Below are 49,299 nucleotides of genomic sequence, written 5' to 3' on the forward strand. Positions count from 1 at the left end.
CAATGGGAGCTGCACCTATGGCTTACGTTCTTTGGAATCATGTAATGAATGTTAATCCAAAGACAAGTCGTTCTTGGTCTAACCGCGACCGTTTTGTATTGTCTGCAGGTCACGGTTCTGCTCTTTTGTATAGCCTACTTCACTTATCAGGCTACGATGTAACAATCGATGACTTGAAGAACTTCCGTCAATGGGGTTCAAAAACACCAGGTCACCCAGAAGTTAACCACACTGATGGTGTAGAAGCAACTACAGGACCACTTGGTCAAGGTATCGCTAACGCTGTTGGTATGGCAATGGCAGAAGCTCATTTAGCTGCTAAATTTAACAAACCAGGCTTTGACATTGTAGACCACTACACTTATGCTTTGCATGGTGATGGTTGTTTGATGGAAGGTGTCAGCCAAGAAGCTGCTAGTCTTGCAGGTCACTTAAAACTTGGTAAATTGGTCCTTTTTTACGATTCAAACGACATCTCACTTGATGGTCCAACATCAAAAGCCTTTACAGAAGATATTAAAGGTAAATTCGAAGCTTACGGTTGGCAACACATCTTGGTTAAAGATGGTAACGACCTTGAAGCTATTGCTAAAGCTATCGAAGAAGCTAAAGCTGAAACAGAAAAACCATCTATCATCGAAGTGAAAACAATCATTGGTTTCGGTGCTGAAAAACAAGGTACATCTGCTGTTCACGGTGCCCCTCTTGGTGTTGATGGAATTGCTTACGCTAAAAAATCTTACGGTTGGGAATACCCAGAATTCACAGTACCAGAAGAAGTTGCTAAACGCTTTGAAGTTGGTATCAAATTCCGTGGTGAAGCTGCTGAAAACGCATGGGAAACTAAATTCCGTGAATACGAAGCTGCTTACCCAGAATTAGCTGCTGAATACAAAGCTGCATTTGCTAACAAACCAGTTGACGTGAAACTTGACGACTTCGAACTTGGAACTAGCCTTGCTAGCCGTTCATCAAGTCAACAAGCTATCCAACAAATCTCAGCTCAAGTCCCATCATTCTGGGGTGGTTCAGCTGACCTTTCTGCATCAAATAATACAATGGTCAAAGTAGAATCTGATTTCCAACCAGATAACTACCTTGGTCGTAACATTTGGTTTGGTGTTCGTGAATTTGCTATGGCTGCTGCAATGAACGGTATCGCTCTTCATGGTGGTACTCGTGTTTACGGTGGTACATTCTTCGTATTCTCAAACTACCTACTTCCAGCTGTTCGTATGGCTGCTCTTCAACAATTACCAACTGTCTATGTTATGACACACGATTCAATCGCTGTTGGTGAAGATGGTCCAACTCACGAACCAGTTGAACAATTAGCTAGCGTTCGTTCTATGCCTAACCTTAACGTTATCCGTCCAGCAGATGGTAACGAAACAAACGCTGCATGGAAACGTGCTCTTGCTGAAACAACTCGTCCAACAATGCTTATCTTGACTCGTCAAAATCTTCCTGTTCTTGAAGGAACAAAAGAATTGGCAGAAGAAGGTTTGAACAAGGGTGCTTACATCCTTTCAGAAGCTAAAGGTGACCTTGACGGTATCCTTATCGCTACAGGTTCTGAAGTGAAATTGGCTCTTGATACTCAAGCTGCTTTGGAAGCTAAAGGTGTTCACGTTCGCGTGGTTTCAATGCCAGCACAAAACATCTTTGACGAACAAGATGCTGCTTATAAAGAAAGTATCCTTCCATCTAACGTTACAAAACGTTTGGCAATCGAAGCTGGTTCAAGCTTTGGTTGGGGCAAATATGTTGGTCTCCAAGGTAAAACTCTTACAATCGATACTTGGGGAGCTTCAGCACCAGGTGCTAAAATCTTTGAAGAATATGGATTCACAGTTGATAACGCTGTTAGCCTTTACGAATCATTGTAATCCTTAATAAATCATGATAGAAAGTCCTTGCTTTTGGCAAGGGCTTTTTGTAATGATTTGACAAATGGTGTAAGAAAGGGTAAGATATTGTAAAGATTGTTTGTGTTATTTCAATAGTACAAATGTATTTAAAATTTGGGAGAGGGGGAGATTTAATGGATGAAAGATGTAGCAAACTATATTCAGCTATTAAAGTCGCTTATGAAGATATGGTAGTTAGACAGGACGTGAAATTATCTAAAATTTTGCTGTCGGCGTCTAATGAAGTAATTAAGAGTAGAGATGCTGGTTTATGTGCTTTGCATTTAGACCGTGATTTAAATCTTTACAGCGCTCACACTGATTTAACACTCCCACGTGGTGTTGAGGAATTAAAAAAATTAACCCAAGAGTGGGCAGTAGAATATTATGAAAAAAAGGAAGTTTCAAAGTGGATAAAGCCATTTTGAGGAGATTAGGAGGAAAGAAAAAATGATTCGTTTTGAACATGTTTCAAAATTATATGGAGATAAGGAAGCACTTAGTGATTTAAATGTGACCATCGAAAATGGGGAAATTTTCGGATTGATTGGGCACAATGGTGCTGGGAAAACAACAACCATTAGCATTTTAACGTCAATCATTGATGCGACTTATGGTGAAGTTTACGTGGATGATTTGGCTTTATCAGAACACCGCAATGACATCAAAAAGCGCATTGGTTATGTTCCTGACACGCCAGACTTGTTCTTGAATTTGACAGCTGGTGAGTATTGGCATTTCTTGGCAAAGATTTACGGCGTTGCTGAAAAAGAGGTTGATGAACGTATTGATCGTTTATCACATTTATTTGATATTGCTGAGCATGTTAATGATTTGATTGAAAGTTTCTCACATGGGATGCGTCAAAAAGTCATTGTGATTGGAGCTTTGATTTCAAATCCTGATATTTGGATTTTGGATGAGCCTTTAACTGGTCTTGACCCGCAAGCTTCTTTTGATTTGAAAGAGATGATGAAAGAGCATGCGCGTGGTGGCAATACCGTTCTTTTTTCAACACATGTCTTGGCTGTTGCAGAGCAATTGTGTGACCGTATTGGGATTTTAAAAGAAGGCAAATTGATTTTTGTTGGTTCTTTGGATGAGCTAAAAGCAAATTATCCTGACAAAGATTTGGAAAGCATTTACCTAGAACTTGCTGGACGCAAGGTGAAAGAGGGGTGAGTGTATGAACTGGTCAACTGTTAGGGAACTCGTTAAGATTAATATTCTTTACTCAAATCCCCAAACTGTAACGGCGGTTAAACGTAAGCAAGAAAAGAATCCGAGAAAAAATTTTTCAACTTATAAAAGTGTGATTCGTCAACAAGTGGTCTTAAGTCTTTTCTTTGCAGTGATTTACATTTTCATGTTTGCCAGTCTTAATTTTAAACATTATCCTGGTTACTTTTCATTTTACACAGCGATTTTCTTCATCATGGCGAGCTTGAATGCTTTCTCAGCTATGTATAGCATTTTTTATGAAAGTGATGATGTTAAACTTTATGCTCACTTGCCGATTAAATCTAGTGAGTTGTATCTGGCAAAAGTGATTTCAAGTTTTGGGATGGGCGTGACCTTCTTGATGCCTTTGGTGTCATTATTTTTCATCGCTTATTGGCAAATGGCAGGACTATTTGTGGCAATTATTGCTACCGTGATTGTTTTTGGAATTCTCTTTACCGCTTCAACAGTATTAGCACTTTATGTTAATAGCTTGGTTGGTGGTTTGATTGTTCGCAGCAATCATCGTAAATTGATTTCAACAGTCTTGATGTCTCTTTCAACGATTGGCGCTGTCGGAACTATTCTTTATATGAATGTTGTCAACAGTAAAAACATGGGAAGTGACAGCTTGACGATTCCTGATCGTCCAATTATTCCTTATTTTAGAGGCTTTTATGATGTGGTTCATGCGCCTTTTAGCTTGGCTGCGCTTTTGAACTTTTACCTTCCTTTGCTTGTTCTTTTGGGATTGATTATCGGTTTGGTTAAATGGGCAATGCCAAATTATTATCACAATACTTTGTATGCTAGTCCTAAAAAAGCTAAAGCTAAGAAGCAGACGAAAAAAACGTCAAAACGCTCAGCTTCTTTAACAAAGATGATGCTTCATCATCACCTTTCAACACTTCAAAATGCAACCTTGCTTACTCAGACCTATTTGATGCCTTTGATTTATGTGGTTGTTTTCCTAACACCAATGCTGACTAATGGGTTTACTTTAGCCAAGGTATCTACGGATTATTTTGGTATTGCTTTGTTAGTTGGAGTCATTTTGGGAACAACTTGTACTATGCCAACAACTTTACTAGGTGTCGGCATTTCACTTGAAAAAGAGAACTATAACTTTTTGAGAAGTTTACCACTTAACTTTAAAGCTTTCCTTGTTCAGAAGTTTGTGGTTTTAGCAGGACTTCAAGCTCTTGTTCCTGCTTGTGTTTACCTAGTCGTTGGCTTGGTTTTCTTACGGTTAAATGTACTTTTGATGCTAGCCTTTTTGGTAGGCTTGTGTGCAATGATTGTTGTCCAAGGTCAATTAATGTACTGGCGTGACTATAGAAATCTGAATCTGCTTTGGCAAGATGTGACCCAACTTTTTAATCGACATTCAGGTCAGTGGCTTGCTTTTGCGATTATGATGGCAGCTTATCTTCTTGGTGGTGGCTTAGCAGTTGGTTTAGTAATCCTTGGCAATATCACTCAGCAAGTTCTACTGATTAACATGACATTGACAATTGTTCTTTTGGTCTTAGCGATTATTGCTCAAATCTTGATTAGTCATAAATTTTGGAAGAAAATCTCACATTAATTTCTAAAATCTCCTGAAATTAAGATGTGAATTAAAGTTGACTAAATACTTAGATAAAACCTTAGAAAAACAGTTCCTAGGACTGTTTTTTTAGTGTATAATAAGCGTATGAAACGTAATTTTGAATCAGTAAAACGAATTGTTATAAAAATCGGGACAAGTTCCCTTGTTATGCCAAATGGCAAAATAAATTTAGAAAAAATTGATCAGCTAGCCTTTGTTATCTCTAGTTTGATGAATAAAGGGATGGAAGTTGTCTTGGTATCATCTGGTGCCATGGGATTTGGACTTAATGTTCTTAATATGGATAAACGTCCAACAGAAATTGCACGACAACAGGCCGTATCAAGTGTCGGTCAGGTGGCTATGATGAGCCTTTATTCGCAAATCTTTTCACACTATCAGACAGAAGTTAGTCAGCTTTTGATTACACGTGATGTTATTGAGTATCCAGAAAGTTTGGCAAACTTCACCAACGCTTTTGAAACTCTTCTTTCAATGGGAATTGTTCCAATCGTTAATGAAAATGATGCTATCAGTGTTGATGAAATGGATCATGCCACAAAATTCGGAGACAATGACCGTTTGTCAGCTATTGTAGCTAAAGTGACTAAAGCTGATTTGCTAATCATGTTGTCAGATATTGATGGCCTTTATGATAAAAATCCAAATGTTTATGAAGATGCTAAACTTCGTGAACATGTTAGTGAAATCACTGATGAAATCATTAAGTCAGCTGGCGGTGCAGGTAGCAAATTTGGTACAGGTGGCATGCTTAGCAAGATTAAGAGTGCCCAAATGATTTTTGACAATAATAGTCAAATGATTTTGATGAATGGAGCTAATCCACGCGATATTTTACGTGCCCTTGAAGGAGCTAATATCGGAACGTGGTTTTCACAATCTAAGTAATAAAGGAGGTCTTGAAATGGGCTATATTGATGAACTAGGGAAAAATGCAAAAATCGCTTCTCAAAGTCTAGTAAAACTTGGAACAGCAGAGAAAAATCGAATCTTGAATCTAGTTGCTAAGGCTTTGTTAGACGAAATAGATTTTATCCTGCAAGAAAATGTGCGTGATGTTGAAAAAGCGCAAGAAAATGGCATTTCACCGGTTATGGTGGATCGTTTGCGTTTGGATGCTAGCCGCATTGAAGGCATTGTCGAAGGTGTTCGTCAAGTAGCTGATCTTCAAGACCCAATTGGACAAGTTGTTCGTGGCTATACGAATCTAGATGGTTTAAAAATTGTTCAAAAACGTGTGCCATTAGGTGTCATTGCTATGATTTTTGAAAGTCGTCCAAACGTATCTGTTGATGCTTTTAGTCTTGCTTTCAAAACAAGTAATGCCATTATTTTACGTGGTGGTCGTGATGCTATTCATTCAAATACAGCACTTGTAACAGTTATCAGAAAAGCTCTAGCTGAGGAAGGAATTGACCAAAATGTGGTTCAATTAGTCGAAGATACTAGCCACGCTGTTGCTGAAGAATTAATGCAAGCTGTCGACTATGTTGATGTGTTGATTCCACGTGGTGGCGCACGCTTGATTCAAACGGTTAAAGAAAAATCTAAAGTTCCAGTCATTGAAACTGGAGTTGGAAATTGTCACATTTTCGTTGATGAAACAGCTGATTTGGACATGGCGACTAAGATTGTCATCAATGCCAAAACACAACGCCCAAGCGTTTGTAATGCAGCTGAGAGTCTTGTGGTTCATGAAAAAATTGCAGAGCAGTTCTTGCCTCAATTAGAAGAAGCTATTAACAAGGTTCATCCAGTAGAATTTCGTGCAGACCAAAAAGCGCTAGCTATTTTTAAAGACGCAAAGGCAGCAAATAAGGAAGACTTTGCAACAGAATACAATGATTACATCATGTCTGTTAATGTGGTCTCTTCACTTGATGAAGCCATTGATTGGGTAAATCGTTACACAACGCATCACTCTGAAGCGATTGTGACAAAAGACCTCGAGCACGCCGAACGCTTCCAAGATGAAGTGGATGCAGCAGCGGTTTATGTAAATGCCTCAACACGATTTACAGATGGATTTGTCTTTGGCTTGGGAGCAGAAATTGGAATTTCTACCCAAAAAATGCATGCGCGTGGTCCAATGGGCTTAGAGGCATTAACAAGCACAAAATTTTATATTAACGGTAAAGGACAAATCAGAGAATAATATTTTTCAGATGAGTAAGTACCAAGTATCTTAAACACGAGATGCTTGGTTTTTCTTTTTATCCCTATCTTTTAAGGAAGAATCTTTCTATTTGTGTTATAATGAAAGGTATGACAAAAGACTTTCATCATATTACAGTACTTCTACATGAAACCGTTGATATGCTTGATATCAAGCCAGATGGAATCTATGTAGATGCAACGCTAGGAGGAGCAGGACACAGTGAATATCTCCTCTCTAAGCTTGGCCCGAATGGTCATCTTTATGCTTTTGACCAAGACCAGACGGCTATTGATAATGCACAAATTCGACTAAAAGATTATATTGAAAAAGGACAAGTCACTTTCATCAAGGACAATTTCCGAAATCTTGCTTCAAATTTAGCAATGCATGGAGTAACTGAGATTGACGGTATATTATATGACCTTGGGGTATCAAGTCCGCAATTAGATGAACGTGAGCGTGGTTTTTCATATAAGAAAGACGCTCCGTTAGATATGCGTATGAACCGTGAGCAAGACTTGACAGCTTATGATGTTGTCAATACTTACGACTACCATGATTTGGTACGCATTTTTTACAAATACGGCGAAGATAAGTTCTCTAAGCAAATTGCACGTAAAATTGAGCAAGCTAGACAGGTTAAACCGATTGAGACAACGACTGAATTGGCTGAGATTATCAAGTCAGCTAAACCTGCTAAAGAACTTAAGAAAAAAGGGCACCCTGCTAAGCAAATTTTCCAAGCCATTCGTATCGAAGTTAACGATGAATTGGGAGCGGCAGATGAGTCTATCCAACAAGCGATTGACTTATTAGCAGTTGATGGTCGTATTTCCGTAATTACTTTCCACTCACTTGAAGACCGTTTGACAAAACAATTGTTTAAAGAAGCGTCTACAGTGGAAGTTCCAAAAGGTTTACCTTTTATTCCAGATGATATGCAGCCAAAACTAGCTCTTGTAAATCGTAAACCAATTTTACCGAGTCAAGAAGAGTTAGAGGCCAACAATCGTTCACACTCAGCAAAATTGCGCGTGGCTAGAAAGGTTCGTAAGTAATGACTGATAAACATCGTAACGAAGCCATTGCTAAGGCTCTTAAACGTCGTATTCGAAAATTTTCACGCATTGAAAAAGCTTTTTATGGTTCAATTATTTTAACGGCTATTACCATGGCGATTAGTATTATTTACCTTCAAAGCCGTAATCTTCAAGTACAACAGCAAATCACTGATTTAAATAGTCAGATTACTGAAGTACAGACAAATTACGACAATGCTAAACAAGAGGTTAACGAACTGTCAAGTCGTGACCGTGTTGAGCAAATTGCCCAAAATGCTGGTTTAACAAGCCAACAGGATAATATTAAACAGGTGGAGTAGTCTATGAAAAAATTAATGAATCGTTTTTTAGACTATGTGGTAAAGGACAGACGCACACCCGATAAGAATCGCGAGCGTGTTGGTCAAAATCTGATGATTTTGGCAGTCTTCCTTTTCTTTGTGTTTATTATCAATTTCGCGATTATTGTGGGAACAGATACCAAGTTTGGTCATAATTTATCTAAAGAAGCCTCAGATGTTTACCAACAAACAGTGACGGTTCAAGCCAAACGTGGTACGATTTATGACCGTAATGGTGTTGCACTGGCTGAGGATTCGACAACTTATAGTGTTTATGCTATTATTTCGAAATCTTACGTGTCAACAACTGGTGAAAAACTCTACGTTAAAAAATCTCAATACGATAAAGTTGCTGAGATTTTGAATGCCCAAATCGGTATTGATAAAGACGAAGTCTTAAAACAATTGAATCAAAGTGGGCTTTTCCAAGTGTCATTCGGAAGTTCAGGGTCTGGTTTATCATACAGTAAGAAATCAGAAATTGAAACAGCTATGAAGGAGGCTGGAATTAAGGGAATTGGATTTGAATCAACACCTGGACGTATGTATCCAAATGGTGTCTTTGCTTCGCAATTCTTAGGACTTGCCCAATTAAAAGAAAACAAAGATGGTAAAACATCAAGCCTTGTCGGAACATCAGGTTTAGAAGCCTCATTAAACGATGTGCTATCAGGGTCAGACGGAAAAGTAACCTATCAAAAAGATAAAAATGGTAACTTGTTACTTGGTACGGAAACGACTGTTAAACGTGCTGTTGATGGAAAAGATGTCTACACAACACTTTCTGAACCATTGCAATCTTATCTTGAGTCACAAATGGATATTTTCCAAAATGATGCTCAAGGTAAATATGCCAGTGCGACAGTGGTTAATGCTAAGACAGGAGAAATCTTAGCAACGACACAACGTCCAACTTATAATGCACAGACAATGGAAGGTTATAATGAAGATAACCTAAAAACATGGAATACCCTTCTATATCAAAGTTATTATGAACCAGGATCAACCATGAAAGTAATGACACTTGCCTCAGCTATCGATGATGGTATTTTTACGCCAAATGAAGTGATTTCAACAATCAACGGTATTACAGTTGCTGATACAAAAATCAATGACTGGAACGTCAATGAAGGTAATACTTCTGTTCAATATATGACGTATGCTCAAGGGTTTGCTTGGTCAAGTAACGTTGCTATGACAAGTCTTGAACAAAAAATGGGTAATGACAAATGGCTAAACTACTTGTCTAAGTTTAAGTTTGGTTACCCAACACGTTTTGGTATGGTCAATGAAGGTAGTGGCTTGTTACCATCAGACAATGAAGTAACCATTGCCATGAGTGCTTTCGGTCAAGGTATTGGTGTGACACAAGTTCAAATGCTTCGTGCCTTTTCTGCGATTTCTAATAAAGGGGTTATGCTTGAACCACAATTTATTAGTCAAATTTACGACCCAAATAATAATACAGCCCGTAAAGCGTCAGCTGAAATCTCTGGTAAACCTGTCTCAGAAAATGCTGCTAATCAAACACTTGATTACATGGTAACGGTTGGTACAGATTCACAATTTGGTACCTTGTATGATAGCACGGAAGGGGCACCGGTTATTCAAGTCGGTGATTACTCTGTTGCCGTCAAATCTGGTACAGCCCAAATTGCGGCACCTGCCGATCAAGGTGGAGGCTATTTGACAGGTGACAATGATTACATCAACTCAGTTGTTGCCATGGTGCCATCAGATGATCCTGATTTCATCATGTACGTCACTCTTCAACAACCCACAACAACTTTCAAACGTAATTTCTGGAAAGATGTTGTAAACCCAGTACTTGAACGTGCTATGATGATTAAAGATACTTTGACAAGTACAGCTGTGACTGGTACAGATACGGAAACCAAATACCAATTGAAAGATTATATCGGAAAAGCACCTGGTGATACCGCTCAGGAACTTCGTAATAATCTTGTTCAACCAGTTGTCGTTGGATCAGGTAGCAAAATTAAGAAAATGTCTAAAAAAGTCGGTAGCAACCTTTCACAAAATGAACAAGTGCTACTTTGGACAGGAAAATTAAAAACAATGCCAGACATGTATGGCTGGACGAAAGAAAATGTTGAAAAATTTGCGAAGTGGACTGGAATCAAAGTAACCATTAAAGGCTCTGGTTCAAAAGTCACTAAGCAAAGTGTCGATACCGGAAAAGATATTGACAAAGTCAAAAAAATTAAAATTACTTTAGGAGACTAAACTAAAATGTTTTTAAGTTTAATTGCAGGTATTGTCGCCTTTGCCTTGACAGTATTTGCTATGCCGCATTTTATTCGTATTTATCAATTGAAAAAAATTGGTGGGCAACAAATGCACGAGGATGTCAAACAACATTTGGCTAAAGCTGGAACACCAACAATGGGTGGGACAGTCTTTCTAACAGTTGCCATTCTTGTTAGTCTTGTCTTTAGTTTCTTTATTGAAAGACAAGCTGGTGCTTCAATGGGAGCAACCGTAGGAATTTTAATGGTTCTTTTGATTTATGGAATTGTTGGATTCCTTGATGATTTCTTGAAAATCTTTAAACAAATCAATGAAGGTTTGACACCTTGGCAAAAAATGAGTTTGCAAATTATTGGTGGTTTGATTTTCTATTTTGTTCACGTGCGTCCAAGTGGAACAGATGATTTGAATGTCTTTGGATTTGATTTACACCTTGGCGTTCTTTATGTTGCCTTTGTTCTTTTCTGGATTGTTGGATTTTCAAATGCGGTTAACTTGACTGATGGTATTGATGGATTGGCTTCAATCTCAGTAGCTATTAGTTTAGCAGCTTACGGTGTTATCGCAGTTGTTCAAAAACAATTTGACGTACTTTTGATTATTGTCACTATGATTGGTGCTTTGTTTGGTTTCTTTGTTTTCAATCACAAACCAGCTAAGGTCTTCATGGGTGATGTGGGAAGCTTGGCACTGGGTGCGATGCTTGCTGCAATTTCAATTGCCCTTCGTCAAGAATGGACATTGCTAATCATTGGATTTGTTTACGTTTTTGAAACAGCTTCAGTAATGCTTCAAGTATCTTACTTTAAATACACTAAGAAAAAATATGGTGAAGGTCGTCGTATCTTCCGTATGACACCATTCCATCATCATTTGGAGCTTGGTGGTTTGTCTGGAAAATCAGAAAAATGGTCTGAATGGAAAGTTGATGCTTTCTTGTGGAGCGTTGGAGCTATCGCAAGCATCCTCACATTGATTTTCCTTTATGTCTTATAATAAGGAAAGCGAGTTGAGAAATTCTCAGCTCGTTTTTTTAGTTCTTAAAGCGCATAGTGCTTTGCTTTAATCCCCCTTTTAATGATATAATAGAAAGGAATGAAAAAATTCACCTAGCAGCTCTTAGCTAGGGATGAAACGATAAACAGATATAGAGAAATTTCAAGTGAAACTTGATGAGATAAGAAATTGAGGTAAAACATGTCTTTTAACGATTTTAATTTTAAGCCCTACATCCGTGAGGCACTCGCAGAGCTTAAATTCAAAAATCCGACAGAAGTGCAACAAAAATTAATTCCTGTTGTACGTTCAGGTCGTGATTTGGTAGGTGAATCAAAAACTGGTTCAGGGAAAACACACACTTTCTTGCTACCAATCTTTGAAAAATTGGATGAAACAAGCGACAACGTTCAAGTTGTTATCACAGCACCAAGCCGTGAATTGGCAACACAAATCTATCAAGCTACAAAACAAATTGCGGATAAATCTGAAGCAGAAATCCGTGTAGCAAATTATGTTGGTGGGACAGATAAACTTCGTCAAATTGAAAAACTAAAATCATCTCAACCACATATCGTCATCGGAACACCTGGTCGTATTTATGATTTGGTTAAATCTGGCGACCTTGAAATCTACAAGGCACACACTTTTGTCGTTGATGAAGCTGATATGACGCTTGATATGGGATTCCTTGATACGGTTGATAAGATTGCTAGCACATTGCCAAAAGATGTTCAAATTTTGGTCTTCTCAGCAACTATTCCACAAAAATTGCAACCGTTCTTGAAGAAATATTTGACAAATCCTGTCATGGAAAAAATCAAGACAACAACAGTTATCGCAGATACCATCGATAACTGGTTGGTATCCACTAAAGGTCGTGATAAAAATGCTCAAATTTTGGAAATCACAAAAGCTCTTAACCCATACCTTGCTATGATTTTTGTGAACACCAAAGAACGTGCAGATGAATTGCACAGCTACCTTGTATCAAATGGTTTGAAAGTTGCTAAAATCCACGGTGGCATTCCACCACGTGAACGTAAACGTACGATGAACCAAATCAAAAAACTGTCTTACGAATACATCGTGGCAACAGATTTGGCAGCGCGTGGGATTGATATTGAAGGGGTTAGTCACGTTATCAACGATGCGATTCCGCAAGATTTGTCATTCTTTGTTCACCGTGTTGGACGTACAGGACGTAATGGTTTGAATGGTATTGCTATTACTCTTTACCAACCAAGTGATGATTCAGATATTCGTGAACTTGAAAAATTAGGAATCAAATTCGTACCAAAAATGCTCAAAAATGGTGAATTCCAAGATACTTACGATCGTGATCGCCGTGCTAACCGTGAAAAATCATACCAAAAACTTGATACTGAGATGATTGGTTTGGTTAAGAAGAAAAAGAAAAAAATCAAACCTGGTTATAAGAAAAAAATTCAATGGAAAGTTGATGAAAAACGCAAACGCGAACGCCGTGCCGCTAACCGTGCTAAAGGGCGTGCCGAACGTAAAGCAAGAAAACAAACTTTCTAATATCAAAAGTAGTCTGAAACAAAAGTTTCAGGCTATTTTTTAGGCTCAAATAAAAAAATTAGACTATTGTGTCAAGAACTTAGCTCGATATTATGATAGTTTTTCTCTATCAAGGTCATAGAAAATATATATTGGGCAGGCGCCTCTAAGTTTGGTAGACTGTAACAAAGATGATTAGAAAAGAGGAAGAGAGATGAAAAAGACAAACCTTTTAACAGTAGCCTTTTTAGCGGTAGTTGCTTTGGTGCTTTCAGCTTGCTCAACTCAAACGCAATCTGGTGGTAAAAAGGTCATCAAAGTAGCGACTGATTCAGACACAGCACCATTTACTTATAAGGAAAATAAAGCCTTTAAAGGTTATGATATCGATGTGGTAAAAGCTATTTTCAAGGACTCAAAGGAATACAAAGTGGAGTTTGTGACAACAGCTTTTGATTCTATTTTGACGGGTGTGGATGCAGACCGTTATCAAATTGCGGCAAATGATTTTAATTACAATGAAGAACGTGCGCAAAAATACCTTTTCTCAGATCCAATTTCACACTCCAATTATGCGATTACGAGTGCTGAAGGGACAAGCTATGATAGTTTAGATGATTTATCGGGTAAAAAAACGGAAGTTATTTCAGGGTCAAATTACGCGCAAGTTTTGGAAAAATGGAACAAGGATAATCCAGATAAAGAACCGATTAAAATCAAGTATGCTGCAAGCTCAACTGGTTTAACGACACGTGTTCAACACATTGAAAATGGAACGATTGATTTTATTCTTTACGATGCCATTTCATCAAATTATTTGGTTGAAGACCAAGGCTTTAATTTAACAGTAACTAATGTTAAAGAAAAAGTCGGTGGTGAAAACGATGGACTAGAATATCTCTTGTTCGCTGATACTAGTGATGGTAAAGAACTGCAAGCATTCGTTAATAAACGCCTTAAAACTCTAAAAGAAGATGGAACGTTAGCTGAATTAAGTCAAACTTACTTTGGTGGAGATTTCGTCTCATCTGTTAAATCTTAAAAGAAGGAGTATTCATGTCTTTTATAATACTTACAACTGGCTTATCTTGGTATGATAAGTTAGTTGAAAAAATACCTGAAGGTCAGCTCTTTAGCTGGCGTGCGGTTTTTGATGCCATTCCTGATTTGCTGGGACATTTGCCGACAACTCTTGGATTGACTTTAGCAGGTGCTTTCTTTGGTTTGATTTTAGCTTTAGTCTTTGCTATTGTGAAAATCAATCGTCCTAAAGTTTTGTATCCTATTCAAGCTGTTTTCGTCAGTTTTTTACGTGGAACACCGATTTTGGTTCAGTTGATGCTGACTTATTACGGCATTCCACTCTTTTTAAAATTTCTTAAGCTAAAATACGGGTTTGACTGGAATATCAATGCCATTCCTGCCTCAGTTTTTGCTGTGACAGCATTTGCTTTTAATGAAGCTGCCTACACTAGCGAGACCATTCGTGCGGCTATTCAAGCTGTAAATGTTGGTGAAATCGAAGCAGCGCGTAGTCTTGGAATGACTTCGTTTCAAGTTTATCGCCGTGTGATTATTCCAAATGCTGCGGTGATTGCCACACCAACTTTGATTAACAGTTTAATTGGCTTGACCAAAGGAACATCGCTAGCATTTAATGCTGGGATTGTTGAAATGTTTGCCCAAGCTCAGATTTTAGGTGGGTCAGATTACCGTTACTTTGAACGATATATTTCGGTCGCTCTGGTTTACTGGATTATCAGTATTATTATCGAACAAATTGGTCGTTTAATTGAGAAAAAAATGGCTATTGATACTCCAAAAATAAGCCAAGATACGATAACAGGAGATATTCGCTAATGATTAAGATTACAAAATTAACAAAAGCATTCTCTGGTCAGAAGGTTTTAGATGGTTTAGATGTGGCTATTAAAAAGGGTGAAGTCTTGGCCCTTGTTGGAGCATCTGGAGCAGGAAAGTCAACGTTTTTACGTAGTTTGAATTATTTAGAGCAAGCTGACTATGGGAGTATTGCTATTGATGATTTCAAGGTTGATTTTCAAAATATCACCAAAGAAGAAGTGCTTGAACTCCGTCGAAAACTGGCTATGGTTTTTCAGCAATTTAACCTTTTTGAACGCCGCACCGCACTTGAAAATGTCAAAGAAGGCTTAAAGATTGTCAAAAAACTATCAGATGCTGAGGCAACTAAGATTGCTAAAGAAGAATTAGCTAAAGTTGGTTTGTCTGATCGTGAGAATCATTACCCAAGGCATTTATCAGGCGGGCAAAAGCAGCGCGTGGCCTTAGCGCGAGCACTTGCCATGAAACCTGATGTTCTTCTTTTAGATGAACCCACTTCTGCCCTTGATCCAGAGTTGGTTGGAGAAGTGGAAAAATCAATTGCAGATGCTGCAAAAGCAGGACAAACCATGATTTTGGTGAGCCATGATATGAATTTTGTTTATCAAGTGGCTGATAAAGTTCTCTTTTTGGATAAGGGACGTATTCTTGAAGCTGGTCGACCAGAAGAGATTTTTAAACATCCCAAAGAAGCAAGAACCAAAGAATTCTTTGCAAATTATACAAAAACGTATATTTAAAGACACAGATTTGATATAATAAGAGCTGAAAGTTTTTTTCAGCTTTTTTAGAGCAAAATAGAATACGAGTGCAAGGTGAAATATGTTTTTAGAAATTTTTAGTCTCTATATTCAGGGATTACTTTTATCAATTATCAGTGTTTTTTTAGTTGGTGTTTTTTGGAATTTTTGGCGAGCTAGACGCAAATATGATAAAACAGCCAAAGAACGCCAAGCTTTTTTGTATGATATTTTGATGATATCTATTATGGTCATTCCAGTTCTTTCTTTTGCTTTTATGGCCATTTTATTGATGTTTAAAGCATAATAATTGTGTTTTAGAGATGAGCTTGATAGAATAGAAAAATAATCGATAAAACGAGGTAAAAAATACATGTACGATACATTAATTATTGGTTCAGGTCCTGCAGGGATGACTGCTGGGCTTTATGCCGCACGTGCTAACCTTAAAGTTGGTATTATTGAACAAGGTGCTCCTGGTGGGCAAATGAATAATACATCAGAAATTGAAAACTACCCAGGTTACGATCACATTTCTGGACCAGAATTGTCAATGAAAATGCATGCACCGCTTGAAAAATTTGGCGTGGAAAATATTTATGGTATCGTCAAAAGCATTGAAGATGCTGGCGATGTTAAACGCGTCATCACTGAAGATGCTACTTATGAAGCTAAGACAATTATTTTGGCGACTGGTGCTAAAAACCGTGCCCTTGGCGTAGCTGGTGAAGAAGAGTACACAAACCGTGGGGTGTCATACTGTGCAGTTTGTGATGGAGCATTCTTCCGTAACCAAGATTTATTGGTTGTCGGTGGTGGTGACTCAGCTGTTGAAGAAGCTGGTTATTTAACACAATTTGCAAAATCAGTAACCATTATTCATCGTCGCGATGAATTACGCGCACAAAAGATTTTGCAAGACCGTGCCTTTGCTAACGAGAAAATCAATTTCATCTGGGATTCCGTTGTTAAAGAAATCAAAGGAAATGATATCAAGGTTTCAGGTGTTGTTGTAGAAAATGTTAAAACTGGTGAAATCAGTGAACATGAGTTTGGTGGTATTTTCATCTACGTTGGTGTTGACCCAGTTTCAAAAATGGTTGAAGGACTTGGTATTACAGATGAAGCTGGTTGGGTTATCGCAGATGACCACATGAAGACAGCTATTCCAGGTATCTTTGCTATCGGTGATGTGCGTAAGAAAGAACTCCGTCAAATCACAACAGCAGTTGGTGATGGCGCTATTGCTGGACAAGGTGTTTACCAATATATCGAAAATATGAAATAATAAAAAGCTGAGATTTTATCTCGGCTTTTTTAGTAGCTGAAAAGGAAGAAAGGAAGTGAAAAACTTTTCTGAAAGTCAGATTTTTTTCAAATCTTTGCGCAAAACCTCACAAAGTTTTAGCCAGTCTCTCGTAATTGTGCTATAATATGGGGGATAATTAATCTTTTGACAGATGCTAGCAGAGGTTGTTAAAACCAGATGTAATAAGACTAGCATTGGGTCGATATTTTTAAAAAGGGGATACCACATGTATCAAGATGATAGTTTAACTCTCCACACAGATTTGTATCAAATTAATATGATGCAAGTTTATTTCGATAAAGGCATTCACAACCGTAAAGCGGTTTTTGAAGTCTTTTTCCGTAAAGAACCATTTTCAAATGGCTATGCTGTTTTTGCTGGTTTGCAACGTATGGTTGAATACCTTAAAAACCTTCGTTTTACAGAAACAGATATTGCTTACTTAGAAGAATTAGGTTATCCAGCTGATTTCATCGCTTATTTGAAAGATTTTAAATTAGAATTAACCATTCGTTCAGCTCAAGAAGGTGACCTTGTTTTCGCTAATGAACCAATCGTCCAAGTGGAAGGACCTTTGGCACAATGTCAATTGGTTGAAACAGCTTTGCTTAACATCGTAAACTTCCAAACATTGATTGCCACAAAAGCTGCTCGTATCCGTTCAGTTATTAATGATGAACCATTGCTAGAATTTGGTAGCCGTCGTGCCCAAGAAATGGATGCAGCAATTTGGGGAACACGTGCTGCTGTAATCGGTGGTGCTAATGCCACATCAAATGTTCGTGCTGGTAAAATGTTTGATATTCCAGTATCAGGAACACACGCACATGCTCTTGTTCAAGCTTACGGAGATGACTATGAAGCCTTCATGGCTTACGCAGGCACTCACAAAGATTGCGTCTTTTTGGTTGATACTTATGATACACTTCGTTTGGGTGTTCCAGCAGCTATTCGTGTAGCCAATGAACTTGGCGACAAGATTAACTTCCTTGGAGTTCGTATCGACTCTGGTGATATGGCTTACTTGTCTAAAAAAATCCGCGAACAATTGGATGCTGCAGGTTACCCAGATGCTAAAATTTACGCTTCAAATGATTTGGATGAAAATACCATTCTTAACCTTAAAATGCAAAAAGCCAAAATTGACGTTTGGGGTGTTGGTACAAAACTTATCACAGCTTATGACCAACCAGCTCTTGGTGCTGTTTACAAAATTGTCTCAATCGAAGATGAAAACGGTGTAATGCAAGACACTATCAAATTGTCTAACAACGCTGAAAAAGTGTCTACACCAGGTAAAAAACAAGTTTGGCGCATCACAAGTCGCGAAAGAAATAAAACAGAAGGTGACTACATCACTTTCACAGATACAGATGTTAACCAACTTGATGAAGTTTACATGTTCCACCCAACATACACTTACATCAATAAAACAGTAAAAGATTTTGAAGCTGTTCCTCTCCTTGTTGATATCTTTGATAAAGGTGAATTGGTTTACGATTTGCCAACACTTGCTGAAATCCAAGATTATGCCCGCAAAGAATACGACAAACTTTGGGACGAATACAAACGTCTACTTAACCCACAAGATTATCCAGTTGACTTGTCACAAGAAGTTTGGCAAAACAAAATGGATCTTATCGACCGTATTCGCAAAGAAGCTCAACAAAAAGGAGAAGTTAAGTAATGACATTACAAGAAAAAATCATTGCAGAATTGGGTGTTAAACCAAGTATTGACCCTAAAGAAGAAATCCGTGTGTCTGTTGATTTCTTGAAAGATTACATGAAAAAACATTCTTTCTTGAAATCTTATGTGCTTGGTATTTCTGGTGGTCAAGATTCAAGCTTGGCAGGACGTTTGGCACAAATCGCCATGGAAGAATTGCGTGCTGAAACTGGTGATGACAGCTATAAATTCATCGCAGTTCGTTTGCCATACGGTGTTCAAGCTGACGAAGAAGATGCACAACGTGCGCTTAAATTCATCAAACCAGATGTTAGCATTGCTGTAAATATCAAAGAAGCTGTTGATGGACAAGTTCATGAACTTGAAAAAGCTGGTATTGACGTTTCTGACTTTAACAAAGGTAACATCAAAGCACGCCAACGTATGATTACACAATATGCAGTAGCAGGTGCAAATAGCGGTGCTGTTATCGGTACTGATCACGCTGCAGAAAACATCACTGGATTCTTTACAAAATTTGGTGATGGTGGTGCTGACGTGATTCCACTTTATCGCCTTAACAAACGTCAAGGTAAACAATTATTGGCAGAGCTTGGTGCTGACCCAGCTATCTACGAAAAAATTCCAACAGCTGACTTAGAAGAAAACCGTCCAGGTATTGCTGATGAAGTAGCACTAGGCGTTACTTACAACGATATCGATGATTATCTTGAAGGTAAAACAGTTTCAGCAGAAGCACAAGCTAAAATCGAAAACTGGTGGAATAAAACAGAACACAAACGTCACTTGCCAATCACAGTATTTGACGATTTCTGGAAATAAATTTCAAAATCAAAAAGCCCTACTTGGGCTTTTTTTGTTTGGTTTTAGTATTATTATTTGAAAATTCTGACATATACTGTTATGAAAGTTTACACATTTTTTTGAAAGTTTCAAAAAGTTCTACAATTTCTCTTGAAAAATGCTTAATAAGCGCTATAATGGTTATTAGTTAAGTTAGGTTAAGTCAGAAAATATTACATGAGAACTTAGCCACATTATAGGAGGAATTATGTCAGAATTATCATCAACATTTACTGATAAACTATTTGCTGACTTTCAAGCTGATAGCAAATTGCGTGCTGTTGAAAATGCTGTAACTCACAATGGATTGTTAAAATCACTTGAAACACGTCAAAGTGAAATGGAAAACGACCACGCTTTTTCAATTGATTTAACAAAAGATAAAGTTGCTAACCAAAAAGCTTCAGGTCGTTGCTGGATGTTTGCAGCTCTTAATACTTTCCGTCATAAAATGATCTCAGACCTTAACTTGGAAAACTTCGAACTTTCTCAAGCGCACACATTCTTCTGGGATAAATACGAAAAATCAAACTGGTTCTTAGAACAAGTTATTGCAACTGCTGACCAAGAACTTGGTAGCCGTAAAGTAAAATTCTTACTTGATGTGCCACAACAAGATGGTGGTCAATGGGATATGGTTGTTGCTCTTTTTGAAAAATACGGTGTTGTGCCCAAAGCTGCTTACCCAGAATCAATTTCATCAAGCAACAGTCGTGAATTGAACCAATACCTTAACAAATTGTTGCGTCAAGATGCACAAATTTTGCGTGAAGCAATTGCAGCAGGTGCTGATGACAAAGCTGTTCAAACTAAAAAAGAAGCTCTTCTTCAAGAAGTCTTCAATTTCTTAGCTATCAACCTTGGTTTGCCACCACGTACATTTGATTTTGCTTACCGTGATAAAGACAATAACTATCATTCAGATAAAAATATCACACCACAAGAATTCTTCAAAAAATACGTTGGTTTAGATCTTTCTGAATACGTATCAGTTATCAATGCCCCAACAGCTGACAAACCTTATGGTAAATCATACACTGTTGAAATGCTTGGTAACGTGGTTGGTAGCCGTGATGTTCGTTACATCAACCTTGATATGGAACGTTTCAAAGAATTGGCTATTGCTCAAATGCAAGCTGGTGAAACTGTTTGGTTTGGTTCTGATGTTGGCCAAATTTCAGACCGCCAAAAAGGTATCATGGCAACAAATGTTTACGATTTTGAAACAGCTATGGATATCAACTTCACACAAGATAAAGCAGGTCGTCTTGATTACAGCGAAAGCTTGATGACACACGCTATGGTCCTTACAGGTGTTGATTTGGACGAAAATGGCAAATCTCTTAAATGGAAAGTTGAAAATTCATGGGGAGATAAAGTTGGTAACAAAGGTTACTTTGTTGCTTCTGATGCTTGGATGGATGAATTCACTTACCAAATCGTGGTACGTAAAGAATTCTTGACAGCAGAAGAACGCGCTGCTTATGAAGCTGAACCAATCGTTCTTGCACCTTGGGATCCAATGGGAGCTCTTGCAAGCAAATAATATAAAACTAAAAACGTTAGCTGGTATCAGCTAACGTTTTTTTTGGCACAATAAAATCACCTCTGCTTAATCAGAGGTGATTTTTTATTATTCGTTACCTTCAGTGCTGCTGTTAGTATCAGTAGATTCGCTGCTTTCTGAGCTAGCTTCTGTTGATGAAGTATCTTCGCTAGATGATTGACTAGATGAAGCTTCTTCAGAAGAGCTTGAGCTTGAACCATAGATGTTGCTGTAGACTGAGCTTGATGATGGTGAATAAGTGTAATTGCTTGAGCCGCTTAAGTAAGCATAGCCGCCACTTGTGTAAACACCTTTAGGAACCTCAAAGTCTTCGCTTCCGCTACCATATTTTTCGTTGAGGTAGCTTTGCATAGCTTTGTAAACATCAGCTGCAACGTTTAGACCGTTACCGTAAATTGGTGTCATACGGTTTTTATAACCTGTCCAAACAGCCATTGAGTACTGTGGTGTGTATCCGACAAACATTTCATCAGGAGCCATTGTTCCGACAGCACTATTGTAAATGCCTGTTGATTCTTCGATTTCAGCAAGTTCATCATCTGAGTAGTTTGATGTACCTGTTTTACCAGCTTGGTAGATACCTGGGAGAGCAGCTCTCGTACCAGTACCGTATGTCAAAACAGTTTTCATCATTGAAGTCATCAAGTAAGCTGTTGTTTCTTTCATGGCACGGCTACCAGATGCGCTAAATGATTTACTTGTACCATCGTTGAATTCGATTTTGTTGACATATTGTGGTTCGTAGTAAATTCCACCGTTAGCAAATGCGGCATAGGCAGCAGCCATTTTTTCACTACTTGCACCGTATTTTTGGCTAGAATCACTTGTTGAACTTGAGATAGCATTTGAGTAGTAAAGTTGTGGGTAGTAAATGCCAAGACCTTCCAAGAATGATTTAGCTTTATTTAAGCCGACAGATTCAAGGGCTCTAACCGCTGGTACGTTACGTGATTGTTGGATAGCGGTTTGAATGGTCATGTTACCGTAGTATTGACGGTCCCAGTTATAAATTTGAGTTGAAGTGCCTGGCCAGTAGTATTTGCTATCGCTAGTGACAGCAGCAGTACTTGTGTAGACACCATTTTCAATCGCTGGAGCATAGTCTGTGATTGGTTTCATTGTAGAACCCCAGTCACGGTCAGTTAGAACGGCTTGGTTAGTTCCGAGTGAAACAGTTGTATCTTGGTTACGTGAACCAAGTTGAGCAATAACTTTACCAGTGCTTACGTCAACAACAGTTGAGGCAACTTGTAAGTCTGTATCTGGGTAATAGACATAAGAGTCTGTGTTGTAGATATCCCAGAGGTATTTTTGAGCTTCTGTATCAACGTTTGTGTAAACTTTCAAACCAGCTGAGTAGATATCTTGACCAGTTTTGTCGCTTACTTCTTGAATAACTTCTTTGATGTAGTTATCAAGATAAGGTTCATAACTTGTTGATTCAGTTAGTGTTTGCAGACCATCTGTGACTGGAGTAGCACGAGCTGTATCGTATTCAGATTTTGTAATGTTACCATCTTCATACATTTCAGCAAGAACAGTATCACGACGGTTTTGAGCAGCTTCTGGATTTGTGTAAGGATCATATTGACTTGGTGCTTGAGGAATACCAGCAAGTAAAGCCAACTGTGCAATAGACAAATCTTTCAAATCTTTACCGTAGTAAGATTTAGCTGCTGTTAGCATACCATAGTTACCGTTACCCATGTACACTTTGTTAATGTAGAAGGTAAGAATTTCTTCTTTGGTATATTTACGTTCCATTTGAAGAGCTAGCCAAGCTTCTTGAGCTTTACGTTTCAAGGTTTGGTCAGATTCACTTGTTGAGAAGTAAGCCAATTTGATTAACTGTTGGTCAAGTGTCGAACCACCTTGTGTGCTAGAGCTTGTAAAGTTATTTAGCGCTGCTCCGAGGATACGGTAAACATCGATACCACGGTGTTTGAAGAAACGTTTATCTTCGATAGATGTCACTGCATTAACCAAGTTCAATGGAATACTGTTAGCTGATACGCTCTCACGTTTTTCAGAACCCAAGTCAGCAATTAAGGTTCCGTTGGTATCATAAATCAGACTTGAGTTAGTTGATGATAATTTAGCTGCTGTTAGTTTTGGTGTGCTGCTAACATAGAATGCAAAGATTGAGCCACCAATTAGAAAACCAGCAACAACCAAAGACATCAGAGTGATTAAACCGTATTTTAGCACCTTAAGAGCAGTTGCTTTAGATGCAGGATTGCTTGTTCGTCTGTGTTTTGTTGTTTTCTTTTTAATTGTGATCACCGCCTAATATTTTTTGATCGATAATGTCCAAATAAGGAACTTGAGGGAGTGAACTTGTTGTCACCATATACCCATTTTTTCTGATATAATCAAGTGGCATGGATTTGGTGCCGAGGTTGATTTGGTAAAAGTCTACTAGAGCACTAGCAGGTAAGAAATAAGTTTCCTTAAGTGTCGAAAAGTGAAGTAGTACAAAGCAGATGCCGTCTTGCTTTAAGACATGTTCCATGTGCTCAATCTGGTGAGCGTGGAAGTTTTTTAAGGGCATGGAAGTCTTTTGTCGCGTTTCTTTCGCTTCAAAGTCAATGTAGCGTCCTTTATAGACACCAGAATAATCGGTCGTGGATGCTTGGCGAAAGTAAGCTTCTACAATTTTGGCACGGCTTCTTTTAGGATAATCAACTTTTACAATTTGAATTGGGGTTGGTTTTTTGTGAACGACAGCAATATCACGAGATAAGTAGTAATTATTAGTTTCATTGATTGCTGCTTCAAAACTCATCCCACGATTAGCAAAGTTAATCGTTGATTTTGTGTTCTTCCTAGAAGCTGGGGCTGCTTGTTTTCGAATAAGATGATGAGGGTAATTAACCATAAAACTCCTAACATTCATGCTTAAGTCAATATAAGCACTACTATTATAACATATTTTTAGAAAGGAAACAGGTTATGACTGCAATTCTCGTCACGGGCTATAAGAGTTTTGAGCTTGGTATTTTTCAAGAAAAAGACCAACGAATCGAGATTATCAAGAAGGCAATTAGACATGATTTGATTCGCTATTTTGATGAAGGGGTTGATTGGTTAATCTTTATGGGAAACCTCGGATTTGAATATTGGGCATTACAGGTTGCAAAAGAGCTCCAAGAGGAGTATGATTTTAGTATTGCTACTATTTTTACTTTTGAAAATCATGGTCATAATTGGAACGAAGCCAATCAAGTCAAATTGAGTGAGTTCAAACAGGTGGATTTTGTGAAGTATTCCTATAAAGAGTATGAAAATCCAAGTCAGTTTAGAGCGTACAATCAATTTTTAGTAGATAATACAGACGGTGCTTACCTTTTTTATGATCCAGAAAATGAAACAAATCTGAAATATCTGGTAGAAGTCATGCGAGAAAAAGGTAACTATCCTATCCAGTATTTAACCTTTGATCGCCTTAATGAATTCCTTGAAGATTGGTAATGAATTTTTAATAATGATTTAAAGGTAAATGCTTGATTTTTCACTAAATTTTCTGTAACATATATCTTGATATGACGTTTTCATATTCGAAGGTTAACTAGAATAGTTTTGTTTGGAGAGAGATAGAATGGCAAGTATTATTTTTAGTCCTAAGGACATTTTTGAACAAGAATTCAAAACCAGCATGCGTGGTTATGATAAAAAAGAAGTAGACGAGTTCCTTGATGATGTTATCAAAGACTATGAAAGTTACATTTCTCAAGTCCAAGAACTACGTGCTGAAAATGAAAAATTAAAACAAGAGTTGGCTGCTAAACCAAAAGCAGCGCCAGCAACTTCTTATGTTGCTCCACAGGCTGAGCACGCACGTGTTGCTCAAACTGCTACAAACTTCGATATTTTGAAACGCATTAGCCGTTTGGAAAAAGAAGTATTTGGTAAACAAATCACTGAATAATAACTTTAGTCATTTTTGACAAAGTTATTAACAGAATGTGTCTATGACTTACCTCTTGACGAAGGTAAGAAAGATAAATTGCAATTTTTGGATAATCGCGTGGTATTCTAATACCATGAGGAAAGTCCATGCTAGCACTGGCTGTGATGCCGGTAGTGTTTGTGCTAGGTGAATTAATAAGCCTAGGGACATCTTTTGATGTTACGGCGAGTGAAAAGGCTAAGTCTTTGATATGCCTAAATAGCTCTGAAAAGTGCCACAGTGACGTAGTTCTTGAGGAAACTCGGGAAGTGGAACGCGGTAAACCCCTCAAGCTAGCAACCCAAACTTTGGTAGGGGCACGGGATAGTAGGAATCCGAACGATCTATCCTGACTGGAAACAGTAGACAGATGATTATCGAAGGAGATAAGACCTAGTTATCTCTGGAACAAAACATGGCTTATAGAAAATTGCATATAGGTATCTAGCTAGCTTAGGCTAGCTTTTATTTTTTGTATTTTAATACTAAAATACCTCGTGATTTGGTATTTGAAAATTAATTGAATTTTACTAGCTATAAGCTGGTAAAACGTGTTAAACTTATAGATAAGTATTTTGATGAAATAGGAATGTGTGAATGAAAAAAACATTTAATTTAGTAGCGACTGCAGCTGCAGGGCTTGAAGCTGTTGTCGGGCGTGAAATCCGTGATTTAGGGATTGATTGCCAAGTTGAAAATGGTAAAGTACGTTTCCAAGGTGATGTTCGAACAATTATTACAACAAACCTTTGGCTTCGTGCGGCAGACCGTGTCAAAATTGTTGTTGGAGAATTTCCGGCGCGTACCTTTGAGGAGTTGTTTCAAGGGGTTTATAAATTGGATTGGGAAAATTATTTGCCTTTGGGTGCCAAATTCCCAATTTCAAAAGCAAAATGTGTCAAATCAAAATTGCACAACGAGCCAAGTGTTCAAGCCATCAGTAAAAAAGCAGTTGTAAAAAAACTTCAAAAAGTTTACCACCGTCCAGATGGTGTTCCTTTGCAGGAAAATGGTGCAGAATTCAGAATTGAAGTATCTATTTTGAAAGATAAAGCGACCGTTATGATTGATACAACTGGGGCTAGTCTATTTAAACGTGGTTACCGTGTGGAAAAAGGTGGCGCTCCAATTAAAGAAAACATGGCAGCTGCTATTATTGAATTGTCAAACTGGTACCCAGATAAACCATTTATCGACCCAACATGCGGTTCAGGAACATTCTGTATTGAAGCTGCTATGATTGGGATGAACATCGCACCTGGTTTTAACCGTGATTTTGCCTTTGAAGAGTGGAATTGGGTAGATGCTGATTTGGTTCAAAAAGTTCGTGATGAGGCTGAAGAAAAAGCTAACTACGATATCGAGCTTGATATTTCAGGATTTGATATTGATGGTCGCATGATTGAAATCGCTAAGAAAAATGCAGAAGAAGCAGGACTTGGCGATGTCATCAAATTGAAACAAATGCGTCTTCAAGACTTGAAAACCGATAAAATCAACGGTGTTATCATTTCTAACCCACCTTACGGTGAGCGATTGCTTGATGACAAAGCAGTCGACATCTTGTATAATGAGATGGGACAGACCTTTGCACCACTTAAAACATGGAGCAAATTTATTCTGACCAGCGATGAACAGTTTGAACGAAAATACGGGTCACAAGCTGATAAAAAACGTAAATTGTATAATGGTACTCTTAGAGTTGATTTGTACCAATTTTACGGTGAACGTGTTAAACGCTCTGCTATCACGCAAGCAAAAGAAAAGTAAGGAAAAGTGCGCTTAACAACATCGTTAAGCAGTTGAGATTTTATTTAGAGAGGTGACCAGAACGTGTCAGAAAAAAAAGACATGCCATCTTCTGAAGAAAAAGATGGGCTTAACTTTGAAGATGTTAAAAATCTAACCATTGAAGAAGCTGTTCGAAAAGATTCTGAAATGAAAGCTGGAATTACTGAGTCTGATGGCGTTTTAGATAAGTATATTAAACAGCACCGAGATGAAGTAACATCGCAAAAATTTGAAACAAAGTTATCTGATTTTGAAGATTTAGATACAAAAGCTTTGGATAACTTTATTAAAAAACAACGTGAAGAACTTGTTAATAGCGGGATTGTTAGCAAGGACGTTTTTGAGGAAACTGCTGAACCTAAATCAGAAGTTGAATCAGAAGAAGTAGCTGAACCAGTCGTTGAAGAGACTGAAGTTAAAGAGGTTGAGGCTGAGCCTGAACAAGCAGAAACTGTTGACTCAGAAAAAGAAGCTGCAAAAGAAGTAGAAGCAACTACTCCGGAAGTTGAAGAAACTGTAGCTGCTGTTGAAGAATCAAAAGAAGAAACTGTAGCTGCTCCTGCTGAAGAGGTTAAAGAAACTGAAAAAGCAGCTGCTTCAATTGCTCTTTCATCTGATGATAGCAAACCAACATCTAAGAAAAAACGTGTTATCATTGGTGGTTTAGCAGCTCTTGTTGTCGCTATTTTTGGTGCAGGTTATGCGCTACACTACACTAAAGATTCAACAACTACAGTAGCTAGCTCATCAACTTCATCAAGCCAGAAAAAAACGACATCAAGTTCAAGTACTGCAGAAAAAGCTAAAAAAGCCAAAAAAGCTTTTGATGATGCATATGCAGCTTTATTCACTGATGATACTAAAACGAAGTTGAAAAACAGTGAATTTGACAAGATTTCTGTCCTAAAAGAAAAATTGGATGACCTAAAAGGTACTGATTTTTATGATGCTGCTAAAAAAGAATACGATACTGTAGCAGCTCACATTACAGCTATCAAAGCAATCAATGCTTTGTTTGAAAAAGACGTTATTGTTGATGGTAAGAAAGTTTCAGGAACTGTTAAAGCTGATGCCAAATTCGATAGCTTATCTAGTGATGTTTTGAATACAGGTGACGCTAACTTGGATAATTTATTGCAATCAGTGATTACTGATGGTAAAAATCAATTAGCGGCTAAAGCACAATCAAGTAGCCAAGCGCAAGCAGCTGCTAACTCTGCCAGCCAGACAGAAAGCAGCGATAAAGCAGCTGAAGCTAAACCAGCAGCGCCTGCATCTGATAATTCAAATCTTCAACGAGATAAGAGTCGTGTTCCTTATAACGACTCAGCGATTGCTGATTCAAATAATCCAGCTTGGATATTTGGTGACGGTGTACTTGAAAAAATCGTTTCAACATCACAAGCTCGTGGTTATTTCTCTGGAAATGACTATATTCTTGAAAAAGTTAATATTATCAATGGTAATGGTTACTATAACATGTTTAGAAAAGACGGAACTTACCTCTTCTCAATTAACTGTAAAACAGGTTATTTTGTAGGTAATGGTTCAGGTCACTCTGACGCTTTGGATTATTAATTTTTAAAGGCGATTCCTAGAAATAGGGCGCCTTTTTTGTTTGTATTTTCAAAGTAATGAAAAATTCTGTGAAAAGATTCAAAAAGTTTGACACCAAAAATTGTAAGCGCTATAATTAACCTAACTTAAAGATTAAGGGGTGATATTTATGGTAAAAGTAGCCATTGTTACTGGTGCAGGTCAAGGAATTGGCTTTGCCATTGCTAAACGTCTTCACGCTGATGGATTTAAGATTGGAATCTTGGATTATAACCAAGAAACTGCTGAAAAAGCTGTTCAAGAACTGTCGCCACAGGATGCTTACGCTGTTGTAGCAGATGTTTCTAAACGTGAAGAAGTAGCTAAGGCTTTTGAACAGGTTGTTGAGCATTTCGGAGATTTGTCGGTAGTTGTTAATAACGCAGGTGTTGCGCCGACAACACCCTTAGATACTATCACAGAAGAAGTCTTCGAACGCACTTTTGCCATTAATGTCGGTGGTACTATTTGGGGTGCTCAAGCTGCTTTGACTGAGTTTAAAAAATTAGGTCATGGCGGTAAAATTATCAATGCTTCTTCACAAGCTGGTGTCGTTGGTAATCCAAATCTAACGATTTATGGTGGTAGTAAATTTGCCATTCGTGGTATCACACAAACCTTAGCGCGTGATTTGGCAGATTATGGTATTACGGTAAATGCTTATGCACCAGGTATTGTTAAAACACCGATGATGTTTGATATTGCTCATGAAGTTGGTAAAAATGCTGGTAAAGATGATGAATGGGGCATGCAAACTTTTGCTAAAGATATTACCCTTAAACGTTTATCTGAACCAGAAGATGTAGCTAAAGCTGTTAGCTTCCTAGCAGGACCAGATTCTGATTACATCACTGGGCAAACCATTATTGTTGATGGTGGTATGCAATTCCACTAAGACATCTATAAATCAAAAAAGACAGGGAAAGTCATTTCTCTGTCCTTTTTGGTGTAAAAAAAGCCAGCTGCTAGCTGACTTAAAAGATTTAGATGACGTGACGTTCAAATGGATCGTCTGAGATACCATCTTTAAGAATAAGTTTTGCCCATTCTTTTGCTGTAAATAGACTGTGGTCTTTGTAGTTACCACAAGACTCGATAGTAGTACCTGGAACGTCATCCCATGATGTTACAGTAGCGATTTCTTCTAAACTTGATTTGATGACTTTGGCAATTTCAGTGGTGTTGTGTTTGCCCCACATAATCAAATGGAAACCAGTACGGCAGCCAAATGGTGAACAGTCAATCATTCCGTCGATACGTTCACGGATAAGTTTAGCGAGCAAGTGTTCGATTGTGTGTAATCCAGCAGTTGGAATAGCATTTTCATTTGGTTGAACAAGACGAATATCAAAGTTTGTAATCACATCACCTTTAGGACCAACTTCCTCAGAAATAAGACGGACATAAGGTGCTTTAACAATTGTATGGTCAAGTTCGAAACTTTCTACAGTTACTTCTTTTTTAGACATAATAGACTCCTTTTTTATTCCTCTAATAATCATATCATAAATTTTAGTAAAACGCTTTACAATTTTAAATTGTGAAAAAACTCGATTTATGGTAAACTTGAAAGTAGCTTTCTATAGATGAAATCTAAAATTTTTATTGAGGTAAAAACATGGCAAATATTATTATCTTGGTTGTTTTTGCCCTCATTGGTTTGATAGTTGGTTATGCACTAATTTCCATCAGACTTAAGTCTGCGAAAGAAGCTGCAGAACTCACTCTTTTAAATGCAGAACAGGATGCTGTGAATCTACGTGGTAAGGCTGAATTAGAAGCTGAGCACATTAGAAAATCAGCTGAGCGAGAAACGAAAGCTCATCGCAAAGAATTACTGATCGAAGCAAAAGAAGAGGCTAGAAAATATCGAGAAGAGATTGAAAAAGAATTTAAATCTGAAAGACAAGAGTTAAAACAAATGGAGACTCGTTTGACAGAACGAGCGTCTTCTCTTGATCGCAAGGATGAAAATCTAACCAGCAAAGAAAAAGTGTTGGATAGCAAAGAACAAAGTCTAACCGATAAATCTAGACACATTAATGAGCGTGAAAAACAAATCGGAGAACTCGAAGAACAGAAAAAAGCGGAACTTGAACGTGTAGCTTTGATGACGATTGCAGAAGCGCGTGAAATTATTTTGACGGAAACTGAAACTAATTTGACGCATGAAATTGCCACTCGTATTAAAGATGCTGAACGTGAGGTTCGCGATAAGTCCAACAAGCTCGCCAAAAACATTCTCGCTCAAGCCATGCAACGAATGGCTGGTGAATACGTTACTGAGCAAACCATTACAACTGTTCATCTTCCTGATGATAGCATGAAAGGTCGTATTATTGGTCGTGAAGGACGTAACATTCGTACCCTTGAAAGCTTAACAGGGATTGATGTCATCATTGATGACACTCCTGAAGTGGTCGTTCTTTCTGGATTTGATCCAATCCGTCGTGAGATTGCTCGCATGACCTTGGAAGCTTTAATTCAAGATGGTCGAATTCACCCAGCACGCATTGAAGAATTGGTTGAAAAGAACCGCTTGGAAATGGATAACCGCATTCGTGAATATGGTGAAGCTGCTGCTTTTGAAATCGGTGCAGTAAACTTGCATCCTGATTTAATTAAAATTATGGGACGTTTGCAATTTAGAACGTCATATGGTCAAAATGTTCTTCGTCACTCAGTTGAAGTTGGTAAGATGGCTGGTATTCTTGCTAGCGAACTTGGCGAAAACGTTATGCTTGCTCGTCGTGCAGGTTTCTTGCATGATATGGGTAAAGCCATTGACCGTGAAGTCGAAGGTAGCCACGTTGAGATTGGTGCAGAATTTGCTCGTAAGTACAAAGAAAACCCAATCGTGGTTAATGCAATTGCAAGTCACCACGGCGATGTAGAACCTGAAAGTGTCATTGCTGTTATCGTGGCAGCAGCCGATGCTCTTAGCTCAGCTCGTCCAGGTGCTCGTAATGAGTCTATGGAAAACTACATCAAACGTCTACGTGATTTGGAAGAAATTGCCAAGAGCTTCGATGGCGTTCAAAACAGCTATGCCTTGCAAGCTGGACGCGAAATTCGTATCATGGTGCAACCAAATAAAATTTCCGATGATGAGGTAACAATCATCGCACACAAAGTTCGTGAAAAAATTGAAAATAACCTTGATTATCCTGGTAATATTAAAGTTACAGTTATTCGTGAACTACGTGCAGTCGATTACGCAAAATAATGAAAATAGACAAGAAGAAGTACGTTTTAGATGTGCTTCTTTTTAATGTGAAGGAGCTTGTAAATTCCCTTGAAATATAGCCTTATCTTTGATATACTAGACTGTAGTCTAATTGATAAAAAGCAAGTCTTAACTTGTAGTCTATAATAAGGAGAGTGGCATGACCGAACGTGGTTTGTTAATTGTTTTCTCAGGACCTTCTGGGGTTGGTAAGGGAACAGTTCGCCAAGAAATTTTTTCAACACCTGATCATAAATTTGAGTATTCTGTTTCTATGACAACGCGCCAAAAGCGTCCAGGAGAAGTTGATGGCGTTGATTATTTCTTCCGAACTCGTGAAGAATTTGAAGAGCTTATTAAAAATGGTCAAATGTTGGAATATGCTGAATATGTAGGCAACTACTACGGCACACCACTGACTTACGTTAATGAAACGCTCGATAAAGGAATCGATGTATTCCTTGAAATCGAAGTTCAAGGGGCTCTTCAAGTTAAGAAAAAAGTTCCAGATGGTGTCTTCATTTTCTTGACTCCACCAGATTTGGACGAATTAAAAGATCGTTTGGTCGGTCGTGGTACTGATAGTGAAGAAGTTATCCGCCAACGTATCGAACGTGCTAAAGAAGAGATTGCTTTGATGCGCGAATACGATTATGCTGTTGTTAATGACGAAGTGCCTTTGGCAGCTGAACGCGTTAAACGCATTATCGAAGCAGAACATTTCCGTGTTGATCGTGTTATTGGACGTTACAACGACATGATTAAAGACATTGACTAAAAGAGAGAAGAGAGAAAAAAGCTATGATGTTAAAACCTTCTATTGACACTTTGCTTGATAAAGTGCCATCAAAATACTCACTTTGCATTCTTCAAGCTAAACGCGCTCACGAACTTGAAGCTGGTGCAAAACCAACTCAAGAATTCAAATCAGTAAAAGCTACTTTGCAAGCTCTTGAAGAAATTGAATCTGGTAATGTTGTTATCCACCCAGATCCAGAAGCAAAACGTGCTGCTGTACATGCTCGTATCGAAGCAGAACGCTTGGCGAAAGAAGAAGAAGAACGTAAAATCAAAGAACAAATCGCTAAAGAAAAAGAAGAAGGAGAAAAAATCTAAGGTATTTTATCTTAGATTTTTCTTGTAATAAATCATTGTGATAAAGTAAACAAGTATTTTAAAAGCTTACTTATCGCGATGATTATTCTTTTTTTCGTTAGGATATTTTTTGAGTTTATTTAGAAAGGATAGTTATGACAAAAATCGCTCAGGTCATTGTTGATGTGCCGTTAATGCAGACCGATAAGCCTTTCTCGTATCTTGTGCCAGAAGACATGCAAAATCAAGTCATGTTAGGTTCACGGGTGCATGTTCCTTTTGGTCGTGGCAATCGTCTTTTGCAGGGGTTTGTTGTCGGCTTTTCTGAAAGCTTAGACAGTGATAGCAGTGAGCTTAAGGCTATTTGCGAGGTATTGGATTTTGAACCAGTTTTAAATGAAGAGCAGCTTGCTTTAGCAGACCAAATGCGTCATACTGTTTTTTCTTATAAGATTTCAATTTTGAAATCAATGATTCCTAATTTGCTCAATTCAACATACGATAAACGCTTGATGCCGACAGACAAGCTGTCTGATGAAGAGCGCTTGGCTTTATTTGGAGATAAAGACAGCAGACTTCACTCAAGCTTATCTGAAGAAGAAGCTAAAAAAGTTGCTAGACTGGTTCAAGCAGGAAAAATTTCGGTTGATTATCTTGCTAAAGATAAGAAAAATATCAAAACTGAGAAATTCTATCAAGTTAATTCTGACCAGTTAGCTCAAGCAGAGATTTCAGCAAGAGCTAAGAAGCGTTTGTTGTTACGTGATTACTTGCTTGAGCATCCTGAAACAGGAAAATTGGCAGACCTGTACCAGCTCTTTTCACGTGATGTTGTCAAATTCTTTGTGGAAAATCATCTGCTAACCATTTTAGAAAAAGAGAAGAAACGTTCGGACGCATACTTTGACGTTGCAACGACGGATTTTCTTGAGTTAAATGCAGAACAAGCTGCTGTGGTTGAAAAGGTGACTAGTCAAATTGGCAAGGAGTCTAAACCTTTCTTGTTAGAAGGCGTGACTGGTTCAGGTAAGACCGAAGTGTATTTGCACATTATTGATAAAGTCTTGAAACTTGGTAAAACAGCGATTGTTTTGGTGCCTGAAATTTCTTTGACGCCTCAGATGACTAATCGCTTTATTTCACGTTTTGGTAAGCAAGTGGCGATTATGCACTCGGCTTTGTCTGATGGTGAAAAATTTGATGAATGGCGAAAGATAAAATCGGGTCAAGCTCGCGTTGTCGTAGGTGCTAGATCTGCTATCTTTGTTCCAATGGAAAATATTGGCGCAATTATCATCGATGAAGAGCATGAGGCAACTTACAAGCAAGAATCGAATCCGCGTTACCATGCGCGCGATGTGGCTTTGCTTCGTGCGAAATATCATAAGGCCGTTTTGTTAATGGGGTCTGCAACGCCAAGCATTGAGAGCCGTGCGCGTGCTAGCCGTAATGTTTATCAGTTCTTACAATTGACTCACCGTGCCAATCCTTTGGCTAAGATTCCAAAAGTTGACATTGTTGATTTTCGTGATTACGTTGGGCAACAGGAAGTCAGCAATTACACGCCTTATCTGCTGGAAAAAATTGCGGATCGTTTGGAGAAAAATGAGCAAGTTGTGCTCATGTTGAACCGACGAGGGTATTCAAGTTTCGTTATGTGTCGTGATTGTGGTTACGTGGATGAATGTCCAAATTGTGATATTTCTTTGACGCTTCATATGGACACTAAGACTATGAATTGTCACTATTGTGGCTTTGAAAAAGCTATTCCATACACTTGTCCAAATTGTCATAGTTGCAGCATTCGTTATTATGGAACGGGGACACAGAAGGCTTACGATGAATTGGCAGAAGTCTTCCCGCAAGCGCGTATTCTACGTATGGATGTCGATACCACACGACAAAAAGGAGCGCATCAGCGAATTCTTGATAAATTTGGGAATCATGAAGCTGATATTTTGTTAGGAACACAGATGATTGCCAAAGGACTTGATTTTCCAAATGTTACTTTGGTAGGTGTGTTAAATGCGGATACATCACTAAATTTGCCTGATTTTAGATCTTCTGAGCGAACATTTCAATTGTTGACTCAGGTTGCAGGTCGTGCAGGTCGTGCAGAAAAAGAAGGTGAGGTCTTAATTCAAACCTACAATCCACAGCACTACGCCATCAAGTTAGCCCAAAAGCAAGATTATGAAGCTTTTTACGCTTATGAGATGGGCATTCGTAAGCAATTATCTTACCCACCATATTATTTTACGGTTGGCTTAACCTTGTCACACAAGGATGAGCAGACTGTTGTGCGTAAGTCTTTTGAATTGCTTCAAATTTTGCGTCAGCATTTATCTGACAAAATTAAAATTCTCGGTCCAACGCCTAAGCCGATTGCCAGAACGCACAATCTTTATCATTATCAAATCATTGTCAAATATCGCTTTGAGGACCACTTAGAAAGTGTCTTGAATCAGATTTTAGACATGACTCAATTACCTGAAAATAAGGATTTGCGACTGGTAATAGACCATGAGCCACAAAATTTTATGTAGGCTCTCACTATGCTATAATAAAGAAAAATTTAAGTAATAAAATCCTTTGAGAGGAAGAAAAATGACAAAATTAATTTTTATGGGAACACCTGATTTTGCAGCGACTGTTCTAGAAGGTTTACTAGATGATGCCAACTACGATGTTTTAGCGGTTGTGACGCAACCAGACCGCGCGGTTGGTCGTAAAAAAGAAATCAAAATGACACCTGTTAAAGAAGTTGCTTTGGCACACAATTTACCAGTTTATCAACCTGAAAAAATGTCTGGTTCAGATGAAATGGCTGAGCTTATGACTTTAGGGGCAGATGGTATTGTAACAGCTGCTTTTGGTCAATTCTTACCAACAAAATTGCTTGATTCTGTTGATTTTGCAGTTAATGTGCATGCCTCGCTGCTTCCTAAATACCGTGGTGGTGCACCAATTCACTATGCTATCATCAACGGTGACAAAGAAGCAGGTGTGACAATCATGGAAATGGTTAAGAAAATGGATGCTGGAGACATGATTGCTAAAGCATCAACACCAATTACTGACGAAGATAACGTTGGGACAATGTTTGAAAAATTAGCCGTTATTGGACGTGATTTACTTTTGAAAACATTACCAGATTACATTGCTGGCAATATCAAACCAGAACCACAAGATGAAAGCAAAGCAACTTTCTCACCAAATATCACACCAGAAGAAGAACGCATTGATTGGAATAAATCAGCACGTGATGTCTTTAACCACATCCGTGGTTTGTATCCATGGCCTGTTGCCCACACACTTCTTGATGGCAAACGATTCAAAATCTATGAAGCAAGCTTGGCAGAAGGTCAAGGACAACCAGGTCAAATCATTGAAAAAAGCAAGAAAACTTTGGTTGTGGCAACTGGAGACGGTGCGATTTCTCTTAAAACAGTTCAACCAGCAGGGAAACCACGCATGAGCGTTGTGGATTTCTTAAATGGTGTTGGACGTAAACTTGAAGTAGGTGACCTTATTGGCGAATGATTGGAAGAAACAAGCGCGTGGCTTAGCGCTAGTCGTTCTTGAAAATGTCTTTGAAGAAGGAGCGTATTCAAATATTGCTCTGAATCAGGAACTTAAACAGACTCGCTTGTCACAAAAAGATAAGTCTTTGGTGACAGAAATCGTCTATGGTACAGTAGCACGAAAGATTACCCTAGAATGGTATTTAGCTCACTATATCGAAGACCGTGACAAATTGGATCCTTGGGTTTATTATCTTTTGATGCTGAGCCTTTATCAATTATTGTATCTTGATAAAATGCCAGCTCACGCTGTGGTAAATGACGCGGTTAATATTGCTAAAAATCGTGGCAATAAAAAAGGTGCTGAAAAATTTGTCAATGCGGTTTTGCGACGTTTGACTAAAGATGACCTCCCAAATCCTGAAAGCATTAAACGTAAAAATAAACGTTATTCAGTTCTTTATTCTTTACCAGTCTGGTTGGTTAAAAAACTGATTGACCAATTTGGTGAAGACCGTGCAAAAGCCATTATGCAAAGCTTATTTGTTCGAAATAAAGCAAGCATTCGAGTGACAAATCCTGAAAAATTAGCTGAGATTAAAGCTGCAACAGGCGCAGAACCATCTACTTTATCACCAGTTGGTTTGGTTAAAACATCAGGTCACTTTGCTGGAACAGACTATTTTGCCCAAGGTGATATCACGATTCAAGATGAATCTAGTCAATTGGTGGCCCCAACTCTTAATATTCAGGGCGATGAAAATATCTTAGATGCTTGCGCAGCTCCAGGTGGAAAGACCACTCATATGGCTTCTTATCTGACAAGTGGTCATATCACAGCATTAGATTTATACGACCACAAGCTTGATTTGGTAATGGATAATGCCAAACGACTACATGTGGCTGATAAAATTTCTACACAAAAAATGGATGCCACAACAGTTCACGAACATTTTGCACCAGACACTTTTGATAAAATATTAGTTGATGCACCATGTTCAGGAATTGGTCTTATCCGCCGTAAACCTGACATTAAGTACAATAAAGAAAATCAAGATTTCACGGCTTTACAGGAAATTCAATTGCAAATTCTTGATAGCGTTTGTCAAACATTGCGTAAAGGTGGTATAATAACTTATAGCACCTGTACGATTTTTGATGAGGAAAACTTCCAAGTCATTAACAAATTTTTAGAAACTCATCCAAATTTTGAACAGGTAAAACTGAGTCATACGCAAGAAGATATTGTAAGAGATGGTTGTATTGCGATTACCCCTGAACAATATCAGACAGACGGGTTCTTTATTGGACAAGTTAAACGTATCTTGTAATCTCAAGGAGGAAACTGACACAGTCAGAAGGAAAACTATGAAAATTTCACTTGTAACTGATATCGGACAAAGACGTTCAAATAATCAGGATTTTATTAATAAATTTGATAACGAAAAAGGTATCACTTTAGTCATCCTAGCAGATGGTATGGGAGGTCATCGTGCTGGTAATATTGCTAGTGAAATGACCGTTACTGACCTTGGACGTGAATGGATTACTACCGATTTTACTGAATTAAGCCAAATTCGTGATTGGCTGATTACTGCGCTTGAAGCAGAAAATCAAAGAATTTATGAACTGGGTCAAACCGATGAGTATAAAGGTATGGGAACAACCGTTGAAGCTTTAGCGATTGTTGATAACAATGTTATCTTTGCTCACGTTGGTGATTCACGCATTGGCTTGCTTCATAATGGTGAATACGAATTGTTAACAAGCGATCACTCTCTTGTTAATGAATTGGTTAAAGCTGGTCAATTGACAGAAGAAGAAGCTGCTAATCACCCACAAAAAAATATTATCACGCAATCTATTGGACAAGCTAATCCAGTTGAACCTGATTTAGGGGTTCAAGTTCTTGAAGAAGACGATTATCTTATCATTAACAGTGATGGTTTAACAAACATGATTACCAATGACGAAATTGTTAGCATTTTGAGCCAAGATAAAAATCTTGACGATAAAAATAATGAGTTAGTCACTCTTGCTAACGAACGTGGAGGTCTTGATAATATCACCATTGCTCTTATCCACGCCGAAAGTGAGGAAGCTTAATGATTCAGATTGGCAAATTATTTGCTGGTCGTTATCGGATCCTCAAATCTATCGGACGGGGTGGAATGGCAGATGTTTATCTTGCCAAAGATCTAATTCTTGATAATGAAGAAGTGGCTATCAAAGTCCTTCGAACTAATTATCAAACAGATCAAATTGCCGTTGCTCGTTTCCAACGTGAAGCGCGTGCCATGGCAGAGCTAAACCATCCAAATATCGTTTCGATTCGTGATATTGGAGAAGAAGACGGACAGCAATTCTTAGTAATGGAATATGTTGATGGTTCGGACTTGAAAAAATATATTCAAGACCATGCCCCGCTTTCTAATAATGAAGTTGTTAGAATCATGGAAGAAGTCTTGTCTGCGATGACTTTGGCTCATCAACAAGGAATTGTTCACCGTGATTTGAAACCACAAAATATCCTGTTAACCAAAGACGGAACGGTTAAAGTTACCGACTTTGGTATCGCTGTAGCTTTTGCAGAAACAAGTTTAACACAGACAAACTCAATGCTTGGTAGTGTACACTATTTATCACCTGAACAAGCGCGTGGTTCAAAAGCCACTGTTCAAAGTGATATCTACGCTATGGGGATTATGTTGTTTGAAATGTTGACTGGTCACATCCCATATGATGGTGATTCAGCTGTTACAATTGCTCTTCAACATTTCCAAAAACCACTTCCATCAATCATTGATGAAAATAAAAATGTTCCACAAGCTTTGGAAAATGTTGTCATTAAAGCAACTGCAAAACGTTTGAGTGATCGCTACGCCTCAACTTTTGAGATGAGCCGTGATTTAATGACTGCTCTTTCATATAACCGCAGTCGTGAACGCAAACTTGTCTTTGAAGATACAGAAAATACGAAGACACTTCCAAAAGTAACAACTTCAACACCTGTTCCCTCAACTACAGAACAATTGTTGAAAAAACAAAAAGCGGCTAAAGTTAATCGTGAAGCTGCGGATAATAAAATTGCAAAAGCGAAAACGAAGAAGAAAAAATCACATCGTATGTTTGGTACTTTAGTGAAAATTTTCTTTGCGGTCGTAGTAGTTGCAATTGCTATCTTTACTTACTTGACGCTAAGCACACCAGCTTCAGTCAACGTTCCAGATGTAGCTGGAACAAGTTTACAAGCTGCTAAGACAAGTCTTACATCAGCAGGGCTTAAAGTTGGAAAGACTAGGAAAATTTATAGTGATACTGTTCCAAGTGGTCAGGTTATTGAGACTAATCCGAAAGCTGGCACATCTAAGAAAGAAGGTGCCAAAGTTGATATTTATGTATCAAAAGGAACTTCAGGCTTCAAGATGAAAGATTATACTGGTCAAAACTATCAGGAAGTTATCAAAGAACTCAAAGATAAGCACGGTATTTCAAGTGATAAGATTGATGTTGAATGGATAACAGGTACTAACTATGACGGTGGTACTATCATTAGTCAAACACCTGAAAAAGGTACAAAAGTAGCTAGTGAAGATAAGATTACTTTCAAGGTTGCAGCAATCGTTATGCCAAACCTTATTGGTTATACTTATCAAGATGCAATTGCTGAATTGACTGCACTTGGCTTATCAAGCTCACATATTACAGTATTCCAAGCAGATGCTACTTCATCAACTGGATACTCTCAAGTCAAAACACCATCTGCCTCTGCAGTTGTTGTGGCACAAGATCCTTACTTTGGCGCAGCTATTGAAGGGAATGTGAAACTTTACTTCTCAGCTGGAAGTGAATCTCAGTCTTCAGAAGTCGCACCATCTCAATCTGTTCCTGAGTCATCTGAGACAAGTGAAACTAGTGAGTCAAGTTCTTCAAGTAGCAGCAGTAGCAGCACTGAAGAAAGTTCACAAACCGACTCATCATCAGTTGAACAATAAGATATTATAAGAACACCTAAATAGGTGTTCTTTTTTAGTCAAAATCGAGCAATTTCCGCTTCTTTTTGGTAAAATACAGAAAAAGAAAGGGTATGATATGAGGAAAGTTCAATTTTTTGTCATTGTCGAAACTATTTTATTAGTCATGGGCTTAATGACAATTATGGCCAACAATTTATCGAGTTTTATCTTAATTTTAGTTTTAATTCTTTTGGCATTACGTTTTTATAATCAAGACAAGCGCAATAATTTATTGTTAACAGTAGGATTGGTTCTTTTATTTTTGATTTTGATGCTTAATCCATACATTATCATGGCGGTTGTGCTTGGGGTTGTTTATGTGGTCATTAATCACTTTTCGCAAGTTAAGAAGAAAAATCGCTTTGCTTTGGTTCGTTTTCGTGAGGAAGACTTGAAAGCAAAACCAATTCGCAATCAATGGATTGGGGCGGATATGCATGACAGTGATTTTTATGCCTTTGATGACATCAACATGGTTCGTTTAACAGGCAGTGACACTATTGATTTAAGCAGTGTCATCGTAACTGGTAAGGATAATGTGGTAATCATTCGCAAAGTTTTTGGTCCAACAAAGATTTTAGTTCCTATTGACGTTGCGGTTAAATTGGATGTTAGTGCGATTTATGGCAGTGTTCGTTATTTTGATTTTGAAGAATATGACCTGCGAAATGAATCTTTAAAATTATGGCATCCTAAAGATGAAGAATGTTTGAAAGCTGTTAAGGTGATTGTTAATGTTTTAGCAGGAGATGTTGAGGTGGTGCGTAAATGAAAAAACATCATTTTTTACTTTTGATTCTTTATGCAAGTATTATCATCATTTCAATTGTTGTTGTTGTCCTAGATAGTTTAGAGTTGCATTTGAAAAGTTTGATAACAGATTTTTGGATGGGAGAACGTTTTGTTTTTTCAATTGTCTTTCTTATCTTAGCTGTTACTATTTTGTTATTACTACTTTGGGTTATTTTGGATGATAATAGCAAACGAAGTATTAACCAAAATCTGCGCCGCATTTTAAATAATCAAGAGGTATCTCTTGATGAAGATACAGAAATCAACACGAATTTGTCACGCTTGTCTAAAAAGATGACACACTTAACAAATAGTCTTCAAAATACTGAGAATAGTCGTATTCAAAATGGACAAGAAATTGTGGAGCAAGAACGTAAACGTATTGCTCGTGACCTTCATGACACGGTTAGTCAAGAACTGTTTGCTTCTTCGATGATTCTTTCTGGGGTATCTGCTAACCTTGATCAGATTGAAAGAGAGCAGCTTGAATTCCAGTTGACTGCCGTTGAAAGTATGCTACAAAATGCTCAAAAAGACCTGCGTATTTTATTGCTACATTTACGACCTACTGAATTAGAAAATAAAACCCTTTCAGAAGGTTTTGACATCCTCTTGAAAGAATTAACAGATAAGAGTAGTATAGAAGTTGTTTATAAGAAAAATATCGGAAAACTGCCTAAAAAGATTGAAGATAACGTTTTTCGAATTGCTCAGGAATTTATCAGCAATACGCTTAAACATGCCAAGGCAACACGTTTAGAAGTTTACCTCAATCAGACAGAGACAGAATTGCAATTAAAAATGGTTGATAATGGTGTCGGTTTTGATATGGATGAACGTCATGATTTAAGTTATGGCTTGAATAACATTGAAGAACGTGTTGATGACATGGCAGGAACAATGACATTATTGAGCCAGAAAGGAAAAGGAGTATCTATGGATATTCGCTTGCCTTTGGTTAAGGGAGAAAACAAGGAGAAAGAAGATGACCCAGAAAATTAGAGTTATCCTAGTTGATGACCACGAAATGGTACGTCTTGGTTTGAAAAGTTTTTTTAACTTGCAACCTGACGTTGAAGTTGTTGGCGAAGCAGGCAATGGCATTGAAGGGATAAAACTTGCTTTAGAGTTAAAACCAGATGTGGTAGTAATGGATTTGGTAATGCCTGAAATGAGTGGCGTTGAAGCGACCTTAAAACTCTTAAAAGAGTGGAAAGAAGCTAAAATCCTTGTTCTGACATCTTATCTTGATAATGAAAAAATCTATCCTGTTATTGAAGCAGGTGCTAAAGGTTATATGTTAAAAACATCTAGTGCCGCTGAAATTCTTAATGCTATCCAAAAAGTGGCGCGTGGTGAATTAGCAATCGAGACAGAGGTTGATAAGAAAATCAAAGCCCACGATCAGAAACCAGAATTGCATGAAGATTTGACAGCGCGTGAACGAGATATTTTAAGACTTCTTGCTAAAGGTTATGACAATCAGACCATTGCTGATGAATTGTTTATTTCACTAAAAACAGTTAAAACACACGTTTCAAATATCTTAGCTAAGCTAGAAGTGGATGACCGTACACAAGCAGTTGTCTATGCCTTTAAGCATCATTTAGTACCGCAAGATGAGGATTAATGTTATAATAAAAACATAGCTTTTCTTTGATTTCAAAGTTAGAAAGGAAAATGGGACAAAAAGTCTAAGGACTTTTATGGAAAATGAGATTTTAGTGACCATTTCCTTTCCCATAATGATACAGATGGATGTAAAAACAAAATACAAGGCTAAAAAAACGAAGATTGTTTTCTTTGATATTGATGATACCTTACGTGTCAAAGTCACAGGTTATATGCCTGAGTCAATCAAATATGTTTTCAAAAGTTTGAAAGAAAAAGGCATTATGACAGGAATTGCGACGGGACGCGCTCTCTATGGTGTTGTTCCTGAAATCCGTGATTTAAACCCTGATTATTTTGTCACAATCAATGGAACATATGTTGTTGACAAAAAAGAAGCAGAGATTGTTAGTGATCCTCTTCCACGTGATTTAGTTGAAAAATACGTCAATTGGGCTAAGACAGAGGGCATTGAATATGGTTTTACTGGTAAGGATAAACCAGTCGTGTCAAAACGCTGTGACTTAATTGATGATGCTATGAAACCTATTTATGGTATTTGTGATGTTGAGCCAGATTTTTATTTAACAAATGACGTTTATCAAATGTGGACATTTGCTGAAAATAATGCTGACTTGCAATTGCCAGAAGACTTAGCTAGTGAGATTCGTTTGGTACCTTGGCACGAACACTCATCTGATGTTGTTAAGGTTGGCGTCTCTAAAGCTTCAGGGGTTGCCCACGTTTTAGAAAGTCAAAACTTAAAACCACTCAATGCCATGATGTTTGGAGATGGTCCAAATGATATGGAAATCTTTGACTATGTTGGCTTGAAAATTGCTATGGGCAATGCCGTGCCTGAACTCAAAGAAAAAGCAGATTTTGTAACAAAAACAGTAGAAGAAGATGGCATTTTATATGCTTTGGAGGAACTCGGTTTGGTAGAAAAACAATTAAATTTCCCACAAGTTGATTTATCAACAGTTGAAGGTCCAGTTGCGACAATAAAAACAAATCATGGTGACATGAAAATCAAACTTTTCCCTGATCATGCACCAAAAACAGTAGCAAACTTTGTTGCTTTGTCAAAAGATGGTTACTATGACGGTATCATTTTCCACCGTATCATTCCTGAATTCATGATTCAAGGTGGTGACCCAACTGGTACTGGTATGGGTGGACAATCTATCTATGGCGATAGCTTTGAAGATGAATTCTCAGAAGAACTTTACAATGTTCGTGGAGCTCTTTCAATGGCAAATGCTGGTCCAAATACAAACGGAAGCCAGTTCTTTATCGTTCAAAATAGCAAAATTCCATACGCTCAAAAAGAACTAGAACGTGGAGGTTGGCCAAAACCAATCGCAGAACTTTATGCTGCTAAAGGTGGAACACCTCACCTTGACCGTCGTCACACAGTCTTTGGACAAATCATGGACGAAGAATCATACAAAGTTCTTGATGAAATTGCAAACGTTGAAACTGGCGCACAGGACCGACCAGTTGAAGATGTAGTTATTGAAACAATTGAGGTAGTAGATTAATGAGAATTGGCGACAAAATCACTGGAACAATAACAGGTATAAAACCTTATGGTGCCTTTGTCGCATTGGATAATGGGACTACAGGCCTTATTCATATCTCAGAAATTAAAACAGGCTATATTGAAAATATTTACCAACTGCTTAAAGTTGGTGAGAAAGTCTTGGTACAAGTTGTTGATTTTGATGAATTTACGCAAAAAGCTAGCCTTTCTTTGCGTACCCTTGAAGAGGAAAAACATCACCTCCACAGACGCCATCGTTTTTCAAATAGTCATTTAAATATTGGTTTTCAACCATTGGCAGACAATCTGCCAAAATGGACAAAAGAAAGCCTTGAATTACTAACAAAAGATTGATAAAATGCTGAGACGAAGTGCTCAGCATTTTTTATATCATAATCATAAGAAAACAAGGTTAGAGCAGAACTCTAGCCTTGTTGAAGTTTTGATAATTTTTTAGTCACCAAAGTCGTAAAGAGAAGTTGAAAGGTAACGTTCGCCGTTGTCAGGAAGAAGGGCTAAGACTTTTTTACCTTTACCAAGTTCTTTGGCTTTTTCAATAGCTGCAAAAATGGCTGCGCCAGAAGAGATACCAGCAAGGAATCCTTCTTTTCCACCAAGGTTACGGCTTGTTACAATAGCATCGTCTGATGCGACGCGAATGACATCATCATAAGATTTAGTATCAAGGGTATCTGGGATAAAGCCAGCTGAAATTCCTTGAATTTTGTGTGGACCAGGTTTTTCACCAGAAAGAACAGCAGATTCATCAGCTTCAACTGCATAGACTTTGATGTCTGGGTTTGCTTTTTTAAGAGCGTGAGAAACACCAGAAACAGTTCCTCCAGTACCAACACCAGCTACGAAAGCATCAAGACCTTTTGGACCGAAAGCTTCAATGATTTCAGCTCCTGTTGTTGCTTCATGAACAGCTGGGTTAGATGGATTAGCAAATTGAAGTGGTACCCATCCATTTTTCTCTGCAGCGACTTCTTTGGCTTTAGCGATAGCACCTTTCATTCCTTCACTTCCTGGTGTCAAAACAAGTTCAGCACCATAAGCTTGGATAATTTTACGACGTTCAAGGCTCATTGTTTCAGGCATTACAATAATGACTTTGTATCCTTTAGCTGCACCGACCCAAGCAAGACCAATACCAGTATTACCTGATGTAGGTTCAACAATTGTATCACCAGGTTTGATTGTACCTGCTTTTTCAGCGTCTTCAATCATACGAAGAGCAATACGGTCTTTAACAGATGAGCCTGGGTTAAATGATTCAATTTTGACGTAAACATCAGCAGCATCTTCAGGAACAATGTTGTTAAGTTTGATAATAGGAGTGTTTCCAATTAATTCAGTAATTGAGTTATAAATTTTTGCCATAAATGATTCTCCTTGAATTAAAATTTATAGGTCAAGTATATGCTCAAATTGACTGTTTGTAAAATATATAATTCTTATCATGGTGATAGGGAAATCTTATCACAAGGCAACTTCGACAATTTTTGAACCAGATTTTTCAAAAGAAACCTTACCTTGATAAAATTCAACAAGACGGTCACTGACCTCTTGGACATTTTCAGGATCAAGGTAGATGTGAGTCGTTACATTTTCTAGAAATTCGGTGTCAAATTCTTGAAGATTTTCAGCTTGCAAGAAGTTGGAGAATGTTTGGTATTGTGGGTAAGAAAGGGTGAGTTTTAGCCCTTCTTGTTCCTTAACTTCTACGATACCAATCTCTTTAAGAGCATTAGCAACGCTGCCAGCGTAAGCACGGATTAGCCCACCTGCACCAAGTTTAATACCACCAAAATAACGTGTGACAACGGCGACAACATTGGTTAAACCTTGTTTTTCCAAAACAGTTAGCATCGGTACACCAGCTGTTCCACTTGGCTCACCATCATCACTAGAACGCTTGATTTCGGCATTTTCTCCAATAATCATAGCCGAACAAGAATGAGTTGCTTTATAATGTTCTTTTTTGATTTGAGCAATAAATTCTCGTCCTTCTTCTTCAGTTTCAACGCGTTTTAATTGGCAAATAAAGCGTGATTTTTTAATCTCTTCCTCGCAAATGCCATCGTTTTTAATTGTTTTATAGTTCATATCAAAATTTTACAAGATTTTTTGGGATTTAGCAAAATTTTCGAATAAATAGGTATGACAGAGTTGAATGATTACTATGGAAGAATTTTTACAGAAAGTCAATTAACAGATGACTTGAAAAAGGAAGCAAAAGTCCTTCCTTCGGTTAAAAAGGAAAAAGGTCAAATGATTTGCAATCGCTGTGGAAGTGTAATGGCAGCAAATCAAATGTTGCAAACTGCTCGCATTTATTGTAGAGAGTGTTTAGTTTTTGGGCGAAATACTAGTGATTCTAATCTTTATTATTTCCCTCAGAAGCCTTTTACAAAGACTCAGTCGTTAAATTGGCAAGGAAAACTAACTTCTTATCAAGATGAAGTTTCTAAAGGCATGCTTGCAGGTATTACAGAAAAACAAGATTTATTGATTCACGCTGTGACTGGTGCTGGCAAAACCGAGATGATTTATCAATCTCTAGCTAAAGTTATTGATAATGGAGGAAGTGTCTGCTTAGCAAGCCCAAGGATTGATGTTTGTTTAGAACTTTATAAACGGTTATCCAGAGATTTTTCTTGCCCGATTACTCTTTTACATGGTGATTCTGAGCCGTATAAACGCTCTCCGTTGGTAATTGCAACGACCCATCAGCTTTTAAAATTTTACCGAGCTTTTGATTTATTAATCATCGACGAAGTTGATGCCTTTCCCTTTGTTGATAATAAAATGCTCTATCACGCGGTCAACCAATCCTTAAAAGATGATGGCGTTAAACTCTTTTTAACAGCGACTTCGACTGATGAACTTGATAAAAAGGTGAAAAAAGGCGAGCTGACAAAATTGCATTTGGCAAGACGTTTTCATGCCAATCCTTTGGTAGTCCCCAAAATGGTTTGGTTAAGCAAAGTGCTAATCTCAATGAAAAAGAAAAAACTTCCTCCTAAACTAATCTCTCTTTTTAAAAAACAAAGGCAAAGTCAATTTCCGCTTCTTATCTTTTTTCCGAATATTGAACAAGGTAGAGAATTTACAAGTATCTTACAAACCACTTTTCCATATGAAAGGATAGGATTTGTATCAAGTAAAACTGAAAATCGTTTGGAATTGGTAGAAGAATTTAGACAAGGAAAATTAACCATACTAGTGACGACAACCATTCTAGAACGTGGGGTAACCTTTCCTTGTGTCGATGTTTTTGTTCTACTTGCAAATCATAAATTGTACAGCAAAAGTGCACTTGTTCAGATTTCTGGTCGAGTTGGACGAGCAGCCGAGAGACCGACAGGAGAGCTATTGTTCTTGCATGATGGCGTAACAAAAGCTATGAAAAAAGCTATTTCTGAAATAAAAGAAATGAATCGTAAAGGAGGATTTTAATGATATGTTTGCTTTGCGGACAAGAATTTTCTGAGAAGGAAACTTTTCTAGGAATTATTACAATGCGCAAGAGCCGTTACTTGATTTGCAAAGAGTGTCAGGAAAACTTTGAAAAAATTGGTGATGACCACTGTCCAACGTGCTACCGAAGAGGCAGTAAAGAGCAGTGTGATGATTGCAAGAAGTGGGCAAAAGAAAATCATAAAGTTTCGCACCGAGCACTGTATACTTACAATGAAGCCATGAAAGAGTATTTTTCAAAATACAAATTTCAAGGAGATGCTATGCTAAGCCATGTTTTTACAAAAGAAGTCAAACAAGTCTTGAAGAACTACAAGGGCTATACCATTATTCCTGTCTCACTCAGCAAAGAACGAATGACAGAAAGACAATTCAATCAAGTTACAGGCATTCTAGATGCTGCTAAGATTTCTTACTATGATATTTTAGAGAAGAAAGATAATAAAAAGCAATCTGAAAAAAGTAGAAAAGAAAGACTGACAAGTGACTGTCCTTTTAGGATTAAATCAGATATTCAGATACCAGATAAAGTATTAATTATTGATGATATTTACACAACGGGAGCAACTTTAAAAGGAATTTATCGCTTATTTTATGAAAAAGGAGTAAAGATTGTAAAAAGTTTAACAATTGCACGGTAAATGCTTGCAAATTTTCATGAAAGCAGTATAATAAAAGAGTAAAGAAAGCGCTTTATAGCGAGAAAGAGGTGTTTTTATGATTAAATATAGTGTTCGTGGAGAAAACATCGAAGTAACAGATGCTATCCGTAACTATGTCGAATCTAAACTCGGAAAAATTGAAAAATACTTCAATGCTGAACAAGAATTAGATGCTCGTGTTAATCTAAAAGTCTACCGTGAAAAAACTGCAAAAGTTGAAGTAACAATTTTGGTTGATTCAATTACTCTTAGAGCTGAAGACGTTTCACAAGATATGTATGGATCAATCGATTTGGTAACTGACAAGATTGAACGTCAAATTCGTAAAAATAAGACTAAAATTGCTAAAAAACATCGTGAAAAAGTTCCAGCTAGCCAAATTTTCACAAGTGAGTTTGAAGCTGAACCTGTAGAAGAAGGACCAGCAGTAAACGTCGTTCGTACAAAACACGTTAGCTTGAAACCGATGGATCTTGACGAAGCGCTTCTTCAAATGGACCTTTTGGGACATGATTTCTTTATCTACACAGATGCTGAAGATGGTGTAACAAACATTCTTTATCGTCGTGAAGATGGTGAACTTGGTTTAATCGAAGCCAAATAACCCGTAGAAAAATCCGCTAATTTTTTAGCGGATTTTTCAATTTACCTATTGACATAGGAAACGATAGATGATAAACTATTATAGTTGCTGCTTGAGGGCGAGTCTTTCAAGAGACTTAAGTTAATAACAAAAACTTAAAAAACTTAAAAAGTTGTTGACAAAAGTAAACGGCAATGATAAACTAATATAGCTGTTGTTCGAGAGGGCGACGGCAACAAATTTGAAAAGAACTTGAAAATTTCTTGAAAAAAGATGTTGACAAAGCGTTTCAAATTTGATAGAATATAGAAGTTGTCTCT

The 49,299-nt window shown here is 37.8% G+C and carries 45 protein-coding genes and 1 other RNA gene (1 of these 46 cut by a window edge); 41 read left to right on the forward strand and 5 right to left on the reverse strand.

The features are described from left to right. The 19 genes from tkt to pepC form a co-directional block, all read left to right on the forward strand. Nucleotides 1-1,889, forward strand: partial view of a transketolase gene (gene tkt, locus E0E02_RS03345; RefSeq protein ID WP_133017842.1) — the 3' portion only. Its footprint begins 97 nt before the window's first position; 1,889 of the gene's 1,986 nt are visible here — the last part of the coding sequence; the start codon falls outside the window, past its left edge; the stop codon is at nucleotides 1,887-1,889. 155 nt (nucleotides 1,890-2,044) lie between these two features. After that, nucleotides 2,045-2,338, forward strand: a complete 294-nt coding sequence (locus E0E02_RS03350; RefSeq protein WP_074965412.1) for a bacteriocin immunity protein — start codon at nucleotides 2,045-2,047, stop codon at nucleotides 2,336-2,338. A gap of 22 nt (nucleotides 2,339-2,360) precedes the next feature. After that, nucleotides 2,361-3,092, forward strand: coding sequence for an ABC transporter ATP-binding protein (locus E0E02_RS03355; RefSeq protein WP_133017843.1), 732 nt, complete (start codon nucleotides 2,361-2,363; stop codon nucleotides 3,090-3,092). 4 nt (nucleotides 3,093-3,096) lie between these two features. Beyond that, a complete protein-coding gene (locus E0E02_RS03360; protein WP_133017844.1) occupies nucleotides 3,097-4,719 on the forward strand; it encodes an ABC transporter permease in 1,623 nt (540 codons plus the stop codon). A 108-nt stretch (nucleotides 4,720-4,827) separates the two neighbouring features. Continuing rightward, nucleotides 4,828-5,631 carry a glutamate 5-kinase gene (proB, locus tag E0E02_RS03365; RefSeq protein WP_133017845.1) on the forward strand — a complete coding sequence of 268 codons (804 nt, stop codon included), beginning with the start codon at nucleotides 4,828-4,830 and terminating at the stop codon, nucleotides 5,629-5,631. A 16-nt stretch (nucleotides 5,632-5,647) separates the two neighbouring features. Then, nucleotides 5,648-6,898, forward strand: coding sequence for a glutamate-5-semialdehyde dehydrogenase (locus E0E02_RS03370; RefSeq protein WP_133017846.1), 1,251 nt, complete (start codon nucleotides 5,648-5,650; stop codon nucleotides 6,896-6,898). A gap of 110 nt (nucleotides 6,899-7,008) precedes the next feature. Continuing rightward, nucleotides 7,009-7,959, forward strand: coding sequence for a 16S rRNA (cytosine(1402)-N(4))-methyltransferase RsmH (gene rsmH / locus E0E02_RS03375; protein ID WP_024344632.1), 951 nt, complete (start codon nucleotides 7,009-7,011; stop codon nucleotides 7,957-7,959). Then, nucleotides 7,959-8,282, forward strand: coding sequence for a cell division protein FtsL (gene ftsL / locus E0E02_RS03380; protein ID WP_006531147.1), 324 nt, complete (start codon nucleotides 7,959-7,961; stop codon nucleotides 8,280-8,282). The genes rsmH and ftsL overlap by 1 nt, the downstream gene beginning before the upstream one ends. Before the next feature lie 3 nt (nucleotides 8,283-8,285). Next, on the forward strand, nucleotides 8,286-10,550 hold the full coding sequence (gene pbp2X, locus E0E02_RS03385; protein WP_133017847.1) for a penicillin-binding protein PBP2X: 2,265 nt from the start codon (nucleotides 8,286-8,288) through the stop codon (nucleotides 10,548-10,550). A gap of 6 nt (nucleotides 10,551-10,556) precedes the next feature. After that, nucleotides 10,557-11,570 (forward strand): phospho-N-acetylmuramoyl-pentapeptide-transferase, encoded by a 1,014-nt coding sequence (gene mraY / locus E0E02_RS03390; RefSeq protein WP_074603656.1) that lies wholly within the window; start codon nucleotides 10,557-10,559, stop codon nucleotides 11,568-11,570. A gap of 201 nt (nucleotides 11,571-11,771) precedes the next feature. Next, entirely contained in the window at nucleotides 11,772-13,115 is a 1,344-nt protein-coding gene (locus tag E0E02_RS03395) for a DEAD/DEAH box helicase (RefSeq protein ID WP_074565088.1), read from the forward strand. A gap of 193 nt (nucleotides 13,116-13,308) precedes the next feature. After that, on the forward strand, nucleotides 13,309-14,136 hold the full coding sequence (locus E0E02_RS03400) for a transporter substrate-binding domain-containing protein (RefSeq protein WP_133017848.1): 828 nt from the start codon (nucleotides 13,309-13,311) through the stop codon (nucleotides 14,134-14,136). Nucleotides 14,137-14,150: 14 nt separating this feature from the next. After that, on the forward strand, nucleotides 14,151-14,954 hold the full coding sequence (locus E0E02_RS03405; RefSeq protein WP_074965403.1) for an amino acid ABC transporter permease: 804 nt from the start codon (nucleotides 14,151-14,153) through the stop codon (nucleotides 14,952-14,954). Next, nucleotides 14,954-15,697, forward strand: coding sequence for an amino acid ABC transporter ATP-binding protein (locus tag E0E02_RS03410; RefSeq protein ID WP_133017849.1), 744 nt, complete (start codon nucleotides 14,954-14,956; stop codon nucleotides 15,695-15,697). Before E0E02_RS03405 ends, E0E02_RS03410 begins: the two co-directional genes overlap by 1 nt. Nucleotides 15,698-15,779: 82 nt before the next feature. Beyond that, nucleotides 15,780-16,004 carry a DUF4059 family protein gene (locus E0E02_RS03415; protein ID WP_039695906.1) on the forward strand — a complete coding sequence of 75 codons (225 nt, stop codon included), beginning with the start codon at nucleotides 15,780-15,782 and terminating at the stop codon, nucleotides 16,002-16,004. A 66-nt stretch (nucleotides 16,005-16,070) separates the two neighbouring features. Beyond that, on the forward strand, nucleotides 16,071-16,985 hold the full coding sequence (gene trxB / locus E0E02_RS03420) for a thioredoxin-disulfide reductase (protein ID WP_133017850.1): 915 nt from the start codon (nucleotides 16,071-16,073) through the stop codon (nucleotides 16,983-16,985). Nucleotides 16,986-17,232: 247 nt separating this feature from the next. Then, nucleotides 17,233-18,693 (forward strand): nicotinate phosphoribosyltransferase, encoded by a 1,461-nt coding sequence (locus tag E0E02_RS03425; RefSeq protein WP_074603645.1) that lies wholly within the window; start codon nucleotides 17,233-17,235, stop codon nucleotides 18,691-18,693. Then, nucleotides 18,693-19,517, forward strand: coding sequence for an ammonia-dependent NAD(+) synthetase (gene nadE, locus E0E02_RS03430; protein ID WP_074561295.1), 825 nt, complete (start codon nucleotides 18,693-18,695; stop codon nucleotides 19,515-19,517). Before E0E02_RS03425 ends, nadE begins: the two co-directional genes overlap by 1 nt. A gap of 229 nt (nucleotides 19,518-19,746) precedes the next feature. After that, a complete protein-coding gene (pepC, locus tag E0E02_RS03435) occupies nucleotides 19,747-21,084 on the forward strand; it encodes an aminopeptidase C (RefSeq protein ID WP_133017851.1) in 1,338 nt (445 codons plus the stop codon). Nucleotides 21,085-21,171: 87 nt separating this feature from the next. Here the strand turns inward: pepC and pbp1a are convergent, their stop codons facing one another. Both pbp1a and recU read right to left on the reverse strand, forming a co-directional pair. Continuing rightward, nucleotides 21,172-23,388 carry a penicillin-binding protein PBP1A gene (gene pbp1a, locus E0E02_RS03440; protein ID WP_133017852.1) on the reverse strand — a complete coding sequence of 739 codons (2,217 nt, stop codon included), beginning with the start codon at nucleotides 23,386-23,388 and terminating at the stop codon, nucleotides 21,172-21,174. After that, a complete protein-coding gene (gene recU, locus E0E02_RS03445; RefSeq protein ID WP_014334359.1) occupies nucleotides 23,375-23,983 on the reverse strand; it encodes a Holliday junction resolvase RecU in 609 nt (202 codons plus the stop codon). Before recU ends, pbp1a begins: the two co-directional genes overlap by 14 nt. 74 nt (nucleotides 23,984-24,057) lie before the next feature. On the opposite strand from recU, the gene E0E02_RS03450 reads away from it, so the two are divergent. From E0E02_RS03450 to E0E02_RS03475, 6 genes are all read left to right on the forward strand, one after another. Continuing rightward, nucleotides 24,058-24,576, forward strand: a complete 519-nt coding sequence (locus E0E02_RS03450) for a DUF1273 domain-containing protein (protein ID WP_074869957.1) — start codon at nucleotides 24,058-24,060, stop codon at nucleotides 24,574-24,576. A gap of 127 nt (nucleotides 24,577-24,703) precedes the next feature. After that, the gene (gene gpsB, locus E0E02_RS03455; protein WP_074561292.1) at nucleotides 24,704-25,033 is read left to right on the forward strand and encodes a cell division regulator GpsB; all 330 of its coding nucleotides are present in this window, start codon (nucleotides 24,704-24,706) and stop codon (nucleotides 25,031-25,033) included. 83 nt (nucleotides 25,034-25,116) lie between these two features. Further along, an RNA gene (gene rnpB, locus E0E02_RS03460) (RNase P RNA component class B) lies at nucleotides 25,117-25,482 on the forward strand. A gap of 169 nt (nucleotides 25,483-25,651) precedes the next feature. Next, complete coding sequence (locus E0E02_RS03465) at nucleotides 25,652-26,824, forward strand: class I SAM-dependent RNA methyltransferase (RefSeq protein WP_039695898.1); 1,173 nt, start codon at nucleotides 25,652-25,654, stop codon at nucleotides 26,822-26,824. A 63-nt stretch (nucleotides 26,825-26,887) separates the two neighbouring features. Continuing rightward, complete coding sequence (locus E0E02_RS03470) at nucleotides 26,888-28,423, forward strand: cell division site-positioning protein MapZ family protein (RefSeq protein ID WP_133017853.1); 1,536 nt, start codon at nucleotides 26,888-26,890, stop codon at nucleotides 28,421-28,423. A 148-nt stretch (nucleotides 28,424-28,571) separates the two neighbouring features. Continuing rightward, nucleotides 28,572-29,336 (forward strand): (S)-acetoin forming diacetyl reductase, encoded by a 765-nt coding sequence (locus tag E0E02_RS03475; RefSeq protein WP_074561290.1) that lies wholly within the window; start codon nucleotides 28,572-28,574, stop codon nucleotides 29,334-29,336. Between the two features lie 88 nt (nucleotides 29,337-29,424). Here E0E02_RS03475 and E0E02_RS03480 read toward each other — a convergent pair whose 3' ends face one another. After that, the gene (locus E0E02_RS03480; RefSeq protein WP_039695895.1) at nucleotides 29,425-29,910 is read right to left on the reverse strand and encodes an S-ribosylhomocysteine lyase; all 486 of its coding nucleotides are present in this window, start codon (nucleotides 29,908-29,910) and stop codon (nucleotides 29,425-29,427) included. Nucleotides 29,911-30,059: 149 nt separating this feature from the next. Between E0E02_RS03480 and E0E02_RS03485 the strand changes: the two genes are divergently transcribed. From E0E02_RS03485 to E0E02_RS03545, 13 genes are all read left to right on the forward strand, one after another. Continuing rightward, nucleotides 30,060-31,667, forward strand: coding sequence for a ribonuclease Y (locus E0E02_RS03485; RefSeq protein ID WP_039695894.1), 1,608 nt, complete (start codon nucleotides 30,060-30,062; stop codon nucleotides 31,665-31,667). Nucleotides 31,668-31,827: 160 nt separating this feature from the next. Next, nucleotides 31,828-32,445 (forward strand): guanylate kinase, encoded by a 618-nt coding sequence (gene gmk, locus E0E02_RS03490; RefSeq protein ID WP_003063524.1) that lies wholly within the window; start codon nucleotides 31,828-31,830, stop codon nucleotides 32,443-32,445. Between the two features lie 23 nt (nucleotides 32,446-32,468). Then, nucleotides 32,469-32,783 carry a DNA-directed RNA polymerase subunit omega gene (rpoZ, locus tag E0E02_RS03495; protein WP_014334364.1) on the forward strand — a complete coding sequence of 105 codons (315 nt, stop codon included), beginning with the start codon at nucleotides 32,469-32,471 and terminating at the stop codon, nucleotides 32,781-32,783. Nucleotides 32,784-32,917: 134 nt separating this feature from the next. After that, the gene (locus E0E02_RS03500; protein ID WP_133017854.1) at nucleotides 32,918-35,308 is read left to right on the forward strand and encodes a primosomal protein N'; all 2,391 of its coding nucleotides are present in this window, start codon (nucleotides 32,918-32,920) and stop codon (nucleotides 35,306-35,308) included. Between the two features lie 61 nt (nucleotides 35,309-35,369). Further along, nucleotides 35,370-36,305, forward strand: a complete 936-nt coding sequence (gene fmt, locus E0E02_RS03505; protein ID WP_074965383.1) for a methionyl-tRNA formyltransferase — start codon at nucleotides 35,370-35,372, stop codon at nucleotides 36,303-36,305. Continuing rightward, complete coding sequence (gene rsmB / locus E0E02_RS03510; RefSeq protein ID WP_133017855.1) at nucleotides 36,295-37,617, forward strand: 16S rRNA (cytosine(967)-C(5))-methyltransferase RsmB; 1,323 nt, start codon at nucleotides 36,295-36,297, stop codon at nucleotides 37,615-37,617. Before fmt ends, rsmB begins: the two co-directional genes overlap by 11 nt. Nucleotides 37,618-37,654: 37 nt before the next feature. Next, nucleotides 37,655-38,392, forward strand: a complete 738-nt coding sequence (locus E0E02_RS03515; RefSeq protein WP_074482688.1) for a Stp1/IreP family PP2C-type Ser/Thr phosphatase — start codon at nucleotides 37,655-37,657, stop codon at nucleotides 38,390-38,392. After that, nucleotides 38,392-40,281: a Stk1 family PASTA domain-containing Ser/Thr kinase gene (gene pknB, locus E0E02_RS03520; RefSeq protein WP_133017856.1), complete on the forward strand. Its 1,890-nt coding sequence runs from the start codon at nucleotides 38,392-38,394 to the stop codon at nucleotides 40,279-40,281. Before E0E02_RS03515 ends, pknB begins: the two co-directional genes overlap by 1 nt. A 97-nt stretch (nucleotides 40,282-40,378) precedes the next feature. After that, complete coding sequence (liaF, locus tag E0E02_RS03525; RefSeq protein ID WP_039695888.1) at nucleotides 40,379-41,074, forward strand: cell wall-active antibiotics response protein LiaF; 696 nt, start codon at nucleotides 40,379-40,381, stop codon at nucleotides 41,072-41,074. Continuing rightward, on the forward strand, nucleotides 41,071-42,096 hold the full coding sequence (locus E0E02_RS03530; protein WP_133017857.1) for a sensor histidine kinase: 1,026 nt from the start codon (nucleotides 41,071-41,073) through the stop codon (nucleotides 42,094-42,096). The genes liaF and E0E02_RS03530 overlap by 4 nt, the downstream gene beginning before the upstream one ends. Continuing rightward, complete coding sequence (locus E0E02_RS03535) at nucleotides 42,080-42,724, forward strand: response regulator transcription factor (protein WP_006531177.1); 645 nt, start codon at nucleotides 42,080-42,082, stop codon at nucleotides 42,722-42,724. The genes E0E02_RS03530 and E0E02_RS03535 overlap by 17 nt, the downstream gene beginning before the upstream one ends. Nucleotides 42,725-42,848: 124 nt before the next feature. Then, a complete protein-coding gene (locus tag E0E02_RS03540) occupies nucleotides 42,849-44,249 on the forward strand; it encodes a Cof-type HAD-IIB family hydrolase (protein WP_133017858.1) in 1,401 nt (466 codons plus the stop codon). Continuing rightward, on the forward strand, nucleotides 44,249-44,605 hold the full coding sequence (locus tag E0E02_RS03545) for a S1 RNA-binding domain-containing protein (protein WP_020916316.1): 357 nt from the start codon (nucleotides 44,249-44,251) through the stop codon (nucleotides 44,603-44,605). Before E0E02_RS03540 ends, E0E02_RS03545 begins: the two co-directional genes overlap by 1 nt. Before the next feature lie 99 nt (nucleotides 44,606-44,704). Here the strand turns inward: E0E02_RS03545 and cysK are convergent, their stop codons facing one another. Beyond that, entirely contained in the window at nucleotides 44,705-45,634 is a 930-nt protein-coding gene (cysK, locus tag E0E02_RS03550; protein ID WP_074626743.1) for a cysteine synthase A, read from the reverse strand. Between the two features lie 99 nt (nucleotides 45,635-45,733). After that, entirely contained in the window at nucleotides 45,734-46,360 is a 627-nt protein-coding gene (locus E0E02_RS03555) for a YigZ family protein (RefSeq protein ID WP_074603619.1), read from the reverse strand. 54 nt (nucleotides 46,361-46,414) lie between these two features. Between E0E02_RS03555 and E0E02_RS03560 the strand changes: the two genes are divergently transcribed. The 3 genes from E0E02_RS03560 (at nucleotide 46,415) to raiA (ending at nucleotide 49,000) form a co-directional block, all read left to right on the forward strand. Beyond that, a complete protein-coding gene (locus tag E0E02_RS03560; protein ID WP_133017859.1) occupies nucleotides 46,415-47,713 on the forward strand; it encodes a DEAD/DEAH box helicase in 1,299 nt (432 codons plus the stop codon). Continuing rightward, nucleotides 47,713-48,375 (forward strand): ComF family protein, encoded by a 663-nt coding sequence (locus E0E02_RS03565; protein ID WP_133017860.1) that lies wholly within the window; start codon nucleotides 47,713-47,715, stop codon nucleotides 48,373-48,375. Before E0E02_RS03560 ends, E0E02_RS03565 begins: the two co-directional genes overlap by 1 nt. Nucleotides 48,376-48,451: 76 nt before the next feature. Next, a complete protein-coding gene (gene raiA, locus E0E02_RS03570) occupies nucleotides 48,452-49,000 on the forward strand; it encodes a ribosome-associated translation inhibitor RaiA (protein WP_039695883.1) in 549 nt (182 codons plus the stop codon). The last annotated feature ends 299 nt before the right edge of the window (nucleotides 49,001-49,299 follow it).

The organism is Streptococcus sp. KCJ4932, from assembly GCF_004352745.1.
GTDB lineage: Bacteria > Bacillota > Bacilli > Lactobacillales > Streptococcaceae > Streptococcus > Streptococcus ruminicola.

Bases quoted from the DNA above. Each gene is read 5' to 3' on its own strand.
- cysK (WP_074626743.1), bottom strand. From the start codon at position 45,634: ATGGCAAAAATTTATAACTCAATTACTGAATTAATTGGAAACACTCCT.
- E0E02_RS03360 (WP_133017844.1), top strand. From the start codon at position 3,097: ATGAACTGGTCAACTGTTAGGGAACTCGTTAAGATTAATATTCTTTAC.
- E0E02_RS03530 (WP_133017857.1), top strand. From the start codon at position 41,071: ATGAAAAAACATCATTTTTTACTTTTGATTCTTTATGCAAGTATTATC.
- E0E02_RS03450 (WP_074869957.1), top strand. From the start codon at position 24,058: ATGACTGCAATTCTCGTCACGGGCTATAAGAGTTTTGAGCTTGGTATT.
- E0E02_RS03415 (WP_039695906.1), top strand. From the start codon at position 15,780: ATGTTTTTAGAAATTTTTAGTCTCTATATTCAGGGATTACTTTTATCA.
- pepC (WP_133017851.1), top strand. From the start codon at position 19,747: ATGTCAGAATTATCATCAACATTTACTGATAAACTATTTGCTGACTTT.
- E0E02_RS03535 (WP_006531177.1), top strand. From the start codon at position 42,080: ATGACCCAGAAAATTAGAGTTATCCTAGTTGATGACCACGAAATGGTA.
- E0E02_RS03405 (WP_074965403.1), top strand. From the start codon at position 14,151: ATGTCTTTTATAATACTTACAACTGGCTTATCTTGGTATGATAAGTTA.
- E0E02_RS03355 (WP_133017843.1), top strand. From the start codon at position 2,361: ATGATTCGTTTTGAACATGTTTCAAAATTATATGGAGATAAGGAAGCA.
- nadE (WP_074561295.1), top strand. From the start codon at position 18,693: ATGACATTACAAGAAAAAATCATTGCAGAATTGGGTGTTAAACCAAGT.
- E0E02_RS03485 (WP_039695894.1), top strand. From the start codon at position 30,060: ATGGCAAATATTATTATCTTGGTTGTTTTTGCCCTCATTGGTTTGATA.
- E0E02_RS03540 (WP_133017858.1), top strand. From the start codon at position 42,849: ATGGATGTAAAAACAAAATACAAGGCTAAAAAAACGAAGATTGTTTTC.
- E0E02_RS03480 (WP_039695895.1), bottom strand. From the start codon at position 29,910: ATGTCTAAAAAAGAAGTAACTGTAGAAAGTTTCGAACTTGACCATACA.
- ftsL (WP_006531147.1), top strand. From the start codon at position 7,959: ATGACTGATAAACATCGTAACGAAGCCATTGCTAAGGCTCTTAAACGT.
- E0E02_RS03500 (WP_133017854.1), top strand. From the start codon at position 32,918: ATGACAAAAATCGCTCAGGTCATTGTTGATGTGCCGTTAATGCAGACC.
- pbp2X (WP_133017847.1), top strand. From the start codon at position 8,286: ATGAAAAAATTAATGAATCGTTTTTTAGACTATGTGGTAAAGGACAGA.
- pknB (WP_133017856.1), top strand. From the start codon at position 38,392: ATGATTCAGATTGGCAAATTATTTGCTGGTCGTTATCGGATCCTCAAA.
- E0E02_RS03395 (WP_074565088.1), top strand. From the start codon at position 11,772: ATGTCTTTTAACGATTTTAATTTTAAGCCCTACATCCGTGAGGCACTC.
- liaF (WP_039695888.1), top strand. From the start codon at position 40,379: ATGAGGAAAGTTCAATTTTTTGTCATTGTCGAAACTATTTTATTAGTC.
- gpsB (WP_074561292.1), top strand. From the start codon at position 24,704: ATGGCAAGTATTATTTTTAGTCCTAAGGACATTTTTGAACAAGAATTC.
- E0E02_RS03370 (WP_133017846.1), top strand. From the start codon at position 5,648: ATGGGCTATATTGATGAACTAGGGAAAAATGCAAAAATCGCTTCTCAA.
- E0E02_RS03475 (WP_074561290.1), top strand. From the start codon at position 28,572: ATGGTAAAAGTAGCCATTGTTACTGGTGCAGGTCAAGGAATTGGCTTT.
- rsmH (WP_024344632.1), top strand. From the start codon at position 7,009: ATGACAAAAGACTTTCATCATATTACAGTACTTCTACATGAAACCGTT.
- E0E02_RS03555 (WP_074603619.1), bottom strand. From the start codon at position 46,360: ATGAACTATAAAACAATTAAAAACGATGGCATTTGCGAGGAAGAGATT.
- E0E02_RS03560 (WP_133017859.1), top strand. From the start codon at position 46,415: ATGACAGAGTTGAATGATTACTATGGAAGAATTTTTACAGAAAGTCAA.
- rpoZ (WP_014334364.1), top strand. From the start codon at position 32,469: ATGATGTTAAAACCTTCTATTGACACTTTGCTTGATAAAGTGCCATCA.
- E0E02_RS03565 (WP_133017860.1), top strand. From the start codon at position 47,713: ATGATATGTTTGCTTTGCGGACAAGAATTTTCTGAGAAGGAAACTTTT.
- gmk (WP_003063524.1), top strand. From the start codon at position 31,828: ATGACCGAACGTGGTTTGTTAATTGTTTTCTCAGGACCTTCTGGGGTT.
- trxB (WP_133017850.1), top strand. From the start codon at position 16,071: ATGTACGATACATTAATTATTGGTTCAGGTCCTGCAGGGATGACTGCT.
- E0E02_RS03515 (WP_074482688.1), top strand. From the start codon at position 37,655: ATGAAAATTTCACTTGTAACTGATATCGGACAAAGACGTTCAAATAAT.
- raiA (WP_039695883.1), top strand. From the start codon at position 48,452: ATGATTAAATATAGTGTTCGTGGAGAAAACATCGAAGTAACAGATGCT.
- mraY (WP_074603656.1), top strand. From the start codon at position 10,557: ATGTTTTTAAGTTTAATTGCAGGTATTGTCGCCTTTGCCTTGACAGTA.
- E0E02_RS03350 (WP_074965412.1), top strand. From the start codon at position 2,045: ATGGATGAAAGATGTAGCAAACTATATTCAGCTATTAAAGTCGCTTAT.
- E0E02_RS03425 (WP_074603645.1), top strand. From the start codon at position 17,233: ATGTATCAAGATGATAGTTTAACTCTCCACACAGATTTGTATCAAATT.
- E0E02_RS03410 (WP_133017849.1), top strand. From the start codon at position 14,954: ATGATTAAGATTACAAAATTAACAAAAGCATTCTCTGGTCAGAAGGTT.
- E0E02_RS03545 (WP_020916316.1), top strand. From the start codon at position 44,249: ATGAGAATTGGCGACAAAATCACTGGAACAATAACAGGTATAAAACCT.
- E0E02_RS03400 (WP_133017848.1), top strand. From the start codon at position 13,309: ATGAAAAAGACAAACCTTTTAACAGTAGCCTTTTTAGCGGTAGTTGCT.
- E0E02_RS03465 (WP_039695898.1), top strand. From the start codon at position 25,652: ATGAAAAAAACATTTAATTTAGTAGCGACTGCAGCTGCAGGGCTTGAA.
- proB (WP_133017845.1), top strand. From the start codon at position 4,828: ATGAAACGTAATTTTGAATCAGTAAAACGAATTGTTATAAAAATCGGG.
- fmt (WP_074965383.1), top strand. From the start codon at position 35,370: ATGACAAAATTAATTTTTATGGGAACACCTGATTTTGCAGCGACTGTT.
- recU (WP_014334359.1), bottom strand. From the start codon at position 23,983: ATGGTTAATTACCCTCATCATCTTATTCGAAAACAAGCAGCCCCAGCT.